Annotated in this window: 50 protein-coding genes (2 of these 50 running past the window's edge); 33 read left to right on the top strand and 17 right to left on the bottom strand. The window is 59.2% G+C overall.

What is annotated here, in order from left to right; all coding sequences use genetic code 11:
- The 7 genes from ppc to ACOYXE_RS17020 all read left to right on the top strand — a co-directional run.
- Positions 1–1,424: the 3' portion of a phosphoenolpyruvate carboxylase gene (ppc, locus tag ACOYXE_RS17050; protein ID WP_460926319.1), read on the top strand. It extends 1,207 nt beyond the left edge of the window; the window shows 1,424 of its 2,631 coding nt (coding positions 1,208–2,631); its start codon lies off the left edge, out of view; it ends in the stop codon at positions 1,422–1,424.
- 300 nt (positions 1,425–1,724) lie between these two features.
- Complete coding sequence (gene adk, locus ACOYXE_RS17045) at positions 1,725–2,375, top strand: adenylate kinase (protein WP_160056163.1); 651 nt, start codon at positions 1,725–1,727, stop codon at positions 2,373–2,375.
- A 93-nt stretch (positions 2,376–2,468) separates the two neighbouring features.
- On the top strand, positions 2,469–3,143 hold the full coding sequence (tsaB, locus tag ACOYXE_RS17040; protein WP_405122242.1) for a tRNA (adenosine(37)-N6)-threonylcarbamoyltransferase complex dimerization subunit type 1 TsaB: 675 nt from the start codon (positions 2,469–2,471) through the stop codon (positions 3,141–3,143).
- A gap of 222 nt (positions 3,144–3,365) precedes the next feature.
- Positions 3,366–3,677: a hypothetical protein gene (locus ACOYXE_RS17035; protein WP_102900558.1), complete on the top strand. Its 312-nt coding sequence runs from the start codon at positions 3,366–3,368 to the stop codon at positions 3,675–3,677.
- Positions 3,677–4,537: a DUF72 domain-containing protein gene (locus ACOYXE_RS17030; RefSeq protein ID WP_460926318.1), complete on the top strand. Its 861-nt coding sequence runs from the start codon at positions 3,677–3,679 to the stop codon at positions 4,535–4,537. Before ACOYXE_RS17035 ends, ACOYXE_RS17030 begins: the two co-directional genes overlap by 1 nt.
- 31 nt (positions 4,538–4,568) lie before the next feature.
- Positions 4,569–5,390 (top strand): isocitrate lyase/PEP mutase family protein, encoded by an 822-nt coding sequence (locus ACOYXE_RS17025; protein WP_405122240.1) that lies wholly within the window; start codon positions 4,569–4,571, stop codon positions 5,388–5,390.
- Positions 5,391–5,392: 2 nt separating this feature from the next.
- Complete coding sequence (locus ACOYXE_RS17020; RefSeq protein WP_160056171.1) at positions 5,393–6,085, top strand: extensin-like domain-containing protein; 693 nt, start codon at positions 5,393–5,395, stop codon at positions 6,083–6,085.
- A 3-nt stretch (positions 6,086–6,088) separates the two neighbouring features.
- Here ACOYXE_RS17020 and ACOYXE_RS17015 read toward each other — a convergent pair whose 3' ends face one another.
- Positions 6,089–6,709, bottom strand: a complete 621-nt coding sequence (locus ACOYXE_RS17015) for an energy transducer TonB (protein ID WP_160056173.1) — start codon at positions 6,707–6,709, stop codon at positions 6,089–6,091.
- Positions 6,710–6,801: 92 nt separating this feature from the next.
- On the opposite strand from ACOYXE_RS17015, the gene ACOYXE_RS17010 reads away from it, so the two are divergent.
- Positions 6,802–7,584 carry a class I SAM-dependent methyltransferase gene (locus tag ACOYXE_RS17010; protein WP_405122239.1) on the top strand — a complete coding sequence of 261 codons (783 nt, stop codon included), beginning with the start codon at positions 6,802–6,804 and terminating at the stop codon, positions 7,582–7,584.
- A 115-nt stretch (positions 7,585–7,699) separates the two neighbouring features.
- Here the strand turns inward: ACOYXE_RS17010 and ACOYXE_RS17005 are convergent, their stop codons facing one another.
- Positions 7,700–8,335 carry a TetR/AcrR family transcriptional regulator gene (locus ACOYXE_RS17005; protein ID WP_160056177.1) on the bottom strand — a complete coding sequence of 212 codons (636 nt, stop codon included), beginning with the start codon at positions 8,333–8,335 and terminating at the stop codon, positions 7,700–7,702.
- A 94-nt stretch (positions 8,336–8,429) separates the two neighbouring features.
- Between ACOYXE_RS17005 and ACOYXE_RS17000 the strand changes: the two genes are divergently transcribed.
- From ACOYXE_RS17000 to ACOYXE_RS16990, 3 genes are all read left to right on the top strand, one after another.
- Positions 8,430–9,530 (top strand): efflux RND transporter periplasmic adaptor subunit, encoded by a 1,101-nt coding sequence (locus tag ACOYXE_RS17000; RefSeq protein WP_160056179.1) that lies wholly within the window; start codon positions 8,430–8,432, stop codon positions 9,528–9,530.
- Between the two features lie 6 nt (positions 9,531–9,536).
- Positions 9,537–12,605, top strand: coding sequence for an efflux RND transporter permease subunit (locus ACOYXE_RS16995; RefSeq protein WP_460926317.1), 3,069 nt, complete (start codon positions 9,537–9,539; stop codon positions 12,603–12,605).
- A gap of 580 nt (positions 12,606–13,185) precedes the next feature.
- Positions 13,186–14,577 (top strand): Fic family protein, encoded by a 1,392-nt coding sequence (locus ACOYXE_RS16990; protein ID WP_160056183.1) that lies wholly within the window; start codon positions 13,186–13,188, stop codon positions 14,575–14,577.
- Here the strand turns inward: ACOYXE_RS16990 and ACOYXE_RS16985 are convergent.
- The 3 genes from ACOYXE_RS16985 to plsB all read right to left on the bottom strand — a co-directional run bounded on the left by ACOYXE_RS16985 (position 14,574) and on the right by plsB (position 18,334).
- On the bottom strand, positions 14,574–15,263 hold the full coding sequence (locus ACOYXE_RS16985; RefSeq protein ID WP_160056185.1) for a DUF4197 domain-containing protein: 690 nt from the start codon (positions 15,261–15,263) through the stop codon (positions 14,574–14,576). The genes ACOYXE_RS16990 and ACOYXE_RS16985 overlap by 4 nt on opposite strands.
- A 40-nt stretch (positions 15,264–15,303) precedes the next feature.
- Entirely contained in the window at positions 15,304–15,702 is a 399-nt protein-coding gene (locus tag ACOYXE_RS16980; protein WP_160056187.1) for a YbaY family lipoprotein, read from the bottom strand.
- Positions 15,703–15,832: 130 nt separating this feature from the next.
- Positions 15,833–18,334 (bottom strand): glycerol-3-phosphate 1-O-acyltransferase PlsB, encoded by a 2,502-nt coding sequence (plsB, locus tag ACOYXE_RS16975; protein ID WP_160056189.1) that lies wholly within the window; start codon positions 18,332–18,334, stop codon positions 15,833–15,835.
- A gap of 238 nt (positions 18,335–18,572) precedes the next feature.
- On the opposite strand from plsB, the gene ACOYXE_RS16970 reads away from it, so the two are divergent.
- Positions 18,573–18,782 (top strand): cold-shock protein, encoded by a 210-nt coding sequence (locus tag ACOYXE_RS16970; protein ID WP_007908870.1) that lies wholly within the window; start codon positions 18,573–18,575, stop codon positions 18,780–18,782.
- 126 nt (positions 18,783–18,908) lie between these two features.
- On the opposite strand, the gene ACOYXE_RS16965 is transcribed toward ACOYXE_RS16970, so the two are convergent.
- From ACOYXE_RS16965 to ACOYXE_RS16950, 4 genes are all read right to left on the bottom strand, one after another.
- On the bottom strand, positions 18,909–19,286 hold the full coding sequence (locus ACOYXE_RS16965; RefSeq protein ID WP_016985110.1) for a hypothetical protein: 378 nt from the start codon (positions 19,284–19,286) through the stop codon (positions 18,909–18,911).
- Positions 19,287–19,361: 75 nt separating this feature from the next.
- Positions 19,362–20,171 (bottom strand): putative RNA methyltransferase, encoded by an 810-nt coding sequence (locus ACOYXE_RS16960; RefSeq protein WP_405122236.1) that lies wholly within the window; start codon positions 20,169–20,171, stop codon positions 19,362–19,364.
- Complete coding sequence (dapE, locus tag ACOYXE_RS16955) at positions 20,171–21,322, bottom strand: succinyl-diaminopimelate desuccinylase (protein WP_160056195.1); 1,152 nt, start codon at positions 21,320–21,322, stop codon at positions 20,171–20,173. The genes ACOYXE_RS16960 and dapE overlap by 1 nt, the downstream gene beginning before the upstream one ends.
- A gap of 237 nt (positions 21,323–21,559) precedes the next feature.
- Positions 21,560–24,151 carry a glycosyltransferase gene (locus ACOYXE_RS16950; RefSeq protein ID WP_160056197.1) on the bottom strand — a complete coding sequence of 864 codons (2,592 nt, stop codon included), beginning with the start codon at positions 24,149–24,151 and terminating at the stop codon, positions 21,560–21,562.
- Between the two features lie 219 nt (positions 24,152–24,370).
- Here ACOYXE_RS16950 and tcdA point away from each other — a divergent pair, with 219 nt between their 5' ends.
- A complete protein-coding gene (tcdA, locus tag ACOYXE_RS16945) occupies positions 24,371–25,183 on the top strand; it encodes a tRNA cyclic N6-threonylcarbamoyladenosine(37) synthase TcdA (RefSeq protein ID WP_405122235.1) in 813 nt (270 codons plus the stop codon).
- 89 nt (positions 25,184–25,272) lie between these two features.
- Here the strand turns inward: tcdA and ACOYXE_RS16940 are convergent, their stop codons facing one another.
- From ACOYXE_RS16940 to ACOYXE_RS16925, 4 genes are all read right to left on the bottom strand, one after another.
- Entirely contained in the window at positions 25,273–25,677 is a 405-nt protein-coding gene (locus tag ACOYXE_RS16940) for a SufE family protein (RefSeq protein ID WP_160056201.1), read from the bottom strand.
- Positions 25,674–26,879, bottom strand: coding sequence for an aminotransferase class V-fold PLP-dependent enzyme (locus ACOYXE_RS16935; RefSeq protein ID WP_160056203.1), 1,206 nt, complete (start codon positions 26,877–26,879; stop codon positions 25,674–25,676). Before ACOYXE_RS16935 ends, ACOYXE_RS16940 begins: the two co-directional genes overlap by 4 nt.
- 133 nt (positions 26,880–27,012) lie before the next feature.
- Positions 27,013–28,047, bottom strand: a complete 1,035-nt coding sequence (dapD, locus tag ACOYXE_RS16930; RefSeq protein ID WP_122591337.1) for a 2,3,4,5-tetrahydropyridine-2,6-dicarboxylate N-succinyltransferase — start codon at positions 28,045–28,047, stop codon at positions 27,013–27,015.
- 33 nt (positions 28,048–28,080) lie between these two features.
- Positions 28,081–28,389, bottom strand: coding sequence for an arsenate reductase (locus ACOYXE_RS16925; protein WP_042607053.1), 309 nt, complete (start codon positions 28,387–28,389; stop codon positions 28,081–28,083).
- A 325-nt stretch (positions 28,390–28,714) separates the two neighbouring features.
- Between ACOYXE_RS16925 and ACOYXE_RS16920 the strand changes: the two genes are divergently transcribed.
- A complete protein-coding gene (locus ACOYXE_RS16920; protein ID WP_160056205.1) occupies positions 28,715–30,349 on the top strand; it encodes a Na+/H+ antiporter in 1,635 nt (544 codons plus the stop codon).
- 24 nt (positions 30,350–30,373) lie between these two features.
- Here the strand turns inward: ACOYXE_RS16920 and ACOYXE_RS16915 are convergent, their stop codons facing one another.
- The 4 genes from ACOYXE_RS16915 to map all read right to left on the bottom strand — a co-directional run bounded on the left by ACOYXE_RS16915 (position 30,374) and on the right by map (position 36,123).
- Positions 30,374–31,129 (bottom strand): M12 family metallopeptidase, encoded by a 756-nt coding sequence (locus ACOYXE_RS16915; RefSeq protein ID WP_108225209.1) that lies wholly within the window; start codon positions 31,127–31,129, stop codon positions 30,374–30,376.
- A gap of 224 nt (positions 31,130–31,353) precedes the next feature.
- Complete coding sequence (gene dapC / locus ACOYXE_RS16910; protein WP_160056207.1) at positions 31,354–32,553, bottom strand: succinyldiaminopimelate transaminase; 1,200 nt, start codon at positions 32,551–32,553, stop codon at positions 31,354–31,356.
- 43 nt (positions 32,554–32,596) lie between these two features.
- Positions 32,597–35,299, bottom strand: coding sequence for a [protein-PII] uridylyltransferase (locus tag ACOYXE_RS16905; RefSeq protein WP_460926316.1), 2,703 nt, complete (start codon positions 35,297–35,299; stop codon positions 32,597–32,599).
- Between the two features lie 41 nt (positions 35,300–35,340).
- Positions 35,341–36,123, bottom strand: a complete 783-nt coding sequence (map, locus tag ACOYXE_RS16900) for a type I methionyl aminopeptidase (RefSeq protein ID WP_016985097.1) — start codon at positions 36,121–36,123, stop codon at positions 35,341–35,343.
- 373 nt (positions 36,124–36,496) lie between these two features.
- On the opposite strand from map, the gene rpsB reads away from it, so the two are divergent.
- The 19 genes from rpsB to ACOYXE_RS16805 form a co-directional block, all read left to right on the top strand.
- Positions 36,497–37,234 carry a 30S ribosomal protein S2 gene (gene rpsB, locus ACOYXE_RS16895; RefSeq protein WP_003222119.1) on the top strand — a complete coding sequence of 246 codons (738 nt, stop codon included), beginning with the start codon at positions 36,497–36,499 and terminating at the stop codon, positions 37,232–37,234.
- 203 nt (positions 37,235–37,437) lie between these two features.
- Entirely contained in the window at positions 37,438–38,301 is an 864-nt protein-coding gene (gene tsf / locus ACOYXE_RS16890) for a translation elongation factor Ts (protein WP_007908856.1), read from the top strand.
- Positions 38,302–38,510: 209 nt separating this feature from the next.
- Complete coding sequence (gene pyrH / locus ACOYXE_RS16885) at positions 38,511–39,254, top strand: UMP kinase (protein WP_003222124.1); 744 nt, start codon at positions 38,511–38,513, stop codon at positions 39,252–39,254.
- Positions 39,251–39,808 carry a ribosome recycling factor gene (gene frr, locus ACOYXE_RS16880; RefSeq protein ID WP_007954771.1) on the top strand — a complete coding sequence of 186 codons (558 nt, stop codon included), beginning with the start codon at positions 39,251–39,253 and terminating at the stop codon, positions 39,806–39,808. Before pyrH ends, frr begins: the two co-directional genes overlap by 4 nt.
- Before the next feature lie 14 nt (positions 39,809–39,822).
- Complete coding sequence (gene uppS, locus ACOYXE_RS16875; protein WP_007908854.1) at positions 39,823–40,578, top strand: polyprenyl diphosphate synthase; 756 nt, start codon at positions 39,823–39,825, stop codon at positions 40,576–40,578.
- A complete protein-coding gene (locus ACOYXE_RS16870) occupies positions 40,578–41,384 on the top strand; it encodes a phosphatidate cytidylyltransferase (RefSeq protein WP_160056213.1) in 807 nt (268 codons plus the stop codon). Before uppS ends, ACOYXE_RS16870 begins: the two co-directional genes overlap by 1 nt.
- Positions 41,381–42,571 (top strand): 1-deoxy-D-xylulose-5-phosphate reductoisomerase, encoded by a 1,191-nt coding sequence (gene ispC, locus ACOYXE_RS16865; protein ID WP_160056215.1) that lies wholly within the window; start codon positions 41,381–41,383, stop codon positions 42,569–42,571. The genes ACOYXE_RS16870 and ispC overlap by 4 nt, the downstream gene beginning before the upstream one ends.
- Positions 42,572–42,625: 54 nt before the next feature.
- Complete coding sequence (gene rseP / locus ACOYXE_RS16860) at positions 42,626–43,978, top strand: sigma E protease regulator RseP (RefSeq protein WP_160056217.1); 1,353 nt, start codon at positions 42,626–42,628, stop codon at positions 43,976–43,978.
- Positions 43,979–44,052: 74 nt separating this feature from the next.
- A complete protein-coding gene (gene bamA, locus ACOYXE_RS16855; protein ID WP_160056219.1) occupies positions 44,053–46,428 on the top strand; it encodes an outer membrane protein assembly factor BamA in 2,376 nt (791 codons plus the stop codon).
- A 45-nt stretch (positions 46,429–46,473) separates the two neighbouring features.
- Complete coding sequence (locus tag ACOYXE_RS16850; protein ID WP_007908849.1) at positions 46,474–46,977, top strand: OmpH/Skp family outer membrane protein; 504 nt, start codon at positions 46,474–46,476, stop codon at positions 46,975–46,977.
- A gap of 3 nt (positions 46,978–46,980) precedes the next feature.
- Complete coding sequence (gene lpxD / locus ACOYXE_RS16845) at positions 46,981–48,036, top strand: UDP-3-O-(3-hydroxymyristoyl)glucosamine N-acyltransferase (RefSeq protein WP_160056221.1); 1,056 nt, start codon at positions 46,981–46,983, stop codon at positions 48,034–48,036.
- Positions 48,037–48,142: 106 nt separating this feature from the next.
- The gene (gene fabZ, locus ACOYXE_RS16840; RefSeq protein WP_003222142.1) at positions 48,143–48,583 is read left to right on the top strand and encodes a 3-hydroxyacyl-ACP dehydratase FabZ; all 441 of its coding nucleotides are present in this window, start codon (positions 48,143–48,145) and stop codon (positions 48,581–48,583) included.
- Positions 48,580–49,356 carry an acyl-ACP--UDP-N-acetylglucosamine O-acyltransferase gene (gene lpxA / locus ACOYXE_RS16835; RefSeq protein ID WP_064393182.1) on the top strand — a complete coding sequence of 259 codons (777 nt, stop codon included), beginning with the start codon at positions 48,580–48,582 and terminating at the stop codon, positions 49,354–49,356. The genes fabZ and lpxA overlap by 4 nt, the downstream gene beginning before the upstream one ends.
- A gap of 2 nt (positions 49,357–49,358) precedes the next feature.
- Complete coding sequence (gene lpxB, locus ACOYXE_RS16830) at positions 49,359–50,489, top strand: lipid-A-disaccharide synthase (RefSeq protein ID WP_405122231.1); 1,131 nt, start codon at positions 49,359–49,361, stop codon at positions 50,487–50,489.
- Positions 50,490–50,500: 11 nt separating this feature from the next.
- Positions 50,501–51,127, top strand: coding sequence for a ribonuclease HII (rnhB, locus tag ACOYXE_RS16825; protein ID WP_460929844.1), 627 nt, complete (start codon positions 50,501–50,503; stop codon positions 51,125–51,127).
- A 76-nt stretch (positions 51,128–51,203) separates the two neighbouring features.
- Positions 51,204–54,725 (top strand): DNA polymerase III subunit alpha, encoded by a 3,522-nt coding sequence (dnaE, locus tag ACOYXE_RS16820; protein ID WP_160056225.1) that lies wholly within the window; start codon positions 51,204–51,206, stop codon positions 54,723–54,725.
- A gap of 139 nt (positions 54,726–54,864) precedes the next feature.
- The gene (locus tag ACOYXE_RS16815; protein WP_158960639.1) at positions 54,865–55,812 is read left to right on the top strand and encodes an acetyl-CoA carboxylase carboxyltransferase subunit alpha; all 948 of its coding nucleotides are present in this window, start codon (positions 54,865–54,867) and stop codon (positions 55,810–55,812) included.
- A 132-nt stretch (positions 55,813–55,944) separates the two neighbouring features.
- Positions 55,945–57,273: a tRNA lysidine(34) synthetase TilS gene (gene tilS / locus ACOYXE_RS16810; RefSeq protein WP_160056227.1), complete on the top strand. Its 1,329-nt coding sequence runs from the start codon at positions 55,945–55,947 to the stop codon at positions 57,271–57,273.
- A gap of 274 nt (positions 57,274–57,547) precedes the next feature.
- A protein-coding gene (locus ACOYXE_RS16805; protein WP_160056229.1) for a CTP synthase crosses the window boundary here: on the top strand, positions 57,548–57,671 show its beginning. It continues 1,508 nt past the right edge of the window; the window shows 124 of its 1,632 coding nt (coding positions 1–124); its start codon is at positions 57,548–57,550; its stop codon lies beyond the right edge, outside the window.

Genomic DNA, 57,671 nt, shown 5'->3' with positions numbered 1-57,671 from the left:
TGACCGAAATCACCGATTATCTTGGTCTCGGTCGCTATGAAGACTGGGACGAAGAGCAGCGCATCAGCTTCCTGACCCGTGAACTGAGCAATCGTCGGCCACTGCTGCCGGCGCATTTCAAACCGTCGGCCGACACCGCCGAAGTACTCAACACCTGCAAGGAAGTCGCTGCGGCACCGGGCGCTTCGCTGGGTTCCTACGTAATCTCCATGGCTGGCGCCGCTTCCGATGTGCTCGCCGTGCAACTGCTGCTCAAAGAGTCCGGCGTGTTGCGGCCGATGCGTGTGGTGCCGCTGTTCGAAACCCTCGCCGACCTCGACAACGCCGGGCCGGTGATGGAGCGGCTGTTGCTGTTGCCGGGTTACCGCGCACGGCTGCACGGCCCGCAGGAAGTGATGATCGGCTATTCAGACTCAGCCAAGGACGCCGGCACCACGGCGGCGGCCTGGGCGCAATATCGCGCGCAGGAACGCTTGGTGGAAATCTGCCGCGAGCAGCAAGTCGAACTGCTGTTGTTCCACGGTCGCGGCGGCACCGTGGGCCGGGGCGGTGGCCCGGCGCATGCGGCGATTCTGTCGCAGCCACCGGGTTCGGTGGCGGGGCGTTTCCGCACCACCGAGCAGGGGGAAATGATTCGATTCAAATTCGGCCTGCCGGACATCGCCGAGCAAAACCTCAATCTGTATCTGGCGGCGGTGCTTGAAGCAACGCTACTGCCACCGCCGCCGCCGACACCAGAGTGGCGTCACTTGATGGACGAATTGGCCGCCGATGGCGTCAGCGCTTATCGCCAGGTCGTGCGGGAAAATCCGCAATTCGTCGAGTACTTCCGTCAGTCCACGCCCGAACAGGAATTGGGTCGCTTGCCCCTCGGCAGTCGTCCAGCCAAACGTCGCGCCGGCGGTATCGAAAGTCTGCGGGCGATTCCGTGGATCTTTGGCTGGACACAAACGCGGCTGATGCTGCCGGCGTGGCTGGGTTGGGAGTCGGCACTGAGCAAGGCGCTGGAACGCGGCGAAGGCGAGTTGCTTGGGCAAATGCGCGAACAATGGCCGTTCTTCCGTACGCGTATCGACATGCTCGAAATGGTGCTGGCCAAGGCTGACGCGGATATTGCGCTGTCCTACGATCAGCGCCTGGTCGAGCCTGATCTGCTGCCGTTGGGCGCGCAGTTACGCGACCTATTGTCGCAGGCGTGCGCAGTGGTGCTCGGCCTGACTGGCCAGTCGCAGCTGCTGGCACATAGCCCTGACACCCTTGAATTCATCCGTCTGCGCAACACCTATCTCGACCCGCTGCATCTATTGCAGGCCGAATTGCTGGCCCGCTCGCGGCAGCAGGATGTCGAGCAGGGCAGCCCGGTGGAACAGGCGTTGCTGGTGTCTGTGGCGGGGATTGCCGCCGGTTTGCGAAATACCGGCTAATGTTTTTGTCTGCGCACGCGGCCTCCGGAACACGTAACGGAGGCCGCTTTGCCTGACGGCGCAAAGTGCCGCCAGGCGACAGTTAGTGATGGGGTTGCGACTTGGGTTACCGCGTCGCAAGGTCGCAGGGGGCGTCGGTTTCTCCGACTTTTGGCGTCTTGTGTGGGCGCAGCCTGCTGTGTATCTTGATCAGCCTTTGGCCGTTTGTGCGGCCACGACCCGTATTTTCAGGATTCGTCCCAAGAGGCGAATCCTTTGTTTTGTAAAAGCTTTTTATAAAAAAATTGAGGAGCACATCTAATGCGCGTCATTCTGCTGGGAGCTCCCGGGGCCGGTAAAGGTACTCAGGCTAAGTTCATCACCGAAAAATTCGGCATTCCACAAATTTCCACCGGCGACATGCTGCGTGCAGCGGTCAAGGCCGGTACTCCACTGGGCGTTCAAGCCAAGAGCATCATGGATGCCGGCGGCCTGGTGTCGGATGACCTGATCATCGCACTGGTTCAGGACCGCATCGCTCAGCCAGACTGCGCCAACGGTTTCCTGTTCGACGGCTTCCCGCGCACCATTCCGCAGGCTGAAGCACTGGTCACTGCCGGCGTTGAGCTGGATGCAGTGGTTGAAATCGCTGTTGAAGACGAAGAAATCGTGCAACGCATCGCCGGCCGTCGTGTTCACGAAGCCAGCGGCCGCGTTTACCACATCGTCTACAACCCGCCGAAAATCGCCGGCAAAGACGACATCACTGGCGAAGAGCTGGTACAGCGCAAGGACGACACCGAAGAAACCGTGCGTCATCGCCTGTCGGTCTACCACTCGCAGACCAAGCCTTTGGTGGAGTTCTATCAGAGCCTGTCGACTAAAAATGCTGGCAAGCCGAAGTACAGCCACATCCCGGGCGTTGGTTCGGTTGATGCGATCACCGCCAAGGTGCTGGCCGCGCTGAGCTGAAAAGTCTGAACCGCAGCACCATCCACGGCCCGCTTGCGGGCCGTAGTTGTTTATACTGACGCACTTTTTCCCACCCCTGTTTTGGAAACATCGATGAGCACCTTGCTGGCCCTGGACACCGCGACTGAAGCTTGCTCCGTTGCCTTGCTGCATGACGGCAAGGTCACGAGCCATTACGAGGTGATCCCGCGCCTGCACGCGCAGAAACTGCTGCCGATGATCCAGCAATTGCTGGCCGACGCCGGCACCACGTTGCAAGCGGTCGATGCGATTGCTTTCGGTCGCGGGCCGGGTGCATTTACCGGCGTGCGGATCGCCATTGGTGTGGTGCAAGGGCTGGCGTTTGCGCTGGATCGCCCGGTGTTGCCGGTGTCCAACCTCGCGGTGCTGGCGCAGCGTGCCTATCGCGAACATGGCGTGAGCCAGGTCGCGGCGGCCATCGATGCGCGGATGGATGAGGTGTATTGGGGCTGCTACCGCGAGACGGCGGGGGAGATGCGACTGGTCGGTGCCGAAGCGGTGTTGCCGCCGGAAGTCGCGGCGCTGCCGGCCGATGCCAGCGGTGACTGGTTTGGTGCTGGCACCGGTTGGGGGTATGGCGAGCGTATTGCGGTCGATCTGAGCGGCTCGGATGCAGGCATGCTGCCCCACGCCGAAGACCTGCTGACCCTGGCGCGTTTTGCCTGGGAGCGCGGCGAGTCGATCCCGGCGGATGATGCACAACCGGTTTACCTGCGCGATAAAGTCGCCACCCCCAAGGCTCGTTGAGCCTTTAAAAAGATCGCAGCCTTCGGCAGCTCCGACAGAGATTGCATTCCAACTGTAGGAGCTGCCGAAGGCTGCGATCTTTTGATCTACTGTCGCCAATCGTCAGTTTGTAACCCCTCGCTTTAAACCTTTTGCGCTTTATGTGTTCTAGTTATCACTCGGCAGTTTGCTAAGTCGGTCAAGTGCCGCTAAATTGCCATCATCGATACCGAGCATGAAATTATGCGTATAGACGGCCTTTCCTCTCAGTCCTACCCCATCAAGCGCAAGCCTCGCAAAGGCCATGTGACTGTGGATGAGTCAGTCGACGATATCGACGGTGAGATCGAATTTCCGACTGAAGAGCAACTGGCTGCCCGTGCTGCCGCCAAAGCTGCCGCGCAACGCCTGAGCAATCTGCCCGCCCGCCAACAAGACATGATCTACCACCGTGCGATGAAAAAAAGCGTAGCGATGGCCTTGGCCAGCTATCTGAGCACTGCCGGTTTTGTCGATTGGGATGCAGACGTGCTGGGCCTCGATCTGTACATCTGATGGATCTGCCTTACTACCTCGGTTGTCCGTCCTGGAGCGAAAACGCCTGGCGCGAGTATCTGTACCCGGTAGACGCCAAAACCTCCGATTTCCTCGGTCTCTATTGCCAAGTGTTCAACGCCGTTGAAGGCAACACGACCTTCTACGCCAGCCCGTCACCGGCCACGGTGCAGCGTTGGTCTGAGGTTATGCCTGAACACTTTCGCTTTACCGCCAAATTCCCCGGCGACATCAGTCACAGCGGTGATCTGCGCGAGCAACTGACGGCAGCCGAAACCTTTCTGCAATTACTCAAGCCACTCGGCCAGCGTGTCTCGCCGTCGTGGCTGCAATTGTCGAAAAGCTTCACACCGCAACGGCTGCCGGAACTGGCGGCGTTCATCGATGCGCTGGATTGCCCGCTGGCAGTGGAAGTGCGGCATGAACAGTTCTTCGCCAAGGGCGAGAGCGAACGCTTGCTCAATAGGCTGCTGCTGGACCGTGGCGTGGAACGCATCTGCCTCGACCCGCGTGCGCTGTTCAGCTGCCTGTCGACCGAATCCTCGGTGATCCACGCGCAATCGAAAAAACCGCGCGTGCCGACGCGTCCGGCGGCGTTCACCCAGTTCCCGCAAGTGCGCTTCATTGGCCATCCCGAGCTTGAAGCCAACGATGCGTTCCTGGTGCCGTGGGTAGCGAAAATCGCCGAGTGGATCGAAGAGGGTCGTACGCCGTATATCTTCCTGCACACCGCCGACAACCTGTTGGCGGCAAAACTGGCGCAACGTTTTCACGCACAACTGATGCAACGTTTGCCTGGCCTGCCGGCCCTGCCTGAGCTATACAGAGAACCCGCTGCGGAGCAACTTGGCCTGCTCTGAGGCGGATTTTTTCCTGCCCTGGAGCCTGCCGATGGATGCCCAAGCCCTTAAAGCACACGCCTTCAAAGCCCTGCATGAACGTCCGGGGATTTTCGTCATTCCCAATCCGTGGGATGCGGGGTCGGCGAAAATGCTCGCCAGTCTCGGCTATCAGGCCTTGGCAACGACCAGCGCCGGTTATGCGTTTTCCCAGGGCAAGGCCGATGGTGCGTTGAGTCTCGACGAGACCCTGGCCAATGTCCGCGCGATTGTCGCGGCCACTGATTTGCCGGTGGCGGTGGATCTGGAAAACGGCTTTGCCGATGACCCGGCCGAGGCTGCAAAAAGCCTGCTTCGCGCAGCAGAGGCGGGTGCGGTCGGTGGTTCGATCGAAGACGCGACCGGCCGCGCGGTTGCGCCGATCTATTGCTTCGAACACGCGGTGGCACGTATCGAAGCCGCCGTCGCCGCCGTGCGCACACTGCCATTCCCCTTCATCCTGACTGCCCGCGCGGAAAATTATCTGCACGGCAACCCCGATATCAACGACACCATTCGCCGCTTGCAGGCCTTCGCCGAAGCGGGCGCCGATGTGCTTTACGCACCGGGTTTGCGCAACGCCGAAGAAGTGCTGGCAGTGGTGCGCGCAGTGGCGCCGAAACCGGTCAATGTACTGATGTCTGGCGGTTTGAAACTGACCGTGCAGGAACTGCAGGACATGGGCGTGCGCCGGATCAGCACCGGTTCGGCACTGGCCTTGGCAGCGTTCGGCGAATTCTTTCGCGCCGCCGAAGAGATCCAGCAATCCGGCACCTTCGGCTTTACTTCGCAGTCGATGCCGTACGCCAAGGCCAATCAGTTCTTCAAGGGCTAAGCATGGGGCGATGGATTGCGCTTACTGTCCTGCTGATCATCGGCGGCGCCATGATCAGTGTCTGGCGCGGCTGGCTGGACGTGCCACCGCCATGGAATCCGTGGGCACCGCTGGACGTGAAAGCCGCGCCCAATTGGCTGACCGGCTACAAGTTGATGCGTTTGCGCAGTGATCCTCAGCTCTGCGCCCAGGCGTTAAGCAGTTCCGATCTGCGCGTCACACGTCAAGCCGACAGCCTGGGCGCCGAATGCCCGCTGATCGGCGCCCTGCGCGTACAGAGCGGCGAGGCGGCGCTGAGCAGCAGCTTCCTCGCCAGTTGTCCGCTGGCGGTGGCCTACGCGATGTTCGAGCACCATTCGCTGCAACCCGCCGCACAGTCGGTTTACGGTCAGAAAGTCGCGCGCCTCGATCACCTTGGCAGCTTCGCCTGCCGCAATGTCTACAACCGCGAAAGCGGGGCGCTCAGCCGTCATGCCAGCGCTGATGCGCTGGACATTGCCGGTTTTCGGCTGGCCGACGGCCGCAGCATCAGCGTACTCAAGGACTGGCCGAAGCAAAATCAGGATGCGCAGTTTCTGCGTCAGGTGCGCGACGGCGCCTGCGAGGCGTTCAATGTGGTGTTGAGCCCGGATTACAACGCCGCCCACCGCAATCACTTTCATGTCGATGTCGGGCGCTGGAGCGTGTGTCGCTGAGGCTTAAGCGGCGAGGCGCAGGTTCTGCAGAACGATCGGGCGCGCCCAGCCGTTATCGAAGTCCAGCGCTTTCTGTTGCTCGATGATTTCTTCCGGCGGGAACGGCGGGTAAGGCTTTTGCAGCAGGTCCAGATCGAATTCGGCAATCGGCAGGTACAGCGGTTTCTTCTGCGGTGCCGGGCCAGGCTCTGGAACGGGCTGACCATTGTTGATCACCACCGGACGCACCCAACTGCTGTCGAAATCCTGTTGCTCTTGCTGAGCCTTGAGTTCTTCAGGCGGGAACGGTGGGAATGGCTTGTCAAGCAAGTCCATTTCGAACTCGGCGATCGGCAGGAACAGCGGCTCTGGCGGACGCACTTCGGTTTCGACCACGTCGCACTCGCGCTGGCTGATGATGTGCGCGTGCAGCTCGCTGCCGATGGTCGGCTCTTCCGGGCTGTTCAGGTCAACCGGCGGAAATGTACCGCAGGCAGGCACCACTTCACTCGTCTGTTCGGCCATCGCCTGGGCAAAGAAATCCTGCCACAGGTGACTGACGCCGCTCAGTGCTTGAGTGTTGTGACGGCTAAAGTCGCCATGGGGCGAGATGTAGCCAATCGATGTGGGAAGAATGCCTGACATTTTTTTCGGTTGACGCTCAGCTCTGGCAAAATGCGCGTTGAATGAATTATCGGCGGTTTTTGCCGATCCTTGAATTTTTGAGCGTGTTTTCCATGATCGAACAACCCGCGGCCTGCCGCATCCATGTCGAAGCCCTTGGCGCGACGTATGAAGCGCAAGCCGAGCAGTGGGCCGAGCGCCTCGGTCTGCCGCTTGCAGTGGCGGACGGCGAGTTTGCCTTGCAGGTCGGCGAGCAGGGTTTGCAGTTGCAACAGCTCGGCCCGGATGCGCCGGGACCGGTGCGCGTCGACTTCGTTGAGGGCGGCGCGGCGCATCGGCGCCTATATGGCGGCGGCAGCGGGCAGATGATTGCCAAGGCTGTCGGTATCGCCCAAGGCGTGCGCCCGCGCGTGCTGGATGCGACGGCGGGGCTGGGCAAGGACGCGTTCGTGCTGGCCAGTCTCGGTTGCGAAATGAGCCTGATCGAGCGCCAGCCGCTGATTGGCGCGCTGCTGGAAGATGGTCTGGCACGGGCGGCGGAGGATTTCGACGTGGCACCGATCGTGGCGCGGATGAAATTGCTCAAGGGCAACTCCATCGAGGTCATGCAGAACTGGGAAGGCGAGCCGCCACAGGTGATTTATCTCGATCCGATGTTTCCGCACCGTGAGAAGACCGCGCTGGTGAAGAAGGAAATGCGCCTGTTCCGGCCGTTGGTGGGGGATGATCCGGATGCCCCGGCGTTGCTCGAAGCCGCGTTGGCGTTGGCGACGCACCGGGTGGTGGTCAAGCGGCCGCGCAAGGCGCCGTGCATTGAGGGGCCGAAGCCGAGTCATGCGCTGGATGGAAAATCGAGCCGCTATGACATTTATCCGAAGAAAGCGCTCAAGCCTTAAAACAGAGTCGCTCCTATCGCGAGCAGGCTCACTCCTACAATTGATCTGTGGTGCACACAAATCCACTGTAGGAGTGAGCCTGCTCGCGATAGGGCCAGCCCAAACAGCGCAGAAGCTAAGGTTTGTACGCCCGCATAAACAAAGCCACCACTTCCTGAATATGGCTCTCTGCAGCCTCTTCGCTCAACGGCTCCCCACAGCCATACAACAATCGAAAATTCCCCGCGCCCTTGATCAGGCAGAAGAAATGCTCAGCCGCATTGCGCGGCAGATCGATGCTCAGCGCGCCTGTCTCGTGAATGCGCGTCAACAACCGCTCCATGCCCTGCACCATGCGCTGCGGACCCGCCTCGAAGAAGATCAGCGACAGCTTCGGGTCCTGACTGCCCAGCGCCATGATCAAGCGGTGCAAGTTCACCGACTCATCACTGTTGATCAGGTGATGAAAGCCTCGCGCAATGTTCAGCAACACATTTTCCACAGCGATGCCTTCGGGCAATTCGAAGAACAGCGGCGGTAATTGCTCCTCGCACTTGGCCACGACGGCGGCGGAGAACAGCGTCTCCTTGTCGTTGAAATGGCTGTAGACCGTCAGCTTCGACACGCCGGCCTCGCTGGCGACCGCGTCCATGCTGGTGTTGGCGTAGCCATGACTCAGAAAGAGAATTTTCGCCGCGTCGAGGATGGCCTGGCGCTTGGCCAGATCCTTGGGGCGGCCCGGACCGTTTGGAGCTGAAAGATTGTTCGACATTCTTCGCTTTTATTACTGGACTGGTGAGTTTGCTATTAATAACATACCCGCCAGTATAATTATTCCAAGCACCATTAGCGAAAGGTCCGTCACCATGTTCCGCCATGCGTTGTCCCTCGCGTTGCCAGTGAGTCTGGCGTTCCTTTTGTCAGCGTGTGGTCAGGAAGAGGCGACGCAAGTCACCGTGCGACCGGCCATGGTGGTGCAGCCAGAGCCTTCGGCGCAGGCCATGGAAAGTTATCCGGGCGAGGTGCGCGCCCGCTATGAACCCGATCTGGCCTTTCGCATTGGCGGCAAAGTCAGCCGACGACTGGTCGATGAAGGTCAGCGCGTGAAGGCCGATCAGCCACTCGCCGAACTCGATCCGCAAGATGTACGCCTGCAACTGGAAGCCACCCGCGCCCAAGTCGCCGCCGCCGAAGCCAATCTCAATCTGGTGCGCGCCGAGCGTGATCGCTACAAGACCCTGATGGACCGGCAGATGGTCAGCCGCTCGGCTTACGACAATGCGGAGAACCTTTACCGCTCCGGTGAAGCCCGTCTCAAACAAATCAAAGCTGAATTCAACGTTTCGACCAATCAGGCCAGTTACGCGGTGCTGCGTGCGCCGCAGGATGGCGTGGTGGCCAAGCGTTCGGTCGAGGTGGGGCAGGTCGTCGCCGCCGGGCAAACCGTGTTTACCCTCGCCACCGATGGCGAACGCGAAGTGCTGATCAGCCTGCCGGAGCAGAGCTTCGGCCGCTTCAAGGTCGGTCAGCCAGTGACAGTCGAGCTGTGGACGCAACAGAACCAGCGCTTCGCCGGACAGATCCGCGAACTGTCGCCCGCCGCCGATCCACGCTCACGCACCTTTGCTGCACGTATTTCCTTCACCGGCGGCAAAGTCCCGGCTGAACTGGGCCAGAGCGCCCGTGTATTTGTGCAATCGGCCGACAGCGTTTCCCTGTCGGTGCCGCTCTCGGCACTCACCGCCGAAAACGGCGCTACCTACGTCTGGGTCGTCAACGGCAACAACACCTTGAAGAAAACCCCGGTGCGCGTTGGCCCGTTCGGCGAGAAAAGCGTGCCGGTGCTCGAAGGCCTGAACGCCAGCGACTGGGTGGTCGCTGCCGGAGTGCATGTGCTGCTCGAAGGTCAGCAGGTGCGTCCGGTGGATCGCTCCAACCGTGTGGTCAATCTGGCGGACAAGGAGTAAGCCCCGATGCGCTTCAACCTTTCCGAATGGGCGCTGCGTAATCGCCAGATCGTACTGTTCCTGATGCTTTTACTGGCCATCGTCGGTGCGCTGTCCTACACCAAACTTGGCCAGAGTGAGGACCCGCCGTTTACCTTTAAAGCCATGGTCATCCAGACCCGATGGCCGGGGGCGACCGCGCAGGAAGTCTCGCGTCAGGTCACCGAACGCATTGAAAAGAAACTGATGGAAACCGGCGAGTACGAACGCATCGTGTCGTTCTCGCGCCCCGGTGAATCGCAAGTGACGTTCATTGCCCGCGACTCGATGCACTCCAAGGAAATTCCCGACCTCTGGTATCAGGTGCGCAAGAAGGTCAGCGATATTCGCCAGACCTTGCCACCGGATATACAGGGGCCGTTCTTCAATGATGAATTCGGCACCACGTTCGGCAATATCTATGCGCTGACCGGTGACGGTTTCGATTACGCGGTGCTCAAGGATTACGCCGACCGTATCCAGATCCAGCTACAGCGGGTCAAGGATGTCGGCAAGGTCGACCTGCTCGGTTTGCAGGACGAGAAAATCTGGGTCGAACTGTCCAACGTCAAATTGGCGACCCTCGGCCTGCCGCTGTCGGCGGTACAACAAGCGCTGCAAGAGCAGAACGCGGTGTCCACCGCCGGGTTCTTTGAAACCGGTAGCGAGCGCTTGCAGCTACGGGTCTCGGGGAATTTTCAGACAGTCGATGAGATAAAAAACTTCCCGATCCGCGTCGGCGATCGTACGTTCCGCATCTCCGATGTCGCCGATGTGCGTCGCGGTTTCAACGACCCACCGGCGCCGCGCATGCGTTTCATGGGCGAAGATGCGATTGGTCTCGCGGTGGCGATGAAGGATGGCGGCGACATTCTGGTGCTCGGTAAAGCGCTGGAAGGCGAGTTCTCGCGCATCCAGAAAAACCTTCCGGCCGGCATGCAATTGCGCAAGGTTTCTGACCAGCCGGCGGCGGTGAAAACCGGGGTCGGCGAGTTCGTCCAGGTGCTGGTCGAGGCGCTGGCGATTGTCTTGCTGGTGAGCTTCTTCTCCCTCGGCGTGCGCACCGGCATGGTCGTGGCACTGACCATTCCATTGGTGCTGGCGATGACCTTCGCCTGCATGTATTACCTCGGCATCGGCCTGCACAAGATCTCCCTTGGCGCATTGGTGTTGGCGCTGGGCTTGTTGGTGGACGACGCGATCATCGCCGTAGAAATGATGGCGATTAAAATGGAGCAGGGCTTCGATCGCATCCGTGCAGCGAGCTACGCCTGGACCAGCACCGCGTTCCCGATGCTCACCGGTACGTTGATCACCGCCGCCGGGTTTCTGCCGATTGCCACCGCGCAGTCCGGTACCGGCGAGTACACCCGCTCGATCTTTCAAGTGGTGACCATTGCGTTGCTCGCGTCCTGGGTGGCGGCGGTGGTGTTCGTGCCGTATCTGGGGGAAAAACTCCTGCCGGATCTGGCGAAAATTCATGCAGCCAAACATGGCACGGGTGACGGTCAGCCGGATCCGTATGGCACGCCGTTTTATCAGCGGGTTCGGCGCTTGGTGGAGTGGTGCGTGGCGCATCGCAAGACCGTGATCGTGCTGACGGTGGGGCTGTTTATTGCCTCGGTGATGTTGTTCCGTTTCGTCCCGCAGCAGTTTTTCCCGGCCTCCAATCGGCTGGAGTTGATGGTTGATCTGAAACTGGCTGAAGGCGCGTCGCTGGCTAATACCACTGGTGAGGTGAAACGACTGGAGGCGATGCTCAAGGATCACGCCGGCATCGATAATTACGTGGCGTACGTTGGCACCGGTTCGCCGCGTTTCTATCTGCCGCTGGATCAGCAATTGCCGGCGGCCAGCTTCGCGCAGTTTGTGGTCTTGGCGAAAACCATCGAGGAGCGGGAAGCGCTGCGCACGTGGTTGATTGAAACGCTTAACGAGCAGTTTCCGACATTGCGTTCGCGGGTCACACGTCTGGAAAACGGTCCGCCGGTTGGCTATCCGGTGCAGTTCCGCGTCACCGGCGAACACATCGAAGAGGTCCGCGCGTTGGCGCGCAAAGTGGCGGCCAAGGTTCGCGAGAATCCGCATGTGGTCAACGTGCATCTGGATTGGGAAGAACCGAGCAAGGTTGTTTATCTGAATATCGATCAGGATCGTGCTCGGGCGCTGGGTGTGAGCACAGCCAATCTGGCGAAATTCCTGCAGAGTTCGTTGACCGGGTCGAGTGTCAGTCAGTACCGCGAAGACAATGAGTTGATCGAGATTCTGCTGCGCGGCACGGTGCATGAGCGCACTGAGTTGTCGTTGTTGCCGAGTCTGGCGGTGCCGACGGATAACGGCCGCAGTGTGGCGTTGTCGCAGATTGCCACGCTGGAATACGGCTTTGAGGAGGGGATTATCTGGCATCGCAATCGGCTGCCGAACGTGACCGTGCGCGCCGATATTTATGGCAAGGAGCAGCCGGCGACGTTGGTCAAGCAGATCATGCCGACGCTGGATTCGATTCGTGCCGAGTTGCCGGATGGTTATCTGTTGGATGTTGGCGGCACGGTGGAGGATTCCGAGCGTGGGCAGAAGTCGGTGAATGCCGGGGTGCCGATGTTCATCGTCGTGGTGCTGACGTTGCTGATGGTGCAGTTGCGCAGTTTTTCGCGTACGGCGATGGTGTTTTTGACGGCGCCTTTGGGGTTGATCGGGGTGACGTTGTTCTTGATGGTGTTCCGTCAGCCGTTCGGGTTTGTGGCGATGTTGGGCACGATTGCGCTGTCAGGGATGATCATGCGTAATTCGGTGATTCTGGTGGATCAGATTGAACAGGATATTGCTTCGGGGCTTAAGCCTTGGCAGGCGATTATCGAGGCTACGGTTCGACGCTTCAGGCCGATTGTGTTGACGGCTTTGGCGGCGGTGCTGGCGATGATTCCGTTGTCGCGCAGTGTGTTTTTTGGGCCGATGGCGGTGGCGATCATGGGTGGGTTGATTGTTGCGACTGCGTTGACGCTGTTGTTTTTGCCGGCGTTGTATGCGGCTTGGTTCCGGGTGTGTAGGGACGCTTGATTGTTTTGTGACGTGGCGGCCTTCGGGCCGACCATGTTCTTGGGGTTTTGGGTGCATATCCGTTTCCGCGGGTGCTGCGGCTGGCGGTTTCGCCCTTACGGCGAGTCACCTTTTCCAAACGCCCCAAAGGAACCAAAGGTCTGCGCCCTGACGTTCGGCCCACTCGCTGGGGCTCGGGGTTCCTTCGCTCCGGGATCGATCCGGGGGCATCGCCTACGGTTTGCTTCGCTGCACCTCCTTTCGATGTGTTCGACTTCGTCGAACGGTCGCTGCGCTCCCACCCCCGGATCAATCCCTCCACTCAGCCTGCCGACGGGCCTTCAGATCAAAAGCTGTACGCGAGCTAACGCTCATTGTGTTGAGTGGTGAGGAGCAGAAGCGATTTGCTCTGGCTCTTCTGTGGGAGCGAGCCTGCTCGCGAAGGCGGCCTGACAGCCGACCAGTCTCTAGCTGACTATCCAAACCCCGCTCTGCCTCCGCCACTTCCTACATTTTTTTCAGAAACCTCCGATATTGAACCTGGGTGCCGCGAGTGCTGTACTCAAGCCTCTGCTTTTCCAGAGTCCTTGAGCCCGCCTTGATGAAAAAGCCTCCACCCTTGAAGGGCCGATCCGACCCGGTGTTTGATTTGTTGGTGCACCCGCCCCACAAGCATCGTCTGGCGGACTATCTTGCGCTGCTCAAGCCGCTCGATGATCAAGGTCGTTATCTGCCATTTGAAGCGTTGCGTTATCGCTGGGCGGCGGGGCTGGATGCCAGACTGTGCTGGGCGTTGGTCAAGAAGGCGCGGGCGGCCCAGTACATTAACCTTCTGCCACTGGGCGAGCCGGTGCAGTGGGGCAAGTATCTGTTCACGCCGCTGGCACAGAAAACCATCTCCATCGTGGATCGGCAGGCCAGTACGGCTGCGCTGGAGTACATGACCAGCCAGATTGGCGAACGGGCGCATTTCAGTTATCTGCTCAATGACTTGATCGAAGACGAGGCCATCGCCAGTAGCCAGTTGGAGGGTGCGGCGACGACCACGCGCGTGGCCAAGGACATGCTCAAACAGCAGCGCCAGCCTCGTACTCCGGATGAACGCATGGTGATGGGTAATTACCGGATGATGAATTATGCCTGGGAGAGACGTTACGAACCCATGAGCGTGGAGTTGATTGCGGCGATTCATCGGGTGGGGGTCGAGGGCATCGATGACGAGCAGTATTCACCTGGGGTATTCAGGACCAATGACGAGGTGGTCGTCCAGGACGGGGCGGGCAATACGGTGCACCGGCCGCCACCTGCAGCAGGATTGGCGTCGCGGCTTGAGCGACTGTCGCACTGGATCAACCTGCCCGACGGCTCACCACTGGATAACCACTATCTGCATCCGCTGATCAAGGCGATCACGCTGCACTTTGCCTTGGGCTACGAGCATCCCTTTCGCGACGGCAACGGGCGGGTCGCCAGGGCGTTGTTTTACTGGTTCATGTTCAAGAACGAATTTGCGGCGTTTCGCTACATAGCGATCAGTTTGTTACTGCGTAATGCGCCGGTGAAATATGGACGCTCATACCTGCACACCGAGGCGGATGAGCTGGATCTGACGTACTTCATCGAATTCCAGTGTTCGGTGATCCAGCGAGCGGTGCTCGGGTTTACCGATGTTTACCGCAAGAGCGTGGCCTACACCGAAGAATTCGAGCGCAGGCTGAAGAATTGCGGCTTCTTTGATCAACTCACGGAAAAACAACGCGCGTTGTACGAGGTGGCCAAAAACGGAGTGGCGAAGGAGTTCACCGCGAGCAATGTGGCTGAGAATTTTGCTTGCTCGTATAGCGAGGCGGCGTCGGCACTAGACGGATTAGACGAGTTAGGAGTTTTTGAACGGAGGAAGATGGGGCGGGAGTGGGTGTTCTTTTTACGTAATCCTGTAGGTGGATGGAAGCACGGGAGCGAATTCCTTCGCCCCCATGTTGTGACAGCTTAAAGCGTGCCGAACACCTTCTTCGCCAGACTGGTCGCCGCAGCAGCCGGGTTCTGGCGGATGGTTTCTTCCTGTTTGCCGATCATCTCGAACAGCCCATTCAGCGCTTGCTCGGTCACGTAGTTTTCAACGTTGGCGCTCTTCGCATCGACAACGCCAAACGCAGCGGCCTGGCCCGCGAACGAGTTGTACTTCTGCGCCACGCCAACCTTGTCGGTCGCTTGCTTGACGATCGGCAGGAACTTGGCGCGGATCTGTTCGCGGCTGGATTTGTCGAGGTATTGCGTGGCCGAATCCTTGCCGCCGCTGAGGATGCCTTTGGCGTCTTCCACGCTCATTTTTTTCACGGCGTCGACGAGGATTGGCTGGGCCTGGGTCACGGCGCTTTCCGCAGCCTTGTTCATCGCGGTTTCCAGTTCTTCAACCTGAGCGCCCATGCCGAAGGCTTTCATCTTGCTCGCGGCTTTGCCGAGTTTGCCCGGCAGTTCGATCTTCACCTCAGGGTTGTTGCTGAAACCGCCGGGTGTGCCGAGTTGTTTGACGGCGATTTGCGCGCCTTGGGTCAGGGCATCCTTGAGGCCGCCGGTGGCGTCTTTTTGCGACAGGTCACTGAGCGACAGAGCCATGGCGCTGGCGGAGATCATCAGGCCTGCGCACAGGCCGGCGAAGCGAAGGGTAGGGCGGAACATGGCGGCTTCCTTGTTGCGGAAAAGGGCTGCGGAAAATGAATTAACGAACGGCGTCGACGCGGATTTTCAGCGGCTGCGGGTCGTTGCCGTCGAGTTGCACGGCGTGGTTTTCGGTGGTGATGAACATCAGTTCGCCGTTAACTTCAATGCGCGCGCTGACCGAGTAACGGTGGCCCGGTTTGACTTGGGCCGGATCGTAGCTCAAGTGGAAGGGCAGCGGCACCTGGCCTTTGATCGGGCCTTTTTGCTCGTCCAGCACGACGGCCGGCGCATCGGCCAGCGAGACGTCTTGCAGGCTGACGCTGAGGGTCGCACTAGGTGGCAGGGCGATGCGCTGCAGGTAGAACACTTCACCGTCGAGGCCGACCTTGCCGGCGGGACTGGTCGATTGGCAGGCGCTCAACAGTGTGGCGGCGGCGAGGGTTAGTAGTTTTTTCATGGTGCATCTCCTTTGAATATGGGAGCGACGGTGCGACGATTCGACCTGCTCGCGAAAGCGGTATTTCAGTCACTGAGATGTCGACTGACACTCTACCTTCGCGAACAAGCTCGCTCCCACCCGGTTTGCATCAGGTCTCGGGTTGAGCGACGACCTGATCTGCAGCATCTTCACTGCGATGCAGCGCAACCTGGCGGATCGACAGGCGAATCTCCGCCGGCAATACGCGTTTGGCTGCACCTTCGGCGAGTTCGCCGAGCAGCTCGTGATAACTCAGTTTGCCGGCCTCGTCGCGGCGCAGCACGTCGAGGTCGAGCATCGTCTGGATGAAGTGGCGGAACAGGCTCTTGTCGAAGAACTCCGGCGCATTCAGACCGTGGAGGATCGACAGGCGTTGAGCCATGACGGTGCAGAGGTCTTCCAGTTCTTCGGCGCTGATGCTGTTCTGGCCGCTGTTGAGCAGCAAGGACACGGTCATGTAGAAACGCTGCAAGGTCTGGGCGATGCTCTTCGACAGCAGCGTCAGCAGGACGAAATGCCGCGAACTTGGCGCTGGACGCAGATAAACATCCTTCTCGAAACGCAGCAGGCCTTGCTCGACGAATGCTTCGAGCCACTGATCAACCACACCGTCCAGTTCGTCCAGCGTCCAGCGAATGAACAGTTCCGATTGCAGGTACGGATACAGCGCGCGGGTGTAGCGCAGGATCTGTTCGCGGCTCATGCGCGAAGCGCTCTGGAAGAAGCTCGCCAGCAGCGCCGGCAGGGCGAAGATGTGCAGCACATTGTTGCGGTAGTAGGTCATCAGGACGGCGTTCTGCTCGTCCAGATAGAGAATCTTGCCCAGCGCATCGTTCTGCTCGGCGAGCAGGTCCATGTCCTTCACATGCTCGATCAGCGCGCGGCCGTCGCCTTCTGGCAGCGTGGTGTGCGGCGAATAGGGAACCTTGCGCAGCAGCGCCAGGTACAGATCCAGCACCCGTGCCATGGCGCGATCATCCAGCGCCAGACGCGTGGTCGAGAGCAGCGCCAGCGCCACCAGGTTGACCGGGTTGATCGCCGCCGCTTCGTTCAGATGCTGCGCGACTTTCTCGCCGAGACGATTGGTGGTTTCGTTGAGCCACGCCGGTTTGTACTGCGGGCCGAGTTCCTGCTGGCGCCAGTCCGGTTGTTCGGCGTCGAGGAATTCCGCCAGTTTGATCGGCTCACCGAAGTTGACGGCGACCTGACCGAAACGCTGCTTGAGCGCACCGATGACTTTGAAAATGTCGAAGATCGATTCTTTCTTCTTGCTCGCGCCGCGTAGTTCGCCGAGGTAAGTACGCCCCTCCAGCACGCGTTCGTAACCGATGTACACCGGCACAAACACGATCGGCATCCGCGACGAACGCAGGAAGCTGCGCATCGTAATGGCGAGCATGCCGGTTTTCGGTTGCAGCATGCGCCCGGTGCGCGAACGGCCGCCCTCGACGAAGTACTCGACCGGGAAACCTTTGGTGAACAGGGTGTGCAGGTATTCGTTGAACACCGAGGTGTACAGCGGATTGCCCTTGAACGTGCGGCGCATGAAGAATGCACCGCCACGGCGCAGCAGGCTGCCGATCACCGGCATGTTCAGGTTGATCCCGGCGGCGATGTGCGGCGGGGTCAGTCCGTTGCGGAACAGCAAATACGACAGCAGCAGGTAGTCGATGTGGCTGCGGTGGCACGGCACGTAGATCACTTCGTGACCCTGGGCGACCTTCTGCACGCCTTCGATGTGGTTGACCTTGATGCCGTCGTAGATCTTGTTCCAGAACCAGCTCAGCACCACTTCCAGAAAGCGGATCGCGGTGTAGGTGTAGTCCGAGGCGATCTCGTTGCCGTAGCGCAAGGCCTGAGCCTTGGCCTTCTCCGGGGAGATGTTTTCGCGCTCGGCTTCGTCGAGGATCGCTTGTTTGACCAATGGCTGGTTGAGCAAGCCTTTGACCAGATTTCGGCGGTGGGAAATGTCCGGGCCAATGACCGCTGCTTTCAGATTGCGGAAGTGCACGCGGAGGATGCGCTGGGCCATACGCACGGTGCGTTCGTGGCCCTTGTTGTGCTCGATAAGCTCGCGCAGGTGAATCGGCGCGGAGAACTGCACGCGGGTTTTGCGCCCGAGAACAATGATGCTAAGCAAGCGACGCAAACGTCCGGTGACCGCCCAGCTGTCGGCAAACAGCAGTTTCCAGGGACTGTTTTCGCTGTCCGGCGACTGGCCCCAGAACACGCTGACCGGGATGACTTGTGCATCCTCGGCGGCGTTTTGCGTGAGGGCGCTGACCAAGCGGGTCAGGGTCGGCGGCGCACCGCGCTTGTCCTGGCGACCGAGCCAGTCCGGATCCGGCGTCAGGTAGAAGAACGCCGCCGGTTCGATCAGCGAACCCACCGACACCGGCAGTACCGGACGCGGCAGACCGGCCTTGGTGCACTCGGTGTCGAGCACTGCCAGATCGGTCAGCGAAGGGTTTTGCAGGACGTAGAACACCGGACGACTGCGGTCGAGGTTGAGGGTGAACGACGACTGGTTGATCGTCTCCGAGCGAACCCAGAGGTACAACAGTCGGCGCAAGGTGCCAAACACAAGACGGCGAAACGGGGAACGGGTCATACGGCTTCTGCGTGAGTGAATAAAACCGAGCAGATGCTCGGGCGGTCGATAGTGTGCCGGATTCGCTGAAAATCGGCAAAAAAGCGGCGAAGTAATCTCCTGTTGAGTCTTTTTGCGCCTGTCATATACTCGGCGGTCTGTCGCCGAGGCCCTTTTATGGACGTCGGACGCAGGCTGACGTTCCGCAAAGGCTTTCCTGCGAAAAGCCTGTCCAATAATAAAAAAGGAGTATGAACAGATGGCAACACGTGAAACCGGCAACGTGAAGTGGTTCAACGACGCCAAAGGCTACGGCTTTATCCAGCGCGAAGACGGGGTGGACGTGTTCGTGCACTACCGCGCGATTCGTGGCGAAGGGCATCGGTCGCTGACCGAAGGCCAGCAGGTTGAATACGCAGTGATTACTGGCGAGAAGGGTTTGCAGGCGGAAGACGTTGTAGGCCTGTAAGTCGCTGAAAACCACTGTGGGAGCGAGCCTGCTCGCGAATGCGTAGTGTCAGTCGATATGAATGGTGACTGATACACCGCATTCGCGAGCAGGCTCGCTCCCACATGGGATCTGCGTTGCCTGTTGTTAAGCGGTTTTCCAGGTGATTTCTTCTTCACCGTCTTCGCTGATGCGCATCCAGCGATCCGCCGTCTCCTCACCTTCCTCTTCAACCCACGTGCCCGGGGCGCAACGCACTTCCACGTTCAGCGCGGCAAATGCTGCACGCGCGCAGGCGATGTCGTCGTCCCATGGGGTCTGGTCGCTTTCCAGGTACAGGCTGTTCCACTTGCCCACGGCTTTCGGCAGCCAGGTCACCGGCACGTTGCCGGCCTTGCACTTGTAAGTCTGGCCTTTCTGTACCCAGTCGCTGCACGGGCCCAACGCGGCGCCCAGCCAGGCCGAAATGGCCTTGTGGTCGACGTCGGCGTCTTTCAGGTAAATCTCGATGTCCGGTTGGCGCATGGATGTCCTCACTGCGGGTCTGAAAAATCCATTCGCGGATTTAGCCGGCCCCGGGCATTTGCCCGAGACCAAAAGTTATTGAAGAACGAAATAATCGTAGCGCATCGACACGGTGGTCTCGAACGGCTCGGCCTGCTCGATCACCGCCGCACGACGCTCGGCACTGGCGCGCCAGCCGTGGGGCGTCATCGCCAACAGGTTGGCGCGATCCTCGGGCTTGGTCAGGGTCAGCTTGAATTCCAGGGTTTCACTGTGCGCCAGCGCCATGCCTTCCGGCACCAGGGCCAGGTGCTTGTCGTCGGTGTATTCGCGCACTTCGTCGTACAGGCGTTCGCGCAGTTCCATTAGATGGCCGCTGGTCGGGCCGACTTTCATCAGGCCACCGCCCACACTGAGAAGGCGCTTGGCTTCTTCCCAATCCAAAGGACTGAAAACGCTGGCGAGGAACTGGCAACTGCCCGACGCCAACGGCACACGGGCCATGCTGGCGATCAACCAGCTAATCGCCGGGTTACGTTTGCACGCGCGTTTGACCGCCTCGCGGGAAATGTCCAGCGCGTAGCCATCGGCGTTCGGCAAGGCCTCGGCGATCTGCGCGGTGTAATAACCCTCGCCACAACCGATGTCGACCCAGCGATCCGGCGCATAACTTGCCGCCAGTTCGGCCAGTCGCTTGGCTACTGGCGCGTAATGGCCAGCGTTCAAGAAGTCGCGACGCGCCTCGACCATGGCTTGGTTGTCGCCAGGGTCGCGGCTGTTCTTGTGCTGCACCGGCAGCAGGTTCAGATAACCCTGCCGCGCACGGTCGAAGCGATGGCCTGCCGGGCAGACCACGCCGTTGTCCACTGTGTTCAGCGGTTCACTGCAAATGGGGCAAGCCAGCATCAGGCGAGCAACTTGATCATTGTCTGGTAGTAGATCTCGGTCAGTACGTCGAGATCCGCCGCCAGCACGCGCTCGTTGACCTGGTGAATGGTCGCGTTGACCGGGCCCAGTTCAACAACCTGCGTGCCCATGGTCGCGATGAAACGGCCATCGGAGGTGCCGCCGCTGGTCGACGCTTTGGTCTCGCGACCGGTGATGTCCTTGATGCTCGCCGACACCGCGTCGAGCAGCGCGCCCGGTTCGGTGAGGAACGGCAGGCCGGACAGCGCCCAGTCGATGTGCCAGTCCAGATCGTGCTTGTCGAGAATGTCGGCCACGCGTTTCTGCAGGCCTTCGACGGTCGATTCGGTGGAGAAACGGAAGTTGAACACCGCCACCAGATCACCCGGAATCACGTTGGTCGCGCCGGTGCCGGAGTTGACGTTGGAAATCTGGAAACTGGTCGGCGGGAAGAAATCGTTACCGTGATCCCAGTGCTCGGCGGCCAGTTCGGCCAGCGCCGGAGCGGCGAGGTGGATCGGGTTCTTCGCCAGATGCGGGTAAGCGACGTGACCCTGAATGCCTTTGACCGTGAGCTTGGCGCCCAGCGAGCCACGACGGCCGTTTTTCACCACGTCGCCAACCAGGGTGGTGCTCGACGGTTCGCCGACGATGCACCAGTCCAGACGCTCATTACGCGCGGCCAAACGCTCGACCACTGCTTTGGTGCCATGGTGCGCCGGGCCTTCTTCGTCGCTGGTGATCAGGAACGCGACCTTGCCTTTGTGGTTCGGGTAATCGGTGACGAAACGCTCGGCGGCGACGGTCATCGACGCCAGGCTGCCTTTCATGTCCGCCGCGCCACGGCCGCAGAGCATGCCGTGTTCATCGATCAGCGCGTTGAACGGGTCGATCTGCCACGCGGTGACCGGGCCGGTCGGGACCACGTCGGTGTGGCCGGCGAAGCACAGCACCGGGCCGTCGTTGTCGCCGTGGGTCGCCCAGAAGTTATCCACATCTTCGATGCGCATCGGCTCGAGGCTGAAACCGGCATCGCCCAGGCGCTGCATCATCTGCTTCTGGCAATCGGCGTCGACCGGCGTCACGGAAGGACGGCGGATCAGGTCGATGGCGAGTTGGAGGGTCGGCGAAAGGTCGGCGTGGGCCGTCATGGAAAACTCCGAAGATCATGAATGTGGGCGCGGATTAACTGTAGGAGTGAGCCTGCTCGCGATAGCGGTGTGTCAGTCAACGTAACTATTGATTGTTACACCGCTATCGCGAGCAGGCTCACTCCTACAGGAATTGGGTTCGGCCAATGAGCCGAACGCCGCCAAGCCCCGCAAAATGGCGGTTATCTTAAAGCAAAACGGCGACCATTGGCCGCCGTTTAGTGCATCGATGAGGATTTAGACGACCGGCGCCGGCTCAGGCTTGGCCGCAGGTTTCGGCAACGACGACAGGAACGCCATGATCAGCGCCGCCAGATACGGCAGCGACTGCACCAGCAACATCACCACCCAGAAACGCATGTCGTTGCTCGGCATGCCGTTGACCAGAAAGATCCCCAGCGCCGCGCCCCACAACAGCAGCATGATGAACAGCTCTTCCCGCGCTTCGGAAATCGCCACCCAGAAGCCGTGGTTGTCAGCGTTTTTTGGCGTACGGAAGAACGGAATGCTGCTGGTGAAGAAGCCGTACAGCACCGCTTTGGCGATGGTGTGCGACAACGCCAGCCCGGCCAGCGCCGCGCAGAAGGCATCTTTCAGGTTCACGCCGACGGCGCGACGGTAGAGGAAGATGATCTTGCCGACCTTGAACACGAACAACGCCAACGGCGGAATTGCGAAGATCAGCAGCGGCGGATCGACCCGTTGCGGCACGATAATCATCGCCGCCGACCACAACAGCGCGCCGACGGTGAAGAAGATGTTCATGCCGTCCGCGACCCACGGCAACCAGCCCGCGAGGAAGTGATAGCGCTGGCCACGGGTCAGCTCGGTGTCCTTGCCGCGCAACAGGCTGCCGGTGTGGCGTTTGATGATCTGAATTGCACCGTAAGCCCAGCGGAAACGCTGTTTCTTGAAGTCGATAAACGTATCCGGCATCAGGCCCTTGCCGTAGCTGTCGTGGTAATACGCCGCCGACAGGCCTTTTTCGAACACGCGCAGACCGAGTTCGGCGTCTTCGCAGATGCACCAGTCAGCCCAACCCAACTCTTCCAGCACCGAGCGACGGGTCATGGTCATGGTGCCGTGCTGGATGATCGCGTCACGGTCGTTACGAGTGACCATGCCGATGTGGAAGAAGCCTTTGTATTCGGCGTAGCAGAGCTTTTTGAAGGTGCTTTCGTTCTGATCGCGATAATCCTGCGGCGATTGCACCACAGCGATTTTCGGATCGGCGAAGTGCGGCACCATGTGCTTGAGCCAGTTCGGGTGCACGCAGTAATCGGAGTCGATCACGGCGATCACTTCGGCATCCTTGGCGGTGTGCGGAATCAGGTAGTTCAGCGCACCGCCCTTGAAACCGGCCAGCGGCGAGACGTGGAAGAACTTGAAGCGCGGACCGAGGGTTTCGCAGTAGTCGCGTACCGGCTCCCATACCGCCGGATCCTTGGTGTTGTTGTCGATGATCAGGACTTCGTAGTCCGGATAATCCAGCGCTGCCAGTGCGTCGAGGGTCTGTTTGACCATCTCCGGCGGCTCGTTGTAGCACGGCACGTGAATCGAGACTTTCGGGCGATAGCTGGAGTCGCCCTCGACCGGCAGGAACTCGCGCCGACGCTTGTGAATCCACACCGCTTCGGCCAGCTCATGCGCCTCCGTCAGCAAGACGATAAACACCCCAAGCGCACCCAGCGCCAAGAGGAAGCCCACCGTCAAACTGAACCACGTGCTGTATTGCAGGCTGTAGTCGTAACCGATCCACACCAGCACCGAACCGCAAAGGAAGGCGATAAAGGTCAGGAAGATCCGCCCACGCTGACGCAGCGCCGAGCCGTCGATCATCAGCAGGGTCAGCGACAACAGCGCCAGCACCACCGAACCGATCGCCAGTACGCGCCATTGCGGGATCGCGACCACCGGGCCTTCAAAGTTGAATTTCTGCTGACGCGCAGCGTTGAACACGCCCCAGTACGCGCCGACCGAGCCTTCGTCGCTGGCCTTCCACGGCTGGTCAAACGCCTCGATCACGAAGTAGTTGAAGCCTTGGCGGTTGAGCTTGTTGACCAGTGTGCGCAGGTAGATCGCCTGATCCGCCGGCGACGCATCGGCGCCACCGCGCATGCGGCCGTTGCTCGGCCAGCCGACCTCGGAGAGCAGCAGCGGCTTTTTCGGGAACATTTTTTTCAGATCGCGAGCACGGTCGAAAACGAACTGGCCAGCCTTGTCGACCGGAATGAACTCCCAGTACGGCAGAACGTGCGCAGCGATCAGATCGACGTGCTTGGCCAGCTCTGGATGTTCTTCCCAGACGTGCCATTGCTCCGACGTGGTCACCGGTACCTTCACCGCTGCGCGCACGCGATCGAGCAGCACGCTGAGTTGTTCGGCGGTGATTTCCTTGCGGAAGATCGCTTCGTTACCGACCACCACGCGCACCACACTGCGCGAGGTATTGGCCAGTTCGATGGCGCGCTGGATTTCCCGTTCGTTGCGCTCCTGATCGGGGCTGATCCAGATCCCCAGCGTCACACGCAGGCCGAATTCTTCGGCCAGTTTCGGGATGTCTTGCAGCGAACCGTCGACCGAGTAGATGCGGATGTTGTCCGTCAACTTGCTCATGATCTCCAGGTCGCGGCGCATCTCGTCGTCAGTCGGGTACTGATCCTTTTGCGGATATTGTCCCTGCTGGAACGGCGAATAGGAGAAACCGGAGATCTGCTCCGGCCAGTTCGGCGCGGAAACCGGGCGATTGATCAGCGCCCAGAAACCGGTGAACAGGGCGGCGATTGCCAGAACCACCACCAGGTTGAGTCCAAATTTACGCGATGACATAGCTATTTCGGGTTCCAAAGGCTGTGGAACGAAGGATCGGTCGGCTAGACGCCCGAGGGGCGCGCATCCTACACCGGCAGTTCGCAAGTCGTACATCAGACAGGGAAATGCCCGACATTGGGCAGCCGACTTTGACTTAAGTTCTTACACTTGTAGCTGATGTTTAGAACTTGTCGCCGCGTAGCCCTATAATGCGCGCCGGTTTTTGGGGTAATGGTCATGAGTACAGAAGATCCGCGGTTTGCAGGCATCGCCCGTTTGTATGGCATTGAAGGTCTGGAACGCCTGCGCGCGGCCCATGTGGCGATCGTCGGCGTCGGTGGCGTCGGTTCCTGGGCGGCGGAAGCTGTGGCCCGTTGTGGCGTCGGCGAGATTTCGCTGTTCGATCTCGATGACGTCTGCGTCAGCAACGCCAACCGCCAGTTGCATGCGCTCGACAGCACCGTCGGCAAACCCAAGGTCGAGGTGATGGCCGAGCGTCTGCGCGGGATCAACCCGGATTGCACGGTGCACGCGGTGGCGGATTTCGTCACCCGCGAGACCATGGCCGAATACATCACGGCGAACATCGACTGCGTAATCGACTGCATCGACGCGGTCAACGCCAAGGCTGCGCTGATCGCCTGGTGCAAGCGCCGCAAGATCCAGATCATCACCACGGGCGGTGCGGGCGGGCAAATTGATCCGACGTTGATTCAGGTGTGCGATCTCAACCGCACGTTCAACGACCCATTGGCGTCGAAAGTGCGTTCGACGTTGCGTCGTGATTATGGTTTTTCGCGCACCGTGACCCGTCATTACAGCGTGCCGTGTGTGTTTTCCACCGAGCAACTGCGCTATCCGAAGCCGGATGGCAGCATTTGTTTGCAGAAGAGTTTTGTCGGTGACGGTGTGAAACTGGACTGCGCGGGTGGGTTTGGTGCGGTGATGATGGTTACGGCGACGTTTGGGATGGTCGCGGCGACCAAGGCTGTGGACAAGATTGTCGCCGGTGTTCGGCGCCCGGCGGATCGCATTAAGCCTGAGGTTTGATCGGTGAGGCTGATTGCCTCTTCGCGAGCAGGCTCGCTCCCACATTGAAATGCATTCCCCTGTGGGAGCGAGCCTGCTCGCGAAAGCGATTAACCGGCCAACTCATTCATCCGCTGGAGCACGGCATTAAGGCCATTACTGCGCGATGGCGATAGTTGTCGCGAAAGCCCTAGCTGATTAAACCAGTCCGGCAAATCAACCTGCTGCAATTCAGCGCCCGACAAGCCGTTGACCCGCAAAAGCAACAACGCCACCAACCCGCGAATCATCCGCGCATCGCTACTCGCCGCGAACTGCCAATGACCGTCGCGCAACGAACCCACCAGCCACACCTGACTCTCACAGCCATGCACCCGGTTAGCCTCGCACTTGTCGGCGTCACTTAGTGGCGGCGAGCGGTCACCAAACTGCATCAACAATCGCGCCCGCTGTTCCCAGCCCGCCGCGCTCTGAAAAGTCTGCAACGCCTCTGCCGCTTCGACCGGCAAACTCATCGCAACAACTCCAGCGCCTGATCCAGTGCTTCAAAAAAGCGCTCCAAATCTTCCGAATCGTTGTACAGCGCCAGCGACACCCGAATCGCTCCGGCCAACTCGAAGCTTTTCAACAGCGGCATCGCGCAGTGATGGCCGGCGCGCACGGCAATCCCTTGCTCGGTCAGCAAGTGCGCCAGATCAGCGTTATGCACACCCTCGACGACAAAACTCGCCAACGCCAATTGCGGCTTGCCGAGCAATCGAATGCCGTTACGCGCTGCGAGGCCGCGCAGCAAATAGTCATGCAACGCCGCTTCATGGGCCGACACCGCGTCCTGATCCAGCCCGGCCAGATAATCGAGCGTCGCGCCCAAGCCGATCACACTGGCAATCGGCGGTGTACCCGCCTCGAAACCCAGCGGAGCAGGGCGGAAACGCGAGTCGTGATAGTTGGCTTCCAGCACCATTTCGCCGCCAAACTGCCAAGGCTTCAATTGCTCAAGCGCAGCGTTGCGCCCGAACAGCACGCCGAGACCATCAGGCCCATAGAGCTTGTGGCTGGAAAACACATAAAAGTCGCAACCCAGCGCCTGCACATCATGCCGGCCGTGAACCACGCCTTGCGCGCCATCGACCACGGTCAGTGCGTTTTGCGCCTTGGCCATGCCCAGCAATGCCGGCAATGGCTGCCACGCACCGAGCACGTTGGACAACTGACTGACCGCCAGCAACCGCGTGCGCGGGCCGATCAAATGCACAGCGGCAGCGAGGTCGATCAGGCCGTCAGCGTCCAGCGGCAGAATAACCAGCTTCAGGTTGCGCCGTTGCGCCAGTTGCTGCCACGGCAGCAGGTTGGCGTGATGCTCCAGGGCGCTGATGACAATTTCATCGCCCGGGTGGAAAAGATGTTCCAGGCCATAGGCCAAAAGATTCAGCGCACTGGTGGCACCGTGGGTAAAGATGATCTGCCCGCTGTCACCGGCATTCAGCCACTGGGCAACCTTGAGCCGACTGTCCTCGAACGCCTGCGTCGCGTGAGCCCCGGGCAGGTGTTGCGCACGGTGCACATTGGCTGCGCCGTTGGCGTAGTAATGCGTCAGTGCGTCGAGCAGGGCTTGGGGTTTTTGCGTGGTGGCGGCGTTGTCCAGATAGGTCTGGTCTTGCCGTTGCAGAGCGGCGATGGCCGGGAAATCGGCACGCCAGGGGGAGGGAATCATCACGGTCTTTAGCCCTGGTGAAGAGGGGCGGGATGTACGCCAAATCCTGTAGGAGTGAGCCTGCTCGCGATGGCGTCCGTGAGGGCGCTAAAAGCATCGCGAGCAGGCTCACTCCTACAATGGATTATCCAAGCACTTAGTTGTGAGCGTGCAGCGCTTCGTTCAGTTCGATCGCCGATTTGTGGGTTTTGCATTCCACCGCACCGGTTTCCGAATTGCGACGGAACAGCAGGTCAGTCTGACCGGCCAGCTCACGCGCCTTCACGACTTTAACCAGGTTGTTGTTTTCGTCCAGCAGCGCAACCTTGGTACCGGCGGTCACGTACAGGCCCGACTCAACGGTGTTGCGGTCGCCCAACGGAATACCGATACCGGCGTTCGCGCCGATCAGGCAGCCTTCGCCGACCTTGATGACGATGTTGCCGCCGCCCGACAGGGTGCCCATGGTCGAGCAACCGCCGCCCAGGTCGGAACCCTTGCCGACGAATACGCCAGCAGAAACGCGGCCTTCGATCATGCCCGGGCCTTCGGTGCCGGCGTTGAAATTGATGAAGCCTTCGTGCATGACGGTGGTGCCTTCACCGACATAGGCGCCCAGACGCAGACGTGCCGCGTCAGCGATACGCACGCCAGCCGGTACCACGTAGTCGGTCATTTTCGGGAACTTGTCCACCGAGAACACTTCCAGCAGGTCGCCACGCAGACGGGCTTCCAGTTGCATTTCCGCCAGTTCGCTCAGGTCGATGGCGCCCTGGCTGGTCCACGCTACATTCGGCAGCAGCGGGAAGATCCCGGCCAGGCTCACGCCGTGTGGCTTGACCAGACGGTGCGACAGCAGGTGCAGCTTGAGGTAGGCCTCAGGCGTCGAGGTCAGCTGTGCATCTTCAGCCAGCAGGGTGGCGACCAGCGGCTTGTGGCTTTCAGCCAGACGGGTCAGCAGCTTGCCTTGCACGGCATCGATGCCTTTCACGGCTTCGGCCAGTTGCGCAGCCTGAGCGGTAGTGAAGGTGATGGCCTGGTTGCCTTCGGTGTAACCGAGGATCGGCGCAACTGCCGCGACCAGTTCGGCCGAAGGGTTGAGCAGTGGCTGTGCGTAGAACACTTCCAGCCACGCGCCTTGACGGTTCTGAGTGCCGACACCAAAGGCGATGCTGAACAGGGAATTGGACATGTAAATACACCTCTACAAAGAGTGACGGGCTGCTTACTTCAGAGCGGCCGCGTAGATATCTGGCTTGAAGCCAATCAGGGTTCGGTCACCGAGATCGAGCACCGGGCGCTTGATCATCGAGGGTTGAGCGAGCATCAGTTCGATGGCTTTCGACTGGTCGAGATCGGCTTTGCGTTCGTCGTCGAGTTTGCGAAAGGTCGTGCCTGCGCGGTTCAACACCGTTTGCCAGCCATGCTCGTCACACCATTGGGTCAGGTGTTCACGGTCGATACCGGCGGTTTTGTAATCGTGAAAGTCGTAGCTGACAGCGTGCTCATCAAGCCAGGTGCGCGCCTTTTTCATGGTGTCGCAGGCTTTGATGCCGAAAAGGTGCAACGTTTTACTTGAAACGGTCAAGGAATTGCCCCCTTTACAGGTGCTGGAGAAAAATGGTGTCGGATTATGCCATGACCCTTCGGTGAATACGCAAAACCTGTGGGAGCGAGCCTGCTCGCGAAGGGGCCATATCAGGCGACATCGATATTGAATGATCCACCGCATTCGCGAGCAGGCTCGCTCCCACAAGGGACTGCAATCCGGCAGCTGCGACATAGGTGCAACGGTCAGACGCATCCTAAGCGGCTAATATGGCAGTTCAACGCTGTCGATTGTCTGAGATTTCCGCTTTATGCAAACTGCTTACACCGTCCTGATCCTGCTGATGCTGGTCAGTGTCTCGCGGCTGGTCGGACGGGTCATCCCGTTGCCACTGCCGCTGGTACAAATCGCCGCTGGCGCATTGCTCGCCTGGCCGACCTTGGGTCTGCATGTGGCGCTCGATCCCGAATTATTCCTGTTTCTGTTCCTGCCGCCCCTGCTGTTTTCCGATGGCTGGCGCATGCCCAAGCGTGAGTTCTGGAACCTGCGCGGGCCGATCCTTACGCTGGCGGTGGGGTTGGTGCTGTTCACCGTGGTCGGCGCCGGGTACTTCATTCATTGGTTGTTGCCGTCCATTCCACTGCCGGTGGCTTTCGCCCTGGCGGCGGTGTTGTCGCCGACGGACGCCGTGGCGGTGTCGGCCATTTCGCAAAACCGCCTGCCGACCCCGCTGATGCATATATTGCAGGGCGAGGCGCTGATGAATGATGCCTCGGGTCTGGTGACCTTCAAGTTCGCACTGGCAGCGGCCATCACGGGCGTGTTCTCGCTGACCAATGCCAGTCTGACCTTTGTCGTGGTGGCGCTCGGCGGATTGGCGGTCGGTGTGGCCTTGAGCTGGCTGGTCGGGCGCTTGCGGGCGTGGATGATCGCTCGTGGCTGGGATGACCCGGCTACCCATGTGGTGTTCATGTTGCTGCTGCCGTTCGCTGCCTATGTGCTGGCGGAGCGGCTTGGTGTGTCGGGCATCCTTTCGGCTGTGGCGGCGGGGATGATGCAGAGCTGGCTCGATCTGCTGCCCCGCCAGACCAGCACCCGCTTGCTCAATCGCAGCGTCTGGTCACTGTTGGAGTTCGCCTTCAACGGTCTGATTTTCTTGCTGCTGGGCCTGCAATTGCCCGACATCATCAAAGCCGTGGTCAGCCACGAGCCGACCTTGTGGCCGACGTTGTTTTATCGCTGCCTGGATGTCGTGGCGATTTTCCTCACGTTGGTATTGCTGCGGTTTTTCTGGGTGCAGAGCATCTGGCGCTTGTCGGTGTTGCTGCGACGTTTGCGCGGCAAGGGTGAGCTGACACAAGTACCGACCGCGCGCTCCTGTTGGTTGCTGACCGTCGGCGGCGTGCGCGGCGCGGTGACGCTGGCGGGCGTGATGTCGGTGCCGATGTTGCTGGGTGCCGACGCCTTCCCGGAGCGCGACCTGCTGATCTTCATCGCTGCCGGGGTGATTCTGTTGTCGCTGATTTCGGCGTGCATCGCACTGCCTCTGCTGTTGCGCGGTATCGAAAAGAGCCCGGATGACAAGCGGCGTCAGGAAGTGCGCGATGCCTGGCGCAAAACCGCGGAAGCGGCGATTCATGCGCTCGAAACAGAAGAAACGACTCCGCAGGATGCTGCTCAAGCCGCTCTGTCGGCCGAGTTGAAGGCGCGGATCATGTCCGAGTATCGCCATCAGCTCGATGTTTTCAATGATTCCGCCGAAGCCCAGGCCTTGGCTTTCCAGATGGATCTGCTTGAGCGCCGCCTGCGCTTGAAGGCGCTAAGGGCGCAGCGTCTGGAACTGTATAGCCTCAGTCGTCATCACCAGATAGGTGATGACGTGCTCAGAGAAGTGTTGGCCGATCTGGACTTGAGTGAAGCCAATCTGGGGCAGGTCAAGTCGTAGTGAAAGACCGTCCCTGATGGCGCTTCATGGTCGCTCGCAGGAGCCGTCGTCAGGGATTTCGATCGGGTAGAAATGCGCGGCTATGCGTTTGTCTTCCCAACTGATTTCGGTGTTCATCGGTACTTCGAATTTTCCATCGGTCAGTTCCTTTTCGACAGGGTAATGCATGATGGATGTTGGATCGTACCCGGTGACGGTGGTCTGCTCGGTTATCGGTGTGAAGATGTTCAGGTCCACTTTCTCCTTATCCATTCCCCATTTTTCTGCGTATTCCTTATAGACCTTTGGTTTGTTCCAGGGGATGTTTGCATCCGGGTGCAAGTGCTCGTGATGTAATCCGAGAACATGACCAAATTCGTGCAATACCACTGTGCGGAAATCGGAATCTGCCGGTCGCGCGGATATGAACATGGTTGGCTCTCCCGCAGCGACTGTTAGTGCATCAGTTCCAATTTGAGATGCATTTTCAGTGGTGTTGGTTTTTATTCGGATTATGCCGTCTTTGCGGTCAATGAAACTAAAGGTGAGACTGACATAATCAGCCCATTCCCATATATGTTTTTTTATCGCGTCTTTCAGCGCGGCGGGGGGATTGTCCAGGAACGAAATGGTCAGGTGACGGTTCGGTTGCCAGCACTTTGCGTTGATGGCCATTGTTCGTGAGGACAGGCCTGAGCCGGAGGTATACGAAATGTTTTTAGGATTTTCATTGATGGCTGCTCGAAAGCTGGCGATGGGGTCATCTATTTCAAGTTTCAGACACGGCTTGGTTTTATACATAATCAATTCCTTTTGAGATTTAATGAGTTTTTATAGGGTGTTTGTTTTTCTCGAGGGTGTCTGCAAGTTCAATAGGTCGTGAACTTGTCTTGTTTGATATGTTATCGTTGTTGCGGAGGGTAAGTTATTTGTTTGCGTGTAGATGAGTAAAGCGATGCGTTGTAAGTTGGGGTTTCTGTAATATGGAAGTCCGCACCAGATTGCCTGGTGCGGATATTTGAAAGTTACTCTTGGCGAGTAATGAAGGCGCGAATCCGTTCGGCGGCTTCGACGCACTCTGCCAGCGGCGCAACCAGCGCCATGCGCACGCGACCGGCACCAGGATTGACGCCGTCGACGTCGCGGGAGAGATAAGAACCCGGCACCACGGTCACGTGCTCCTGCTCGAACAGATCGCGGCAGAACGCGGCGTCGTCGCCTTGCACGTTCGGCCAAAGATAAAAGCTGCCATCCGGACGCTGCACGTCCATCACCGGGCTGAGGATCTCCAGCACCGCATCGAACTTCTCGCGATACAGCGCACGGTTGGCGCGCACATGCACTTCGTCATTCCACGCCGCCACGCTGGCCAGTTGCGTTTGTACCGGCATCGCACAGCCGTGGTAGGTGCGATACAGCAGGAAGCCTTTGAGAATGTCGGCATCACCGGCGACAAAACCCGAGCGCAGGCCTGGCAGGTTGGAGCGCTTGGACAGGCTGTGGAATACCACGCAACGCTTGAAGTCCTTGCGGCCCAGTTCGACGCAGGCCGTCAGCAGACCCGGCGGCGGGGTTTGTTCATCGAAGTACAGTTCGCTGTAGCACTCGTCGGCGGCGATCACGAAGTCGTACTCGTCGGCCAAAGCGATCAGCTTTTTCAGGGTGTCGACCGGGATCAATGCGCCCGTCGGGTTGCCCGGCGAGCAGAGGAACAGGATCTGGCAGCGTTTCCAGATGTCTGGCGAAACGGCATCGAAATCCGGGTTGAAACCGTTCTCGTCGAGGCACGGCAGGTAGTGCGGTTTTGCCCCGGCAAGGAATGCGGCGCCTTCGTAGATCTGGTAGAACGGGTTCGGGCTGACCACCAGTGCGTCATCGCCACGATTGACCACGGTCTGGGTGAATGCGAACAACGCTTCACGAGTGCCATTGACCGGCAACACGTTGCGCGCCGGATCGATCCAGCCGCTTGGCACGCCGAAACGACGCTCGCACCAGCCGCCAATGGCTTCACGCAGGGCGGGGATGCCGAGGGTGGTCGGGTATACGGCCATCTGATCCAGACTGTTCGCCAGCGCTTCGGCGACAAAGCTTGGCGAGCGGTGTTTCGGCTCGCCGATCGACAGGGCGATCGGGCGTTTGTCCGGGTTCGGGGTCACGCTGCCGAGCAGGGCGCGAAGCTTTTCGAATGGGTACGGCTGGAGCTGGTTCAGAGCGTTGTTCATTGGGGCTGGGTCTCTCGCAAAGCCATTTGAATCCGGGGCGCCATCAGATACTGATGCGCGACAATTTGATATCGGGTTCCTGATTAACGCTCAGTTGCTCAACGATCGCATCCTGCAAACGGCTGCACAGCAACGGGTCGGACAACGGTTGGTTGTGGGCGTCGGTGATGAAAAACACGTCTTCCACCCGCTCGCCGAGGGTCGCAATCTTGGCGTTCTGCAGCGACAGGTCGAATTCGAGAAAAATCCCGCCGATCCTTGCCAGCAACCCCGGGCGATCGGGTGCGGTCAATTCCAGCACGGTCACCGGACGCTGCGCATCGTTGTGAATCGTGACCTGCGGCGCAAAGGCGAAATGCTTGAGCTGGCGCGGCACCCGGCGCTGGATGATCGTCGGGTAGTCATCCGGGTTGCGCAGCGCTTCGGTCAGGCCTTCGCGGATCTGTTTGACCCGCGTCGGGTTGTCGCCGATGGACTCGCCTTCGTTGTCGAGCACGATGTAGGTGTCGAGGGTGAACTGGCTGCTCGAGGTGATAACCCGGGCGTCATGAATGTTCAGGTTGAGCTGATCCATCGCCGCCACGGTCACCGCGAAGAAGTCGTGCTGATCCGGTGCATAAATGAAGATCTGTGTGCCGCCCTCGAATTCGCGCTGGGTGGTTTCCTTGATCAGCACCAATGGCCCGCCATCGACCGGTTGCTGCAGGATCGCATCACTGTGCCAGGCCACGTCACCAGCGGTATGGCGCAGGAAATAGTCATCGCCCAACTGCGCCCACAATTGCTCCACGTCGTCCGGGTCGGTGCCGCCGCGCACCAGAATGTCCAGCGCAGCACTCTGGGTCTGGCGGATCTGCTCTTCGCGATCGACCGGGTTTTCCAGGCCGCGACGCAAGGCGCGCTTGGTCTCGGTGTAGAGCTGGCGCAACAGGCTGGCGCGCCACGAATTCCACAGCGTCGGGTTGGTCGCGTTGATGTCGGCCACGGTCAGCACGTACAGATAGTCGAGACGGGTTTCATCGCCGACCGCCTGAGCGAAATCGTGAATCACCTGTGGGTCGGACAAATCCTTGCGCTGGGCGGTGGTCGACATCACCAGGTGGTTCTGCACCAGCCAGACGATCAGGCGGCTGTCCCACACCGGCAACTGATGACGCTGGCAGAACGCCTCGGCATCGACCGCGCCGATCTCCGAGTGATCGCCGTGCCGGCCCTTGCCGATATCGTGGTACAGACCGGCCATGTAGATCAGTTCGGGTTTGGGCAGCTTGGCCATCAGCTTGGCGGCCAGCGGAAATTTCTCCGAGACCTGGGTGTACTGCAATTTGCGCAGATGCTTGATCAGGTTCAGCGTGTGCGCATCGACCGTATAGATATGGAACAGGTCGTGCTGCATCTGCCCGACGATGAAACCGAATTCCGGCAGATAACGCCCGAGAATGCCGTAACGGTTCATCCGCCGCAGGTTGCGGTGGATGCCGATCTTGCACTTGAACAGCTCGATGAACAGGCTGGTGTTACGAATATCGTTGCGGAAGTTGTCGTCGATCAGGTGACGGTGCTCGCGCAGCAGGCGAATGGTATCGGCGCGTACGCCTTTGATTTCCGGCTGCTGGGCCATCAGCACGAAAATCTCGAGCATGGCGAAAGGGGTGCGGCGGAACACGTTGTCGTTGCGTGCCTCGATATAGCCGTCGTGGAGTTGGAAGCGCGAGTTGATCGGCTGCGGCGGCGCTTCGTCCTCCGGGGCGAGGATGACTTCCTCGAAATGCTGGATGATCAGGTCGCTGAGCTGGGCGATGCTCATGACCACGCGGAAATACTGCTGCATGAAGTTTTCGACCGCCTGTTTGGCGTCGTCACCCTCAAAACCGAGCAGCCCGGCAATGGTGCGCTGATGATCGAACAGCAAACGGTCTTCGGAGCGACCGGCGAGCATGTGCAGGGCGTAGCGCACTTTCCAGAGGAATTCCTGAGAGGAGGCGAGCAACGCGTTTTCACTCTCGACCAGGAATCCTTCGCCAGCGAGGGCGCGCAGGTTCAGGGTGCCGTACTGACGTCGGGCTACCCACAGAATCGTCTGAATATCCCGCAGTCCGCCGGGCGAGCCCTTGACGTTGGGTTCCAGGTTGTATTCGGTGTCGTTGTATTTATGGTGGCGGGCCTTCTGCTCGGCGCGCTTGGCCAGGAAGAACTCCTTGGCCGGCCACATGTGTGCGGTGCTGGTGACGTCGAGCATGCGCTGGCGCAGGCGTTCGGGACCGCAGATCGTGCGGCTTTCCATCAGGTTGGTGACGATGGTCAGGTCGGCGCGGGCCTCTTCGGCGCATTCATCGACCGAGCGTACGCTCTGGCCGACTTCCAGGCCGATGTCCCACAGCAGCGTCAGAAAACGCTCGATGGAGTCGCGGAAAACTTCGTGATCGGCGCTGTCCAGCAGGATCAGCAGGTCGATGTCGGAATACGGGTGCAGCTCACCGCGGCCGTAGCCGCCAACCGCGACCAGCGCGATGTCGGCGTCTTCGCTCCAGTTGAACTGCTCCCAGGCCTTTTGCAGGATGTTGTCGACGAACCAGGCACGGTCTTCGATCAGGCGGCGAATGTCGCGACCCTGGCGAAAACGTGTGTCGAGGACCTCGCGAGCCTGGCGGATCGCCTTCTTGAACGCCGCGATAGGACTCGCTTTAAGGGCCAGTTCAGCCTGGAACTGGCCGCGGTCGAAGAGTTCGGGATCCACCTGCGGCATCGATTGGCTTTCCTTCTATAAGGCTGGGAGCGTTGTCTGGATCAGGCCGAGATGCGCGGAATGGTGTCATCCGCGCGCAGGGTGAAGATCTCGTAACCGGTGTCGGTGACCAGCAGGGTGTGTTCCCACTGCGCCGAGAGCTTGCGGTCTTTGGTGATCGCGGTCCAGCCGTCGCCCAGCACTTTGGTGTCGGCCTTGCCCTGGTTGATCATCGGCTCGATGGTGAAGGTCATGCCGGCCTTCAGTTCCATGCCGGTGCCGGCGCGGCCGTAGTGGAGAATCTGCGGCTCTTCGTGGAAGACCTTGCCGATACCGTGACCGCAGAACTCGCGAACCACCGAGAAACCGTTCTTCTCGGCGTGCTTCTGGATCACTTCGCCGATGTCGCCGAGGCGGCAGCCAGGTTTGACGATTTCGATCGCCTTGTACATGCATTCCTGAGTGATCTGCGACAGGCGCTCGGCCCAGACCGGCACTTCGCCGACGTGGAACATGCGGCTGGTGTCACCGTGGTAGCCGTCTTTGATCACGGTGACGTCGATGTTCAGGGTGTCGCCGTTTTTCAGCGGCTTGTCGTTCGGGATGCCATGGCAGACCACGTGGTTGATCGAGGTGCAGATCGACTTCGGGTAGCCTTTGTAGTTGAGCGGGGCAGGGATGGCTTGCTGCACATTGACGATGTAGTCGTGGCAGATCTGGTTCAGCTCATCGGTGGTGACGCCCGGTTTGACATGTTCGGCAATCATTTCCAGCACATCGGCGGCCAGTTTGCCGGCGACGCGCATGCCAGCGATGTCCTCGGGGGTTTTGAGGTTGACGGTCATACAGGCTCTCTCTGCGCTCGGCGGCGCTTGCTGATACGAATAGGGTGGCAGGTGTGCGTTTTGCGACCCTGAAAAACGCGATTCTAACAGACGCACGGCGCAATTCAGCGCCCGCATGCATCGCTTCTCTCTATACAATGGTGCGTTCGGGGCCGATTCCAAGGGGGCTGCGCCCATGTCCTTGGTGCGGATACAGATTCCGGGTTCCGTTTCTGCGCACCCTGTGGTATAAAATGCGCCGCTTTCCGGGGATACCCCGAAAAGCTTAAATCCACACACGTGTCGACACGATGACCTGGGTGCTTTTGGCTTTATGCCACTGGTTGGTCATTGGGATACGTGGAGGCCAAACCCGACTTATTAAGGAACTATCATGTCCCAAGTCAATATGCGCGATATGCTGAAGGCCGGTGTGCACTTCGGTCACCAAACCCGTTACTGGAATCCGAAAATGGGTAAGTACATTTTCGGCGCGCGTAACAAGATTCACATCATCAACCTTGAAAAAACCCTGCCAATGTTCAACGAAGCTCTGACTTTCGTAGAGCGTCTGGCCCAGGGCAAAAACAAGATTCTGTTCGTCGGCACCAAGCGTTCCGCTGGCAAGATCGTTGCTGAAGAAGCAGCACGTTGCGGTTCGCCGTACGTCGATCACCGCTGGTTGGGCGGCATGCTGACCAACTTCAAAACCATTCGTGCTTCCATCAAGCGTCTGCGTGACCTTGAAGTTCAAGCCGAAGACGGTACTTTCGCCAAGCTGACCAAGAAAGAAGCGCTGATGCGCTCCCGTGATCTTGAGAAGCTGGATCGTTCGCTGGGCGGCATCAAGGACATGGGCGGTCTGCCAGACGCACTGTTCGTGATCGACGTTGACCACGAGCGCATCGCGATCACCGAAGCCAACAAGCTGGGCATCCCGGTAATCGGCGTTGTCGACACCAACAGCAGCCCGGAAGGCGTTGACTACATCATCCCAGGCAACGATGACGCAATCCGCGCTATCCAGTTGTACATGGGTTCGATGGCTGACGCAGTGATCCGTGGTCGCAACAATGTTGCTGGCGGCACTGTAGAATTCGCAGCTGAAGAAACTCAGGCTGCAGCTGAGTAATTAACGCCCTGGCGTTGACTCAGTAAGCAAAAAGGGGGCTTGGCCCCCTTTTTGCCACCTCGAAAACCAATTGTTGGCGCCCACTTGTGGCAGCGCCCGCCCTGTATTTGTAACGTGCAGCGGCTACAAACGGGTTCGGGACGAATTGAACGCCCGTTCGATCGGGTGGAATGGTTGAAAACCTATCCAAGAGGAATTTGAAAATGGCAGCAATTACTGCAGCGTTGGTTAAAGAACTGCGCGAGCGTACCGGCGAAGGCATGATGGATTGCAAGAAAGCCCTGGAAAAGGCTGACGGCGACATCGAAAAAGCCATTGATGACATGCGTGCTTCGGGCGCAATCAAGGCTGCCAAAAAAGCTGGCAACGTTGCCGCTGAAGGCGCCATCGCTCTGAAAGAAGACGGCAAATCTGCTGTTCTGCTGGAAGTGAACTCGCAGACCGACTTCCTGGCTCTGCAGGACGACTTCAAGGCATTCGTTGCTGAAAGCATCGAAAAAGCCTTCGCTGACAAGCTGACTGATGTTGCTCCGCTGATCGAAGCTCAAGAAGCTGCTCGCCTGGTGCTGGTCGGCAAGGTTGGCGAAAACGTCAACATCCGTCGTCTGGTTCGCGTAGAAGGCGACGTTGTTGGTGGCTACCTGCACGGCAACAAGATCGGTGTTGCAGTTGTTCTGAAAGGCGGTAACGTTGAACTGGCCAAAGACATCGCTATGCATGTAGCGGCCAGCAACCCTGAGTTTCTGCTGCCATCGGAAGTTTCGGCTGAAGCTATCGAACGCGAAAAAGCTGTGTTCCTGCAGTTGAACGAAGAAAAAATCAAAGGCAAGCCAGAAAACATTGTTGAAAATATGGTCAAGGGCCGTATCAGCAAGTTCCTGGCTGAAGCAAGCCTGGTTGAGCAGGCGTTCGTCAAGAACCCTGAAATCAAGGTTGGCGAACTGGCAAAGAAAGCCGGTGCTGAAATCGTTTCCTTCACCTACTTCAAAGTAGGCGAAGGCATCGAGAAGCCGGTCGACAACTTCGCTGAAGAAGTTGCTGCCCAGCTGGCTGCCGCCAAGCAGTAAGACGGTTTTTCAACTGTCGCCCGAAAGAGGCTGCCCGCTTACGCGCGCAGCCTCTTTTCAGATGGGGGAGCCAGTTTTTAATTGGTTTCCACTTGGAACTGACTTACAAAGCCATGTTCCGATGGCGCTGAAGCAGTGCCAAGCTAGAGTGAACGCCAGCTGTAAACAGCTCGCAAAGAATTTTAAATACGCCGCAGGAGAGATTCGCAATGGCTCAGCAGGGCAGTGGTTATCAGGCTCGCTATAAACGCATTCTACTCAAGCTTAGCGGCGAGGCCCTGATGGGCTCGGAAGAGTTCGGGATCGATCCAAAAGTACTGGATCGCATGGCGCTGGAAGTCGGCCAGCTGGTCGGTATCGGCGTACAGGTCGGTCTGGTGATCGGCGGCGGCAACCTGTTCCGTGGCGAAGCCTTGAGCAAAGCCGGTATGGATCGGGTCACAGGCGACCACATGGGCATGCTGGCCACTGTGATGAATGCCTTGGCCATGCGCGATGCGCTGGAGCGTGCCAATATCTCGGCCATCGTTATGTCGGCCATTTCCATGGTTGGCGTGACCGATCACTACGATCGCCGCAAAGCCATGCGTCATCTGAACTCCAAAGACGTCGTGATCTTCGCAGCCGGTACCGGCAACCCGTTCTTCACCACGGATTCGGCAGCCTGCCTGCGTGCAATCGAAATCGATGCCGACGTCGTGCTCAAAGCGACCAAGGTCGATGGCGTTTACACCGCGGACCCGTTCAAAGACCCGCATGCCGAGAAGTTCGATCATCTGACTTATGATGAAGTACTGGATCGCAAGCTGGGCGTAATGGATCTGACCGCTATCTGCCTGTGCCGCGATCACAAAATGCCGCTGCGCGTATTCAACATGAACAAGCCCGGTGCCCTGCTGAACATTGTGCACGGCGGCGCTGAAGGGACTTTGATCGAGGAAGGCCAACAATGATCAACGAAATCAAGAAAGACGCCCAAGCGCGTATGCAGAAATCCCTGGAGTCTCTGAACCACGCGTTCGGCCAGATTCGTACCGGTAAGGCTCACCCGAGCATCCTCGGCAGTGTGATGGTGCCTTACTACGGCACTGACACCCCGCTGAGCGGCGTTGCCAACGTCACCGTGAAAGACTCGCGCACCCTGCAGGTCGTGGCTTTCGAGCGCAACATGCTCGCAGCCGTCGACAAGGCAATCCAGAGCGCCGGTCTGAACCTCAACCCGACCAACCTGGGTGAGTTGCTGTTGATCCCTATGCCGGCCCTCACCGAGGAAACGCGTAAAGGTTTCACCAAGCAGGCGCGTAGCGCTGCTGAAGACGCGCGTGTTGCCGTGCGCAATATTCGTCGTGATGCCTTGGGCGAGCTCAAGAAACTGGTCAAGGACAAGGAAATCAGCGAAGACGAAGAGCGTCGTGCCATCGCTGATATCGATAAGCTGACCAAAGAATCCGAGGCCCAGATCACCAAGGCCACGGACGAGAAAGAAAAAGACCTGATGGCCGTATAAGGGTCGAGCTTTAAATGGACAAGACCAAGCAGACTGCGCCGTCCGCGGTGCCGCGCCATGTCGCGATCATCATGGATGGCAACAATCGCTGGGCGAAAAAACGCTTTATGCCGGGTGTCGCCGGGCATAAAGCGGGTGTGGATGCTGTGCGGGCCGTGATCGAGGTGTGTGCCGAGGCCAAGGTCGAAGTGCTCACCCTGTTCGCGTTTTCCAGTGAGAACTGGCAGCGTCCGGCCGATGAAGTCAGTGCCTTGATGGATCTGTTCTTCAAGGCCTTGCGTCGTGAAGCCAAGCGCCTCAACGACAACAACATCAGCCTGCGTATCATCGGCGATCGTTCGCGCTTTCATCCGGAGCTTCAGGCAGCAATGCGTGAAGCCGAAGCGATGACGGCGGGTGCGAACCGGTTCATCCTGCAGATCGCTGCCAATTACGGCGGTCAGTGGGATATTGCACAGGCTGCCCAGCGTCTGGCGCGTGAAGTCCAGGCCGGGCACCTGCGCCCGGAAGACATTACCCCGGATCTGCTGCAAACCTGTCTGGCGACCGGCGATCTGCCATTGCCGGACCTGTGCATCCGTACCGGTGGCGAACACCGCATCAGCAACTTCCTGCTGTGGCAACTGGCTTACGCCGAGTTGTACTTCTCCGACCTGTTCTGGCCGGACTTCAAACACGATGCCATGCGCAATGCGCTGGCCGATTTCGCTTCACGCCAGCGTCGCTTCGGTAAAACGAGCGAGCAGGTTGAAGCTGGAGCCCGGGTTTAATGCTTAAACAACGAATCATCACTGCACTGATCCTGCTGCCGATTGCCTTGTGCGGGTTTTTCCTGCTGGAAGGCTCCGGTTTTGCCTTGTTTATCGGTCTGGTCGTGACTTTGGGGGCGTGGGAATGGGCGCGTCTGGCAGGCTTCACCGGGCAAGCGTTCCGCGTGGGTTTTGCCGCCGTGGTCGCGTTCATGCTGTTTATCATGTACATCCTGCCCGGGCTTGCCCCGTGGGTGCTGGGTGCTTCTGTGCTGTGGTGGGCGGTGGCAACATGGCTGGTGCTGACCTATCCACATTCCAGCGTGCATTGGTCTAGCGCCGCTACCAAGCTGGTCATCGGTCTGTTGATTCTGCTACCGGCCTGGCAAGGCCTGGTGCAGATCAAGCAGTACCCGCTGGGTAACTGGCTGATCATGGCTGTGATGGTGCTGGTCTGGGGTGCCGATATCGGGGCTTATTTCTCCGGTCGCAAATTCGGCAAGCGCAAGCTGGCCCCGCAAGTCAGTCCGGGCAAAAGCTGGGAAGGCGTATACGGTGGCCTGGCGTTGAGTCTGGTGATTACCGCCATTGTCGCGTTTGTCCGCGACTGGACCGTCGCCGAGTTGCTTAAAGGCTTGATTGGCGCTGCGCTGATCGTCTTTATCTCCGTGGTTGGCGACCTGACCGAAAGCATGTTCAAGCGTCAGTCCGGCATCAAGGACAGCAGTAACCTGCTGCCTGGTCATGGCGGCGTACTTGATCGTATCGACAGCCTGACAGCGGCCATCCCGGTGTTTGCCGTGCTGCTGTGGATGGCTGCGCCGTGAGTCGTCCTCAACAGATCACCGTTCTGGGTGCGACCGGCTCGATCGGTCTGAGTACGCTGGATGTCATTGCCCGCCATCCTGAGCGTTATCAGGTGTTCGCGCTGAGTGGCTTCACGCGCCTGACTGAGCTTTTCGCCCTGTGCGTGCGTCACGTGCCGCAATTTGCCGTGGTGCCGGAAGCTTCCGCCGCGCGCGGTTTGCAAGATGATTTGCGTGCCGCCGGTTTACCGACCCGTGTGCTGGTGGGGGAGGAGGGCCTGTGTCAGGTCGCTGCTGCTCCGGAAGTCGATGCAGTGATGGCGGCGATCGTTGGTGCGGCAGGGCTGCGTCCCACCCTGGCGGCTGTCGAAGCGGGCAAGAAGATTCTTCTGGCCAATAAAGAGGCGCTGGTGATGTCCGGCGCTCTGTTCATGCAGGCAGTGCGCAAGAGTGGTTCGGTGCTGCTGCCGATCGATAGCGAGCACAACGCGATTTTTCAGTGCATGCCACAGGATTTTGCCCGTGGATTGAGTTCGGTCGGTGTCCGTCGGATTTTACTCACAGCCTCTGGTGGTCCGTTCCGACAGACGCCGATGAGTGAGCTGGCGCATGTTTCACCTGAGCAGGCGTGTGCTCACCCGAACTGGTCCATGGGGCGCAAGATTTCGGTCGATTCGGCCAGCATGATGAATAAAGGTCTCGAGCTGATCGAGGCCTGTTGGTTGTTTGATGCCAAGCCTTCGCAGGTCGAGGTGGTGATTCACCCGCAGAGCGTGATTCACTCGCTGGTCGATTATGTCGATGGCTCGGTGCTGGCGCAGTTGGGTAATCCCGACATGCGCACGCCGATCGCCAATGCCCTGGCCTGGCCGCAGCGCATTGATTCCGGCGTGGCACCGCTGGATTTGTTTGCTGTGGCGCGTCTGGACTTCGAAGCGCCCGATGAAGAGCGTTTCCCTTGTCTGCGTTTGGCACGGCAAGCTGCCGAGGCGGGTGACAGTGCTCCGGCGATGCTGAACGCAGCCAACGAAGTGGCGGTGGCGGCGTTTCTCGACGGACGGGTTCGTTACCTGGAAATCGCGAGTATCATCGAAGAAGTCTTGAGCCTCGAGCCGGTCGTAGCATTGGCGGATCTCGATGCCGTATTTACGGCAGACGCCAAGGCGCGAGTTCTGGCCGAACAGTGGTTGAAGCGCCACGATCGATAGAATTTGCTACACAATGGCTACACGCGGCACTGAACAGGATTGCGGAGAAAGTAGATGAGCGCGCTCTATATGATTGCCGGCACCCTGATCGCCTTGGGTGTGCTGGTCACCTTTCACGAATTCGGCCACTTCTGGGTCGCGCGTCGCTGTGGCGTCAAGGTTCTACGTTTCTCCGTAGGCTTTGGCATGCCGTTGTTGCGCTGGCACGACAAGCAGGGCACCGAGTTTGTGGTTGCCGCGATTCCGCTGGGTGGCTACGTCAAAATGCTCGATGAGCGTGAGGGCGAAGTCCCGGTCGATCAGCTTGATCAATCGTTCAACCGCAAATCCGTGCGTCAGCGTATCGCCATTGTTGCGGCCGGCCCCATTGCCAATTTTCTCTTGGCGCTGGTGTTCTTCTGGGTGTTGGCGATGCTCGGCAGCGAGCAGGTGCGTCCGGTCATCGGTGCGGTTGAATCCGGCAGTATCGCCGCCAGTGCCGGTTTGAACGCGGGTGAGGAGATCGTCGCTATCGATGGAGAGCCGACTACCGGTTGGGCGGCCGTCAATCTGCAGTTGGTCCGGCGCCTGGGCGAAAGCGGTTCTCTGCAGTTGCTGGTGCGTGAGCAGGGTTCGACAGCGGATTCGCCGCGTGAACTGAAGCTGGATAACTGGCTTAAAGGTGCTGATGAGCCAGACCCGATCCGCTCTTTGGGTATTCGTCCGTGGCGCCCGGCTTTGCCACCGGTGCTTGCCGAACTTGATCCGAAAGGTCCGGCCCAGGCTGCTGGTCTGAAGACCGGTGATCGCCTGTTGGCACTCGACGGCCAGGCGCTGAATGACTGGCAGCAGGTGGTCGATACGGTTCGTACGCGTCCTGATACCAAAATCATGCTGCGCATCGAGCGCGACAGTGCTCAAATCGACGTCCCTGTTACTCTGGCGGCGCGCGGTGAAAGCAAATCGCCAAGCGGATATCTGGGTGCAGGTGTAAAAGCGATCGACTGGCCGCCGGAGATGATTCGTGAGGTCAGTTACGGGCCTCTGGCTGCCATTGGCGAGGGTGCCCGTCGCACTTGGACCATGAGCATTCTGACGCTCGATTCGCTAAAGAAAATGCTGTTCGGCGAGCTCTCGGTAAAAAACTTGAGTGGACCGATAACCATTGCTAAAGTGGCGGGCGCTTCTGCCCAGTCGGGCGTCGCTGATTTCCTGAATTTCCTTGCTTATCTGAGTATTAGCCTGGGCGTTCTGAATTTGCTGCCCATTCCTGTACTGGATGGGGGGCATTTGTTGTTTTATCTGATCGAGTGGGCGCGTGGTCGTCCCTTGTCGGATCGGGTGCAAGGTTGGGGGATACAGATCGGTATCAGTTTGGTGGTCGGGGTGATGTTGCTAGCTCTGGTCAACGATCTGGGTCGACTGTAACGCTTCGCTGAATTGCGAATCTGCCGCATTTTGCGGCAGTTTGTTTATTGCCAGTTGGAATAAGAAAGGACTTCATGAAACGTCTGCTGCTAACTGCGGTTCTCACCGTATTGATGATCGCCGAAGTTCACGCCGAGTCCTTCACTATCTCTGATATTCGCGTCAATGGCCTCCAGCGGGTCTCCGCGGGTAGCGTCTTTGGTGCCTTGCCGTTGAACGTCGGTGAGCAGGCGGATGATCGTCGCCTGGTGGAATCCACTCGTGCGTTGTTCAAAACCGGTTTCTTTCAAGATATCCAGCTGGGCCGCGAAGGCAACGTTCTGGTAATCACGGTCGTTGAACGCCCGTCGGTCGCCAGTATCGAGATCGAAGGCAACAAAGCGATCTCCACTGAAGACTTGATGAAAGGTCTCAAACAGTCTGGTCTGGCTGAGGGCGAGATCTTCCAGCGCGCCACCCTCGAAGGTGTGCGTAACGAGCTGCAACGTCAGTACGTCGCGCAAGGCCGCTACTCGGCTACCGTTGATACCGAAGTGGTGTCGCAGCCGCGTAACCGTGTTGGTCTGAAAGTGAAGATCAACGAAGGTACCGTTGCGGCCATTCAGCACATCAACGTGGTGGGCAACACGGTTTTCCCCGAGGAAGACCTGACCGACCTGTTCGAGCTGAAAACCACCAACTGGTTGTCGTTCTTCAAGAACGACGACAAGTACGCCCGTGAAAAGCTTTCCGGTGACCTGGAGCGTCTGCGTTCCTACTATCTGGACCGTGGCTATATCAACATGGATATCGCTTCGACCCAGGTTTCCATCACCCCGGACAAGAAGCACGTCTACATCACTGTCAACGTCACCGAAGGCGAGAAATACACCGTTCGTGACGTCAAACTCAGCGGTGACCTGAAGGTTCCTGAAGATCAGGTCAAGTCCCTGCTGCTGGTGCAGAAAGGCCAAGTGTTCTCGCGCAAGCTGATGACCACCACGTCCGAGCTGATCACACGTCGTCTGGGTAACGAGGGCTACACCTTCGCCAACGTCAACGGCGTACCTCAGCCGCATGATGATGACCACACCGTCGATATCCTGTTTGCTGTTGATCCGGGCAAGCGTGCCTACGTCAACCGCATCAACTTCCGTGGCAACACCAAGTCCGAGGACGAAGTGCTGCGTCGTGAAATGCGTCAGATGGAAGGTGGCTGGGCTTCGACCTACCTGATCGACCAATCCAAGACTCGTCTTGAGCGTCTGGGCTTCTTTAAAGAGGTCAACGTTGAAACCCCGGCTGTGCCAGGTGTCGACGACCAGGTTGACGTGAACTATGCAGTTGAAGAACAGGCTTCCGGTTCGATTACCGCCAGTGTCGGTTTCGCCCAGAGTGCCGGTCTGATCCTCGGTGGTTCGATCACCCAGAACAACTTCCTCGGTACTGGTAACCGCGTCAGCATCGGCCTGACCCGTAGCGAATATCAAAGCCGCTACAACTTCGGCTACGTTGACCCCTACTGGACCGCCGATGGCGTGAGCCTGGGTTACAACGCGTTCTATCGCACCACTGACTACAAAGACCTCGACGTCGATGTAGCAAGCTATGCGGTAGACAGCCTGGGTGCCGGCGTCAACGTTGGCTACCCGATCAGCGAAACTTCGCGTCTGACCTTTGGCCTCTCGGTTCAACAGGACGAGATCAAGACCGGTACCTACACCGTTGACGAGATTTTCGACTTCGTTAACAAGGAAGGCGACAAGTACCTGAACTTCAAGGCGTCAGCCGGCTGGTCCGAATCGACACTGAACAAAGGCGTACTGCCGACCCGCGGCCGTTCCCAGAGCCTGACCCTGGAAACCACCGTGCCGGGCAGCGACCTGTCGTTCTACAAACTTGATTACCGCGGCCAGCTGTTCCAGCCGATCAGCGAGAACTACACCCTGCGTCTGCACACCGAATTGGGTTATGGCGACGGTTACGGCGGGACTGACGGCTTGCCGTTCTATGAAAACTACTATGCTGGTGGTTTCAACTCGGTTCGTGGCTTCAAGGACAGCACACTCGGTCCACGCAGTACGCCAAGCCGTGGCACAAACCCGGGTACGCGTCTTGACCCGGATCAGGATCCGCTGCCGTTCGGTGGTAACGTTCTGATCCAGGGTGGTGTCGAGGTTCTGTTCCCGCTGCCATTCGTGAAAGATCAGCGCTCCCTGCGGACTTCGGTATTCTGGGATGTGGGTAACGTATTTGACTCGCAGTGCAAGGACACTACCAATGCCAACGGCTCGTCGTCGAACACCAAGTGCAACGACATCAGCCTGAGCAACATGGCCAGTTCCGTGGGTGTGGGTGTGACCTGGGTCACCGCACTGGGTCCTCTGAGCTTCGCGTTGGCCATGCCGATCAAGAAGCCGGATGAGGCTGAAACTCAAGTGTTCCAATTCTCCCTCGGCCAGACGTTCTAAGCGTCTGGCCCAAGATAACGACAATGGATTTTGTAGGAGTGCATCGTGCGTAAGTTGACTCAATTGGTTCTCCTGGCCTCCTTGATGGTGGCAGGCCCGGCATTTGCCGACATGAAAATTGCCGTTCTGAACTATCAGATGGCCTTGCTGGAATCCGACGCTGCGAAAAAGTACGCCGTGGATGCCGAGAAGAAGTTCGGTCCGCAACTGACCAAGCTGAAAACCCTGGAAAGCAGCGCCAAGGGTATTCAGGATCGTCTGATGGCCGGTGGCGACAAAATGCAGCAAGGTGAACGTGAGCGTCTGGAGCTGGAATTCAAGCAAAAGGCCCGTGACTTCCAGTTCCAGTCCAAGGAGCTGAACGAAGCCAAAGCTGTTGCCGACCGAGAAATGCTCAAGCAACTGAAGCCGAAACTGGATAGCGCAGTGGAAGAAGTCATCAAGAAAGGTGGTTTTGATCTGGTGTTCGAGCGTGGTGCAGTGATCGATGTCAAACCTCAGTACGACATCACGCGCCAGGTTATCGAGCGCATGAATCAGCTGAAGTAACCCATGACCGTGACTATCAAGCTCGGCCAGTTGGCCGAGTTCCTCGGCGCCACCCTGCGTGGCGACCCTGAGACGAAAATTACTGGGCTAGCCACTTTGCAAGAGGCTGGCCCAGCTCAGTTGAGCTTTCTGGCAAACCCTCAATATCGCAAATACCTCCCCGGCTCGCAGGCCGCTGCATTGCTGCTCAAAGAGGCCGATGCCGAAGGTTTTGCCGGTAATGCGTTGGTGGTGCCGGATCCTTACCTGGCTTACGCGCGAATCTCGCATCTGTTCGATCCCAAGCCAAAAGCCGCTGCGGGTATCCATCCGTCGGCGGTCATTGCGCCTGACGCAGTGGTTGATCCAACCGCCAGCATCGGCCCATTCGTGGTGATCGAGGCCGGTGCGCGGATCGCGGCAAACGTGGCATTGGGCGCGCATTGCTTCATCGGCGCGCGCAGTGAAATCGGCGAAGGCGGTTGGCTAGCGCCCCGCGTAACGCTGTATCACGACGTGCGGATCGGCAAGCGCGTGGTTATCCAGTCCGGTGCCGTGCTCGGCGGCGAAGGTTTCGGTTTCGCCAACGAAAAAGGCATCTGGCAGAAAATCGCCCAGATCGGTGGCGTGACCATCGGCGACGATGTCGAGATTGGCGTGAACACCGCCATCGACCGCGGTGCGTTGGCCGATACCGTGATCGGCAATGGCGTTAAGCTCGACAACCAGATCCAGATCGCCCACAACGTTCAGGTCGGTGATCACACCGCCATGGCCGCGTGTGTTGGCATTTCCGGTAGCACCAAAATCGGCAAGCATTGCATGCTGGCCGGTGGTGTCGGTCTGGTCGGCCACATTGATATTTGCGACAACGTTTTCCTGACCGGGATGACCATGGTGACCCACTCGATTACCGAGCCGGGTGCCTATTCTTCCGGTACAGCCATGCAACCGGCGGCCGAATGGCGCAAAAGCGCGGCCCGCATTCGTCAGCTCGATGACATCGCGCGACGTTTGAAACAGCTGGAAAAGCGCGTAGGGGAAGTGACCCCTGACGGCAATGCTTCATCAGATGGCTGATACCATTTCCATATCAAGTGTGCACAGCCTCTAGACTGCCTCCTTGATTTGCTAGAGGAGTGCGCGTCAGTCGCGCTCCCAATCTTTACATAGGCTTCCCCCCGAAATGATGGACATCAACGAGATTCGCGAATACCTGCCTCACCGTTACCCGTTCCTGCTGGTGGATCGGGTGGTGGAACTGGACACTGAAGGCAAGCGCATTCGCGCCTACAAGAATGTCAGCATCAATGAACCGTTCTTCAATGGTCACTTCCCTGCGCATCCAATCATGCCGGGCGTGCTGATCATCGAAGCGATGGCTCAGGCTGCCGGGATCCTCGGTTTCAAAATGCTTGATGTGAAGCCTGCCGACGGCACGCTTTACTACTTCGTCGGCTCCGACAAGCTGCGCTTCCGTCAGCCGGTGTTGCCGGGCGATCAGTTGATCCTTGAAGCCAAGTTCATCAGCTGCAAGCGTCAGATCTGGAAGTTCGAATGCCAGGCTTCGGTCGACGGCAAGCCAGTCTGCTCCGCTGAAATCATCTGCGCGGAACGCAAGCTATGAGTTTGATTGACCCTCGCGCAATCATCGATCCGTCGGCCGTTCTGGCTGATGGCGTCGAGGTCGGCCCGTGGTCGATCATCGGCGCAGGTGTGGAAATCGGCGAGGGTACCGTGATCGGGCCGCATGTCATCCTCAAAGGCCCGACCCGCATCGGCAAGCACAATCGCATCTACCAGTTTTCCTCGGTAGGCGAAGACACGCCCGATCTGAAGTACAAAGGCGAAGAAACCCGTCTGGTGATCGGTGACCACAATGTCATCCGTGAAGGCGTGACGATCCACCGTGGCACCGTTCAGGACCGTTCGGAAACCACGCTGGGCGATCACAACCTGATCATGGCTTACGCTCACATCGGGCATGACAGTGTCATCGGTAACCACTGCATTCTGGTCAACAACACGGCGTTGGCCGGCCATGTGCATGTGGATGACTGGGCGATCCTCTCCGGGTTCACCCTTGTTCACCAGTATTGCCACATTGGCGCCCACAGCTTTTCCGGCATGGGCACCGCCATCGGCAAGGACGTTCCGGCGTTCGTCACCGTGTTCGGCAACCCTGCCGAAGCGCGCAGCATGAACTTCGAAGGCATGCGCCGTCGCGGTTTCAGCGAGGACGCGATCCACACCCTGCGTCGCGCTTACAAAACCGTCTATCGCCAAGGCCTCACGGTCGAGCAGGCACTGGCCGAACTGGTCGAACCTGCTGCGCAGTTCCCGGAAGTCGCGATATTCCGTGACTCCATTCAGTCGTCGACTCGCGGCATCACTCGCTGATCATGGCCAATCTGCGTATTGCGCTGGTGGCAGGTGAAGCTTCCGGTGACATTCTCGGCGCCGGTCTCATGCGCGCGCTCAAGGTGCAGCATCCAGCCGTCGAGTTCATCGGCGTCGGCGGCCCGTTGATGCAGGCCGAAGGCCTGACGTCCTACTTTCCCATGGAGCGCTTGTCGGTCATGGGGCTGGTGGAAGTCCTCGGTCGGTTGCGCGAGCTGCTTAAGCGCCGCAAGGACCTGATCGCCACGCTGATCGCCGAGAAGCCGGATGTGTTCATCGGTATCGATGCGCCGGATTTCAACCTCAATATCGAACTCAAGCTGCGTCAGGCCGGGATCAAGACCGTGCATTACGTCAGCCCTTCGGTATGGGCATGGCGGCAGAAACGGGTGCTGAAGATTCGCGAAGGCTGCGATCTGATGTTGACGCTGCTGCCGTTCGAAGCAAAATTCTACGAAGAGAAAGGCGTGCCGGTGCGGTTCGTTGGCCACACACTGGCCGACACCATTCCGCTGGAGGCCGATCGTGCTGCGGCGCGTGCCGAGCTGGGCTTGCCTGACGGCCCGCTGGTGGCGTTGATGCCCGGCAGCCGTGGCGGCGAAGTGTCTCGACTGGGTGCGCTGTTCCTTGATACTGCCGAACGTCTGCGTGCGATGCGCCCGGGTTTGCGCTTTGTCATTCCGTGCGCCAATGCCGAACGCCGCGCGCAGCTTGAAGAGCTGCTCGCAGGCCGGGATCTGCCGGTGACCCTGCTCGATGGCAAATCGCATCTGGCTCTGGCTGCGTGCAACGCCGTGTTGATCGCCTCCGGCACCGCCACCCTTGAAGCACTGTTGTACAAGCGGCCGATGGTCGTGGCGTACCGTTTGGCACCGCTGACGTTCTGGATTCTGAAGCGGATGGTCAAGAGCCCGTACGTGTCCTTGCCGAATCTGCTGGCCCAGCGACTGCTGGTTCCAGAATTATTGCAGGATGATGCAACAGTCGAGGCGCTGGCACAGACCCTGTCGCCATTGATCGAAGGCGGCGAAGAACAGACGCGCGGCTTTGATGAGATTCACCGCACGCTGCGGCTGGATGCCTCCAATCAGGCGGCGGACGCCGTCCTTAACCTGATCGGTCAGACACGATGAGCAAGACAAGCATGCAGATGGGCCTGGATTTCACTCTGGTCGCCGAAGTCGAAGAACTGGTCGCCGGTGTCGATGAAGTCGGTCGTGGTCCGTTGTGCGGTGCCGTGGTCACGGCGGCGGTGATCCTCGATCCGAATCGGCCGATCCTGGGCCTCAACGACTCGAAAAAACTCACTGAAGCCAAGCGTGAAAAGCTCTACGACGAGATCATCGAGAAATCCCTGAGCTGGTGCATCGCTCGCGCCGAAGTCGAAGAAATCGACGAGCTCAACATTCTCCACGCGACCATGCTGGCCATGCAGCGTGCAGTGGTCGGCCTGCACATTCAGCCGAAGCTGGCGATGATCGACGGCAACCGCTGCCCGCAATTGCCGATGCGCGCCGAAGCGGTCGTGCAGGGCGACGGCAAGGTTCCAGCCATCGCTGCCGCATCGATTCTGGCCAAAGTCAGCCGCGATCGCGAAATGGCCGCCTTCGAATTGATCTACCCGGGTTACGGCATCGGTGGCCATAAAGGCTACCCGACGCCCGTTCATCTGGAAGCGTTGGTGCGTCTTGGCCCGACGCCGATTCACCGGCGCTCGTTCGCCCCGGTGCGTCAGGCTTATGAAGCGCTCGAAGGCCTGACACAGGTTTAGTCGCAAGGCTGATGTTTTGTTCGAGGCCCGGTACAATCCGGGCCTTGTTGTCTCTATGTAACTGGACAGGATCACTATGCCGGCTTCATTCGTTCATCTACGCCTGCACACTGAATACTCCCTGGTCGATGGGCTGGTGCGGATCAAGCCACTGGTCAAGGCGCTGACGGCCATGAACATGCCGGCGGTCGCGGTCACCGACCAGAACAACATGTGTTCTCTGGTCAAATTCTATAAAAACACCATGGGCGCAGGCATCAAGCCGATCTGCGGCGCCGACCTGTGGCTGTCGAACAAGGATCCGGACGCACCGCTGAGCCGGCTCAGCCTGTTGGTGATGAACGCCAAGGGCTATCGCAACCTCACCGAGCTGATCTCGCGCGGATTCATCGAAGGCCAGCGCAACGGCATGATCATTGTCGAGCGTGAATGGGTTGCTGAAGCCAACGAAGGCTTGATCATGCTGTCCGCCGCCAAAGAAGGCGAGATCGGCATGGCCATGATTGGCGGCAACCCGGCAGAAGCCGAAGTGCTGGCGCGGGAATGGATGGCGGTGTTCCCGGATCGCTTCTATCTGGAAATCCAGCGCACCAATCGTCCTAACGATGAAGAACAACTGCACGGTGCCGTCGCACTTGCCGACAAACTTGGCGCGCCTCTGGTGGCGACCAACGATGTACGTTTCATCAAGCAGGAAGACTTCGCCGCCCACGAAACCCGCGTATGCATCGGTGAGGGCCGCGCCCTCGACGATCCGCGGCGTTCGAAGAATTACAGCGATCAGCAATACCTGAAAAGCGCCGAGGAAATGATCGAGCTGTTCAGCGATATTCCTGACGCGATTGAAAACACCGTCGAGATCGCCAAGCGCTGCAATATCGAAGTCAAACTGGGCACGCACTTTTTGCCCAACTTCCCGATTCCTGATGGTATGACCATCGACGAATACTTCCGTAAAGTCTCCTTCGACGGTCTCGAAGAACGCTTGTCGGTGCTGCTACCCAAAGACACCACCGAAGACTACGAAGCCAAACGTCAGGTCTACGTCGACCGCTTGAATTTCGAGCTGGATATCATCATCCAGATGGGCTTCCCCGGCTACTTCCTGATCGTTATGGACTTTATCCAGTGGGCCAAGAACAACGGCGTACCGGTAGGTCCGGGCCGTGGGTCGGGTGCCGGGTCGCTGGTGGCCTACGTGCAGAAGATCACCGACCTCGACCCGCTGGAATACGACCTGCTGTTCGAACGTTTCCTTAACCCGGAACGGGTCTCGATGCCCGACTTCGACGTCGACTTCTGCATGGACGGTCGTGACCGCGTAATCGACTACGTGGCCGAGAAATACGGCCGCAACGCGGTAAGCCAGATCATCACCTTCGGTTCCATGGCCGCCAAGGCTGTGGTGCGCGACGTGGCGCGGGTACAGGGCAAGTCCTACGGCCTGGCGGATCGTCTGTCGAAGATGATTCCGTTCGAAGTCGGTATGACCCTGGAAAAAGCCTACGAGCAGGAAGAAATCCTCCGTGACTTCATCAAGGTCGATGAAGAGGCTGCGGAAATCTGGGAGATGGCGCGCAAGCTCGAGGGCGTCGTGCGTAACGTCGGTAAACACGCTGGTGGTGTGGTGATCGCGCCGACCAAGCTGACCGACTTCTCGCCGATCTATTGCGATGAGGCCGGCGACGGTCTGGTAACCCAGTTCGACAAGGACGACGTTGAAGCGGCCGGTCTGGTGAAGTTCGACTTCCTCGGTCTGCGTACGCTGACGGTGATCGACTGGGCGCTGAAGACCATCAACCGCGACCGCGCCAAGGTCAACGAACCGCCGCTGGATATTGCGTTTATCCCGCTGGACGACAAACCGACGTACTCGTTGTTGCAAAAAGCTGAAACCACGGCGGTGTTCCAGCTTGAATCGCGCGGCATGAAAGAGCTGATCAAAAAGCTCAAGCCCGACTGCCTCGAAGACTTGATCGCACTGGTGGCCCTGTTCCGTCCGGGGCCGCTGCAGTCCGGCATGGTGGATGACTTCATCAACCGTAAGCACGGTCGCGCCGAACTGGCGTACCCGCACTCGGACTACCAGTACGAAGGCCTCAAGCCTGTTCTGGCGCCGACTTACGGCATCATCCTGTATCAGGAACAGGTGATGCAGATTGCTCAGGTCATGGCCGGTTACACCCTCGGCGGTGCAGACATGCTGCGTCGGGCGATGGGTAAGAAAAAACCCGAAGAAATGGCCAAGCAACGCGGCGGTTTCATTGAGGGTTGCAAGACCAACAATATCGACGCCGACCTCGCCGGTAACATTTTCGACCTGGTGGAAAAATTCGCCGGTTACGGCTTCAACAAGTCTCACTCCGCTGCTTACGGTCTGGTGTCGTACCAGACCGCTTGGCTGAAAACCCATTACCCGGCGCCGTTCATGGCCGCGGTACTGTCGGCGGACATGCACAATACCGACAAGGTCGTGACCTTGATCGAAGAAATTCGCACCATGAAGCTGCGCCTCGACGCGCCGGATGTGAATACTTCGGAATTCAAGTTCACGGTGAATGATGAGGGCCGGATCATCTATGGCCTGGGCGCGATCAAAGGCGTAGGCGAGGGGCCGGTTGAGGCGATCACTGAGGCGCGTCTGGCGGGGCCGTTCAAGGATCTGTTCGATTTCTGCGCCCGGGTCGACCTCAAGCGCATCAACAAACGCACGCTCGACGGCTTGATCCGCAGCGGCGCTCTGGATCGCCTTGGCCCGTACTTCCACGATGAGCAAAAAGCCTACCAAGCCAACATCGACCGCAACCGCGCGGTGCTGCTGACAGCCATGGAAGAGGCGATCAAGGCCGCCGAACAAACTGCACGCACTCAGGACAGCGGGCACTCGGACCTGTTCGGTGGACTGTTCGTCGAAGAAGACGCTGACGTTTACGCCAACCATCGCAAGGCCAAGGAGTTGACGCTCAAGGAGCGGCTCAAAGGGGAGAAAGACACCCTGGGCCTGTACCTGACCGGTCACCCGATTGATGAATACGAAGGTGAAATCCGTCGTTTCGCCCGCCAGCGCATCATTGATCTGAAACCGGCGCGTGATACCCAGACCGTAGCGGGCATGATCATTGCGCTGCGGGTCATGAAGAACAAGAAGGGCGACAAGATGGGGTTCATCACCCTGGATGACCGCTCTGGACGCATCGAGGCCTCGCTGTTTTCCGAGTCGTTCCATGCGGCGCAGTCGTTGTTGCAGACTGACGCGATGGTGGTCGTCGAAGGCGAGGTCAGCAATGACGACTTCTCCGGCGGCCTGAAGCTGCGGGTCAAGCGCGTGATGAGCATGGAAGACGCCCGGACCAACCTCGCCGAAAGCCTGCGCCTGAAGCTGCAAACCCAGGACCTGAAAGGCGATCAGCTACGCTGGTTGGGTGATTTGCTCAAGCGTCATCGCGGCGCGTGCCCGGTGACCATGGAGTACACCAGCCCGGATGCGAAGACCTTGCTGCAGTTTGGCGAGACCTGGCGGATCGACCCGGCAGATGCGTTGATTCAAGCACTGCGTGACCAGTTCGGGCGAGACAACGTCTTCCTCCAATACCGTTGACCGGCGAGTGCCATCATTGCGCTCGCCCGCCACCTGAATTTTTAATCTCGACCTCAGCGCGCCTCTCCCTTAAGGTAGGGCGCGAATAGACAACCGGCCGACCCAAGCTCATTTGGGACACGACCCAAGACGGACGCCTATGAACCCGAATTTTCTAGATTTCGAACAGCCGATCGCCGACCTGCAAGCCAAGATCGAAGAGTTGCGCTTGGTCGGTAATGACAATTCGCTGAATATCGGCGATGAGATCTCCCGCCTGCAGGACAAGAGCAAGACGCTGACCGAAGACATCTTCGGCAAGCTGACCAGCTGGCAGATCGCACGCCTGGCGCGTCACCCGAAACGCCCGTACACCCTGGACTACATCCAGCACATCTTCACCGAGTTCGACGAACTGCACGGCGACCGTCACTTCTCTGACGACGCAGCAATCGTTGGCGGCATCGCCCGTCTGGAGGATCAGCCGGTGATGATCATCGGTCACCAGAAAGGCCGCGAAGTGCGCGAGAAGGTGCGCCGCAACTTCGGCATGCCACGTCCGGAAGGCTACCGCAAGGCATGCCGTCTGATGGAAATGGCCGAGCGTTTCAAAATGCCGATCCTGACCTTCATCGACACCCCGGGTGCCTACCCGGGTATTGACGCTGAAGAGCGTAACCAGAGCGAAGCGATTGCCTGGAACCTGCGCGTGATGTCGCGCCTGAAGACCCCGATCATCGCCACCGTTATCGGTGAAGGTGGTTCCGGTGGTGCACTGGCTATCGGTGTCTGCGATCAATTGAACATGCTGCAATACTCGACCTACGCGGTGATCTCGCCAGAAGGTTGCGCTTCGATTCTGTGGAAAACCGCCGAAAAGGCGCCTGATGCTGCTGAGGCGATGGGCATCACCGCTGAGCGCCTGAAAGGCCTGGGCATTGTCGACAAGGTGATTGGCGAGCCTCTGGGCGGCGCGCACCGTGATCCGGCTGCCGCCGCTGCATCGATCCGTGCCGAGCTGAGCTCGCAACTGGCGATGCTGAAGAAGTTCGATAACGAAGCGCTGTTGAAGCGCCGTTATGATCGACTGATGAGCTACGGTCTCTAAGTCGAGCGCAATACCCCTGTAGGAGTGAGCCTGCTCGCGATGAGGGTGTAACATTCAACCAATGTGTTGGCTGTCACACCGCTATCGCGAGCAGGCTCACTCCTACATTTGTTTTGGGGCAAAGAGTTAAATATGGGTCAGTCCATGATTGATTTGCCTTCCCGGCTGTTGCTTAACCTTGAGCCTTGGCGCAATGCCGCTCATTGGCGCATCGCGTTTTCCGGTGGTCTTGATTCCACCGTCCTGCTGCATCTGCTTGCCTCTCTGGCAAAATCTGAATCCCTCCCTGCGCTAAGCGCCATCCATATCCATCACGGCCTTCAGGCTGCGGCTGATGCGTGGCCACAACACTGCCAGTCTGTCTGCGATGCGTTGGGGGTGCCGTTGCTGATTGAGCGGGTGAGGGTGCAACCGGGCGCGAGTCTGGAGCGGGCGGCGCGGAATGCGCGATACGCCGTGTTCTGTGCGCTGACGCAAGCCAATGACGTGTTGCTCACTGGCCAGCATCGTGATGATCAAGCGGAAACGCTGTTGTTTCGATTCATGCGTGGTGCGGGTGTGCGCGGATTGGCGGGGATGCCCAAGCAGCGACCAGTCGGGCAGGGCACACTGATTCGTCCGTTACTGGATGTCTCTCGTTCCGAGCTGGAAGCGTATGCGCAGGCTCATCACTTGAACTGGATCGAAGACCCATCGAATCAGGATCGGCAGTTCTCGCGCAATTACCTGCGGCATCAGGTCATGCCGTTGCTGAGCGAGCGCTGGCCGCAAGCGCAGACAAGCATGGCTCGCAGTGCCGCGCATCTGCGTGAGGCACAGGGTCTGCTCGATGAGTTGGCGCAGATCGATCTGGCAACCGCCGCCACCGCGCATGGTTTCGAATGGCTGGGGCTGCCGTCGCTGGAACTGGCGCCGCTGGCTGTGCTGTCTGCCGCCCGCCAACGCAACGCCCTCAGTCACTGGCTGGAACCAATGACTCGCTTACCCGACACCGACCATTGGTCGGGTTGGACAAATCTGTGTGATGCCGCTGCTGATGCGGTACCGGTCTGGCGTCTGGCCGACGGCGAGTTACACCGCAGCGCCGGACGCCTCTGGTGGCTCAGCGGCTACTGGCTGCGCACGCCGATGATCGGCGGCGACTGGCAGACGCCGGCGTCAGCGCTACGCTTGGCCGATAATGGTCGTGTCGCGTTCAGCGGGCAGAGCCCTGTCGGGCCGTTGCGCATTGCCTATCGTCAGGGCGGCGAAGTCATGCATCTGGCGGATCGCGGTCACCGTGATCTCAAGCGCCTGCTCAATGAGCGCGCGGTGCCGGGCTTCGTGCGTGGCAGATTGCCGCTGCTGTTTCGTGACGATGAATTGCTCGCGGTGGCGAACCTGCCGGGACTTGATGGCCCTGCGCAGGACGGCTGGAAATTGCATTGGCTGCCAACAGACGAAGATCAAGGTTTGAGCTGAAAGGAGCATTCCGGTAGACTACGCTCCCTTCTTGATACAACTTCTGTGGATTCGCCTGAATTGCAGGAGTTGCCGATTACCAAGCAGTCTTTGCTGGGCGATTCCAAAAAATGTGTAGCGAGCAACGTACCGGTGTTTCACCTACCGGTCTGTCCCAACGCGGCGGTTTTTTTGAAAGGTGCACTGTGATTAATGCAGGTGATCGGGGGCTTCGGCCTTCCTTCGCTTTCCCCGGCGGCTCGTACCGCTTTAACGCAGACTTCTAGGGTTTTTCATGACGCGCTACATATTCGTCACGGGCGGTGTTGTTTCTTCATTGGGGAAAGGCATTGCATCGGCTTCATTGGCGGCCATCCTGGAGGCGCGGGGACTTAAGGTCACCATGCTGAAGCTGGACC

The organism is Pseudomonas sp. MC6 (assembly GCF_054790575.1).
The sequence above is the reverse complement of the archived record's forward strand: the minus strand, read 5'-3'. Positions and strand labels throughout refer to the sequence as shown.

Excerpts from the sequence above, each read along its gene's own strand:
- rnhB (WP_460929844.1), top strand. The coding sequence starts at position 50,501 with ATGCAGATGGGCCTGGATTTCACTCTGGTCGCCGAAGTCGAAGAACTG.
- ACOYXE_RS16960 (WP_405122236.1), bottom strand. The coding sequence starts at position 20,171 with ATGCTGGCTTGCCCCATTTGCAGTGAACCGCTGAACACAGTGGACAAC.
- ACOYXE_RS17015 (WP_160056173.1), bottom strand. The coding sequence starts at position 6,709 with ATGTCAGGCATTCTTCCCACATCGATTGGCTACATCTCGCCCCATGGC.
- dapE (WP_160056195.1), bottom strand. The coding sequence starts at position 21,322 with ATGACGGCCCACGCCGACCTTTCGCCGACCCTCCAACTCGCCATCGAC.
- dnaE (WP_160056225.1), top strand. The coding sequence starts at position 51,204 with ATGCCGGCTTCATTCGTTCATCTACGCCTGCACACTGAATACTCCCTG.
- dapD (WP_122591337.1), bottom strand. The coding sequence starts at position 28,047 with ATGTCCAATTCCCTGTTCAGCATCGCCTTTGGTGTCGGCACTCAGAAC.
- ACOYXE_RS16940 (WP_160056201.1), bottom strand. The coding sequence starts at position 25,677 with ATGAGTTTGCCGGTCGAAGCGGCAGAGGCGTTGCAGACTTTTCAGAGC.
- rpsB (WP_003222119.1), top strand. The coding sequence starts at position 36,497 with ATGTCCCAAGTCAATATGCGCGATATGCTGAAGGCCGGTGTGCACTTC.
- ACOYXE_RS16925 (WP_042607053.1), bottom strand. The coding sequence starts at position 28,389 with ATGAAAAAGGCGCGCACCTGGCTTGATGAGCACGCTGTCAGCTACGAC.
- tsf (WP_007908856.1), top strand. The coding sequence starts at position 37,438 with ATGGCAGCAATTACTGCAGCGTTGGTTAAAGAACTGCGCGAGCGTACC.
- tilS (WP_160056227.1), top strand. The coding sequence starts at position 55,945 with ATGGGTCAGTCCATGATTGATTTGCCTTCCCGGCTGTTGCTTAACCTT.
- ACOYXE_RS16995 (WP_460926317.1), top strand. The coding sequence starts at position 9,537 with ATGCGCTTCAACCTTTCCGAATGGGCGCTGCGTAATCGCCAGATCGTA.
- lpxB (WP_405122231.1), top strand. The coding sequence starts at position 49,359 with ATGGCCAATCTGCGTATTGCGCTGGTGGCAGGTGAAGCTTCCGGTGAC.
- uppS (WP_007908854.1), top strand. The coding sequence starts at position 39,823 with ATGGACAAGACCAAGCAGACTGCGCCGTCCGCGGTGCCGCGCCATGTC.
- bamA (WP_160056219.1), top strand. The coding sequence starts at position 44,053 with ATGAAACGTCTGCTGCTAACTGCGGTTCTCACCGTATTGATGATCGCC.
- tcdA (WP_405122235.1), top strand. The coding sequence starts at position 24,371 with ATGAGTACAGAAGATCCGCGGTTTGCAGGCATCGCCCGTTTGTATGGC.
- ACOYXE_RS16870 (WP_160056213.1), top strand. The coding sequence starts at position 40,578 with ATGCTTAAACAACGAATCATCACTGCACTGATCCTGCTGCCGATTGCC.
- adk (WP_160056163.1), top strand. The coding sequence starts at position 1,725 with ATGCGCGTCATTCTGCTGGGAGCTCCCGGGGCCGGTAAAGGTACTCAG.
- ACOYXE_RS16990 (WP_160056183.1), top strand. The coding sequence starts at position 13,186 with ATGAAAAAGCCTCCACCCTTGAAGGGCCGATCCGACCCGGTGTTTGAT.
- ACOYXE_RS16965 (WP_016985110.1), bottom strand. The coding sequence starts at position 19,286 with ATGCGCCAACCGGACATCGAGATTTACCTGAAAGACGCCGACGTCGAC.
- ACOYXE_RS16905 (WP_460926316.1), bottom strand. The coding sequence starts at position 35,299 with ATGCCGCAGGTGGATCCCGAACTCTTCGACCGCGGCCAGTTCCAGGCT.
- ACOYXE_RS17000 (WP_160056179.1), top strand. The coding sequence starts at position 8,430 with ATGTTCCGCCATGCGTTGTCCCTCGCGTTGCCAGTGAGTCTGGCGTTC.
- pyrH (WP_003222124.1), top strand. The coding sequence starts at position 38,511 with ATGGCTCAGCAGGGCAGTGGTTATCAGGCTCGCTATAAACGCATTCTA.
- tsaB (WP_405122242.1), top strand. The coding sequence starts at position 2,469 with ATGAGCACCTTGCTGGCCCTGGACACCGCGACTGAAGCTTGCTCCGTT.
- map (WP_016985097.1), bottom strand. The coding sequence starts at position 36,123 with ATGACCGTCAACCTCAAAACCCCCGAGGACATCGCTGGCATGCGCGTC.
- ACOYXE_RS17025 (WP_405122240.1), top strand. The coding sequence starts at position 4,569 with ATGGATGCCCAAGCCCTTAAAGCACACGCCTTCAAAGCCCTGCATGAA.
- ACOYXE_RS17035 (WP_102900558.1), top strand. The coding sequence starts at position 3,366 with ATGCGTATAGACGGCCTTTCCTCTCAGTCCTACCCCATCAAGCGCAAG.
- ACOYXE_RS17030 (WP_460926318.1), top strand. The coding sequence starts at position 3,677 with ATGGATCTGCCTTACTACCTCGGTTGTCCGTCCTGGAGCGAAAACGCC.
- ACOYXE_RS17010 (WP_405122239.1), top strand. The coding sequence starts at position 6,802 with ATGATCGAACAACCCGCGGCCTGCCGCATCCATGTCGAAGCCCTTGGC.
- lpxD (WP_160056221.1), top strand. The coding sequence starts at position 46,981 with ATGACCGTGACTATCAAGCTCGGCCAGTTGGCCGAGTTCCTCGGCGCC.
- rseP (WP_160056217.1), top strand. The coding sequence starts at position 42,626 with ATGAGCGCGCTCTATATGATTGCCGGCACCCTGATCGCCTTGGGTGTG.
- ACOYXE_RS16970 (WP_007908870.1), top strand. The coding sequence starts at position 18,573 with ATGGCAACACGTGAAACCGGCAACGTGAAGTGGTTCAACGACGCCAAA.
- ACOYXE_RS16950 (WP_160056197.1), bottom strand. The coding sequence starts at position 24,151 with ATGTCATCGCGTAAATTTGGACTCAACCTGGTGGTGGTTCTGGCAATC.
- ACOYXE_RS17020 (WP_160056171.1), top strand. The coding sequence starts at position 5,393 with ATGGGGCGATGGATTGCGCTTACTGTCCTGCTGATCATCGGCGGCGCC.
- ACOYXE_RS16815 (WP_158960639.1), top strand. The coding sequence starts at position 54,865 with ATGAACCCGAATTTTCTAGATTTCGAACAGCCGATCGCCGACCTGCAA.
- dapC (WP_160056207.1), bottom strand. The coding sequence starts at position 32,553 with ATGAACAACGCTCTGAACCAGCTCCAGCCGTACCCATTCGAAAAGCTT.
- ACOYXE_RS16915 (WP_108225209.1), bottom strand. The coding sequence starts at position 31,129 with ATGTATAAAACCAAGCCGTGTCTGAAACTTGAAATAGATGACCCCATC.
- lpxA (WP_064393182.1), top strand. The coding sequence starts at position 48,580 with ATGAGTTTGATTGACCCTCGCGCAATCATCGATCCGTCGGCCGTTCTG.
- ACOYXE_RS17005 (WP_160056177.1), bottom strand. The coding sequence starts at position 8,335 with ATGTCGAACAATCTTTCAGCTCCAAACGGTCCGGGCCGCCCCAAGGAT.
- plsB (WP_160056189.1), bottom strand. The coding sequence starts at position 18,334 with ATGACCCGTTCCCCGTTTCGCCGTCTTGTGTTTGGCACCTTGCGCCGA.
- fabZ (WP_003222142.1), top strand. The coding sequence starts at position 48,143 with ATGATGGACATCAACGAGATTCGCGAATACCTGCCTCACCGTTACCCG.
- ACOYXE_RS16980 (WP_160056187.1), bottom strand. The coding sequence starts at position 15,702 with ATGAAAAAACTACTAACCCTCGCCGCCGCCACACTGTTGAGCGCCTGC.
- ACOYXE_RS16985 (WP_160056185.1), bottom strand. The coding sequence starts at position 15,263 with ATGTTCCGCCCTACCCTTCGCTTCGCCGGCCTGTGCGCAGGCCTGATG.
- ACOYXE_RS16920 (WP_160056205.1), top strand. The coding sequence starts at position 28,715 with ATGCAAACTGCTTACACCGTCCTGATCCTGCTGATGCTGGTCAGTGTC.
- frr (WP_007954771.1), top strand. The coding sequence starts at position 39,251 with ATGATCAACGAAATCAAGAAAGACGCCCAAGCGCGTATGCAGAAATCC.